Origin of the sequence: Paenibacillus amylolyticus (assembly GCF_047302515.1) — a bacterium.
GTDB lineage: Bacteria > Bacillota > Bacilli > Paenibacillales > Paenibacillaceae > Paenibacillus > Paenibacillus amylolyticus_G.
Genome location: NZ_CP168019.1, coordinates 4,552,296 through 4,609,966 on the forward strand (window position 1 = coordinate 4,552,296; position 57,671 = coordinate 4,609,966).

A 57,671-nucleotide genomic window follows, 5' to 3' on the forward strand; every position below is an offset into this window, starting at 1 on the left:
GGAAGCTGGTGGGCCGTATCTCTTGGTATTCGTCCAGCTGGTTACCCTATGCGGCACCATCTGGGACGCGAAACGTTCCTGGCCCCTGTCACTTGGACGGACACCGGTTGGCCGATGATCGGTGTGGACGGACATATTGAGCAGGAGATGACTGGGCCTTTGTTGGCTGAGCACCCTTGGTCCCCTGAGGCTATTCGTGATGATTTTGACGAACCATTATTAGGCATGAACTGGATCTTCTTACGTAATCCGGATCCGGGTAGTTGGGCGCTCACTGAAAATCCCGAGCAGCTCATCCTTCGTGGTCATTCGGTTTCACTCGATGATGGACAAAATCCAGCCTTTGTCGGGCGTCGATTGAGCCATTTCTTATGCAAAATGGCGGCCGAGCTACATTATGAGCCAAATACGAGCGGTGAAGAAGCCGGATTAACCTTATTTATGAATGATAAATATCATTACGACTTGGCTGTAACACAGATCGACGGTCAGAAGAAAATCGTATTGCGGCGAACCGTCGGCTCTCTGCGAACCGAACAGGTGCTTGACTGTGACACGGGGCCGGTTGTATTACAAATCAAGGCTGACCGTAATCACTTCACGTTCCTCTACCAGCAAGGTTCATCCGATGCCATCGAAGTGGGTTCAGGGGAAACACATCTGTTATCTACCGAAGTAGCAAGTGGTTTCACAGGTGTGATGATCGCCATGTACGCTTATGCTCCATCGGGGGAGTGTACGCCTGCAAGTTTCGATTGGTTTGACTATGAACCTCTGGACGAATAATCGTTGTAACTCCTATATTCAGTAATAGAAAATATTATATATGATCAGCTAGAATTATCCCCTTAAAGTAGATACTCTTTGAAAAGCCTTGTGTAGTAGCATAAGGAAATGAGTGAACTTTGAGGGGATTTTGCTATAGCTAAATCTTTCTTACGGATTGCACTGGAATTTATAAAAGAACCATTGCTTTATTAGAGAAGTTCTCCTAGTATTTTTAGAAGGAACACCCCAGCAGCTCCCATCTTGGCAATAACTTCACTGCCCATATGAGAGCGCTATCGCTGCAGCACGAAAGAAAAACGGGAGGTTGCAGATATGAAATGGAATCACTTCAAGTCCAAGCTTCTGTTTAAGTACACCCTATCCTATATCTCCATTTTCCTTATCCCTCTTGTTATTTTAACCATCATTATTTATCACAACGCTGTGGACACGCTCCGTTCAGAGATTGAACAGACCAATGTCAATCAGCTCACTCAAGCCAAAACTGTCATTGATGATCGCATGAAGGAACTCCAAGACATCGCGTTTCGCATCGCCTACGATGAGCAGTTAACGCGGTATTGGACCCACCATCCGTACTATAGCCGGGAATCAATCAGCGCATTGGTCAAATACAAAGCCACCAGTTCCATTATCGATGAGCTATTCCTGTTCTTCCGCGGAGATGATAACATCTATTCTTCTCAAGGTTCTGAGAACCTGGATGTATTCACTGGCCGCTACAAATTTACTACGTGGAACAAAACAGACATGATCCGGGATTTGAATAACGTACTGTCCCCCACGATACGTCCAGCGGAGCAGGTCGTCCAAGGAACCAGAATACCCAATTCCATGCTGGCATACCTTGTACCGATTGCACCTAACAATACGCCCGCCCATGGAACCGTCATGTACTTGATTCACGAGTCCAATCTGACGGGCTTAATTGATTCCATCCTCAGCGACTATCACGGGATGACTTATATTTTCGATAATTTCGGGCAAGTACTGGCAGCCAATTACAAGGGAGAAATCATATCTGAACAGGAAGTCAACGCTCTGTTTGCTCTTGAACCCGGGACGCACAGCATCTCCTTAAATCAAGAACCACATTCGGTTGTATCCGTTAAATCGGATGCGGGTTGGACTTATGTGACCGCTATGCCCAGCAACCAATTTTTTAGCCGAATCGTTCATATTCGCACCTTTGTTGTTCTTGTTTTCTCCTTCATGGTGGTGATGGGCACGTTCCTCGCCATTATGTTGGCCCGAAGACAGTACCATCCGATTTCAGACTTAATGGAGTTCATTCGGTTGAAGAATGATCCTGACCCATCCTCAACCACCAACGAGCTGGAATGGATCAAGAAAACACTGCATGACTATAGTCAGCGCGTAGATCTTCAGGAGCCCTATGCTCGCAATCATATTTTGCTCATGTTGCTGAAGCACGGTCACACCGGAGATTTCCCCTCTGAGTTTGCGGATAAGCTTGGCATACGCTTTAACCGATCCCATTATTTTGTGATGACCATGGGCTGGGAAATACATGCTTTTCCTATCGGTGATAACCCCGAGCAACCTACTGTCATGCAGCTGATGAATGATGTGGAGCTGCCGGAGTTGTCTGCTTATGCTTACGGCGTGGAGCTACCACAGGCAGACCAATTGGCCCTTATCGTAGGATTCGATGCCGAAATAGAGCACGAAGGTAGCTTGAATGCCCGTATGGAGCCTATTGTTGAAAAACTGCAATGGATGGTGACAGAACACACAGGGGCCGCGCCAGCAATAGGGATAGGCAATCGGTACACTTATCCGAAACAGCTGAATCAGTCCTACATCGAGGCCTCGACCGCTCTGGAAGCATCGATGCTGCATGGACAGGGCAGCAGTACATACTTTAACAACCTTTCCGGTTCCGGTGTACAGGATTCTTCCTTCTGGGTCCCTAAGGATGTATTGTTGAAGCTGGTTCAAAGCTTGAAACAAGGTAGCTATGATGTGGCAGTTCAGATGGTATCAACTGCGTTGAATACCCTAAAATCCGAAATGCCATCTGTACCGCTGCTGCGTTGCATCTGCTTTGATATTCTGAATACAATGCTCAAAACCGCTTCGGAGCTTGGAATCCATCATGTGGTTGATCAACTTCCAAGAATCACTTCCTACGACTCGTTGGAGGATTTGGAGAAAAAACTGACAGGTCTTGCCGCCGAAATCTGCGCCCATGTCGAGGCAAAGAGTGAGACGGAAGAAAGCTCTCTTATGGATGAAATCGTGGCTTATATCGATGCCAATTTCTCTGATTATGATCTCAGTTTAGGTACGATTTCATCGAAATTCACGATCTCTTCATCGTATTTCAGTCGTTCTTTCAAAGAAAAGATCGGCATGAACTTTACCCAATATATCTGGCAGAAACGGATGGATGAGGTCATTCGACTACTGCTGCACACAACCGATCCGTTAAAAGATATCATCACGCGTGTCGGTTACCTGGATACACCAAACTTCATCCGAAAATTCAAAAAAGAGACGGGTTATACCCCAGGGCAATACCGTAAAATGCACCGTCCCAACGGTTCCGCCGATTCCCCTGATGATGATGACGAGGAATGTATTGGATAAATGGTGATATCGTCTAACATGTGCCTGATTCATTAGACCAAAATAACGCAAACAAGGGCCGTCCTATACGTCATGCTCACGACGTATAGGACGGCCCCTTCGTATGTTTTTAATCCGTAGACATAATCTGATTCGTCGCGGCCGGCGGCCTTATCCGATTTTCCCAGCCGAAAGATCCTTCAGCCCTTGATGCACTGCACCTAGCAAACGGTGAGTTGGATCACAGCCGTACTCCCAGAACATGATCCCGGCCAGACCTTGATCCTTCACGTAATCACATTTGCATTGGATCGATTCTTCATCATCATACGATATTAAGCTGGACCCATTAAACAGAAACGGTGCACAGGCTTCTTCATCCCAATAACGGGTGTAACCATTCTTGTTAATGTACTTCGCTTCCAGTTCGGCAAATGACGGACCGTAGCCGCCTGTGCTGCCAGCCATTTGATGGAGTCCGTGGTTTCGATCAGGGACCTCAGTCCAGATCCGGGAATAGAACGCAGCTCCGATCACAATCTTCTCCTTCGGGACTCCAGCGCGAACAAACAGGGTCACGGAAGCATCCGTACTAATTCGAAACAGATCTCCTGTTGGCGTGTACAGATTCGTATGATGTCCGGTCAGGACTTGAAAACCGCCACGCATATCATAGGTCATCAACTGCACGTAGTCCAGGTACTGCTGCACCTTAGCCATCTCTGTACCATCAACGTAGTATTGATCAGCCCCTGCCGCAATGGTGAGCAGATAATGACGGCCATCCTCTTCTCCCTTGGCACTCAGTGCCTCCCGGATCGTCTTGAGAAGTAAAGTGAAATTCCGTTTATCATCAGGACTGGATGCGATACCAGCTTCACCGTAACAAGGATATTCCCAGTCCAGATCAATCCCGTCAAAAGGAAATTCCTCCAGCACCCTAACCGCCGATGCAGCCATGCTGTCCCTTCCCGCCTGGGTTGAGGCGGCTTCGGAAAAACCGCCTGCGCTCCATCCGCCTACAGACAGCAGCACTGTAAGATTAGGATGCTCCCGCTTGATGTTCTGGATAACGTGACCGTTTTTTAGATGCTCGGTTGTTATTGCATCATTTTTGACATGTCCGAAGGCTACGTTCAGATGTGTTAACTTTGACAGATCCTCATGTGCTATATCGGGGAGAACTGAATCCACAGCATAACCCGCAGCAATATATTTCGTCACTCTCTTCACTCCGATCCGTTCGATGATTGAGATATCGCAGCAGCAATCTGCAAGGCTTCCTTCCCCGTACCAATCTTGTACCCGGAAGCCGAATAACGAACTTGATGCTGAGTATCCAGCACGAACAGATGCGGATAACCCGCTTCGTGAGCCGCAGGCTTCGAAATGTAACCGGACAAGGAAGCATAACTGGAATCTCGTACAAAAACCGTGCGTACAGGCAGCTTTGGATAACCAGCAGGGTCAAAGGCAGCGTTCCATTCCATATCTCCGATCATGAGCACGATTGGTATACCAAGCTTATCCAGCGGCTCTGCCAGCTCGCACAGTTCACGAATCAGATGTTTGGTCGGTTCCCGCTCCGGTTCAATCCAGGCAGCAATGGCACCCTCCGATCCCAGAAGTTCCTCCAGTTCTACCTCTGAACCATCCAGACGGGTCAGTATACTTCCTGGTGCCAGTTTACCCAGTACAGGAATATCAACCTCATTCTCGCGATAAGACATTACAACCTCAGTGGTATCTCCGGCGTTCACGGTAAAGTAAACGAATCGTACTTTTGCCGTTCCATCTTTCAGACGAATGCCTGTCGTTAAGCGATAAGCTCCTGCCTCAACCTCATATGGCTCACTATAGACATCCGTACTGCCATAAGGATAAATCAACGTCTTGTAGACGCCATCTTCCAGACGGGCAAACGTAAAGTTCTCGAAATAGGATGCTTCAGATGTATCCTGCGGAACTTTTATATCCCTATGAAGTTGGAGCATTCCCCAGCTTGTGCTCTCCTGAGTTAGAGGTGAGGCGAGACTAAACACTGCATCCTCCCAGCCTTTGTCACTTAGATACTGTGGTTTCTGTGCGCTCGGATGTAATCGGGCCGGAATACCCAAACTGCGACATACAGCCACAAACAAAATATCCAGCGACTGAGAGTCTCCCTTCATTAGACTAAACGTCCCTGTTGGATTCCCTTTGCCTTTTAGATTAGGAAGATCGTCATAGTATTCATATTGCTGTTCCAGCATTCGGGCAAGTGCCGAGGGATTCTCCCTGAACGCTGCCGCCTCATCTGCCGAAAAGGCATTCTGGAATACACCTCGATAAGGGACCAGCATCTCATAGGAGATCCGCGGACACAGGATGTATCTCACGAACGTATCTTCCGCCCATGATCCTTGCTGCGAGAGTGCACCGATCAGATGATCGTCCAGCGTCTGGCAAAAGGTATCAATTAAATCTTTTTCATTCACCGACTCCAGCAACCGGAGCGGCCACTCACCGTATGGATTGGAACGTTCCTCTAGGAAAGCTGCAATTTCCCGGCTGTTCCCCCGCGCCTTGCGGAGAACATCCCATACACGTACCGAGGGCAGTCCAACCTTTTTAGCCAGCGAAACAGCTTCCTCCTCACTCAGGAACGTGTCCTCATACTCGCTCCGGGTCTGCGCTCCTTCCTCCAGACGACGATTATGAATCTCAATCTTCTCTTCCGGTAATGCAAGCACGACCCCTCCCTCCCTTTCCGGAGGAGGAACCATATCGAAATCTACAATCCCTGTAGGCTGCTCTGATGAGTTCAGCACAAGCTCTACATCCTTATTTTCCTGAGCCTTGAATAGGATCTCACTCCACTTACCGCCGCTGACCGCACGAATCAAAAGGTCACCACAGCCAGTCTTAAAGGTCGCTTCCCCTTGTGCATCCGTCCTAATCTCGGCAATCGGATAGAATTCAGCCGTATTGTACAGCTCAAAACGAACACTCGCGCCGGGTACGGGCTCTCCCTGCTCATTTTTCACCTTCACATAGATGTTGCGTGTGGGCGCATAGTTCTCAAGCAAATTAATTTCCGTATATCCCTTTTCGGAGAGCGTAATATCCTCCGGTCCGGGATAGTCGGCATAGATTCTCGTATTAATCAGCATGGCCCTGCGGGCTGGAGGACTGAACCACCCTTGGTTCAGACGGGCTTCCGGCTCGCATGCCCCGATGTAATACCATTGACCTTCTGCCCAGGCTTCTACCCAAGCATGATTACTATCACAGTGAGCCCAGCGCGGCGTGTAGACCTGGCGGGCTGGTATGCCGATGCTGCGAAGAGCGGCCACTGCCAGCGTGGATTCTTCGCCGCATCGTCCGCGAGCATTCCGGATCATCGTCAGCGGTGATATCGTGCGCAGATCGCTGCCAATATAGGTCGCTTTCTCATGACACCAGTAATTGGTCTCCAGAATGGCATCAGCCATGGATAACTTTGCTGTCCGCTCGGCTAATTCGTCATACATCAAACCGCGGAAATCTTCAATATTTTCCGTATTTATGCGATAAGGCAGTACAAAATGAAGGAACAAATGATCAGGAACACATTCTCCCCAAGGCACACGTTTGCGGGTGTCCAAAGCCCGGCGCACATGACTCAAGAACAAGTCCCCGTTATAATCAGCCATGTCGTTTACCGGCATATAGGCATAGACATACTTCAACGCCCATGCCTCTTCTTGTGTTAGCTCCTGCTGAAAAATATGAAACAACTCCGATTTGCGTGCCTCTGCAAAACGTACCTTCTCCTGGAACTTCTGCTCGATCCTCTCCAATGACTGTGCATCAAGGGAAAATACCAAGGTTTGGCTGGTCATTGCGTTCTCACTCCTTCCACAGCTTTCCGTCTTCCCGAATACAGATCAAGGCCGTTCCGTCCGAAGACGGCGCAGTAATCTGGAACAGGCTGCGAGTCGTTTCAATAACAGGATTACAGCTCAACAATTCCTCACCCATAAGCAGCTTCACATCCTGTGTAAATTCACCATGGGTTTCATAATAATTGCGTTCACGGTAGTAGAGCCTGCGAAGCTCCCATTTGATTCGTTCGTCTTCCGGCAGCTCAAACGACTGATCCGTTCCGTCATCCGAGAATACAACATAACCCCATAACTCCGGGTAATGCATGTTGATAATACCTATAGGTGACCACACCCAGTTTTCCTCCGGATAAGGTTTACCCGAATCTGGATTCAGCACCTTGCGGTACTCACCGTCCTGTACCTCGGTTTGCCACTCCACACGCGAGAAGTTGACACGCCAGAACTCACCCGGCGCAGGTGGACGGTTTCCTTCGGCACATTCCTTCAGACTGGCCCAGGGAATCGCGACTTCCACGCTCCATTTCCGGTTCTCTGCACCAGGTCTGTTCAGTTCCCCATTGATATATACGGCCGTCTTGAGACCGCTGATATCCCAACCGTTAACCGGAGGCCCACCATCCCGATAAGGCTTCACTAATAACAGGTCCCATACCGTATTGAGCGCATTGATCTCGAACTCATAATATTGATGGGAATCCCCGTCGGGATCGATAAAAATCTCAAAATCATTGTCATAAAAAATAACGGAATCACGTTCAGTCAGGGTAGCCCAGATCTGATCTTCAATCAGCTCGGCAGCAAAATAGAAATAGTCGTCATCCCACAGCATTTTTACCCGTGTCTGTTTCTCTGGCTTCGGACGAAGATCCCCTTCGATATCAACGAAATCATCCGTCCAATGAGCCGCATTCCAAAATGCCTTATCCACACGACCGTCTAACACCAACGGTTCCTGCGCACGCTTGCATATATAATGTTTGGGAGCATACTCAATCCTGGGTTCTGGCACTCCACTTCTGTTCATGTCACTCTCTCTCCAATTCGTAAGGGAGGGCATGCATCTACCAGCACATGCCCTCCCCGTAATGGTTAGTTATGGGTGACAACGGCTCCAGAGCCGCCGTACATTTCCAGCTCCTCATCAAATTCGAGCTTAAGAACGGTCACCTGTTCATGCGTGTCCTCCGGGGCCATCTTGATCCACGTTGTCCCCGGGATATTGAACCAAGGCACGCCCCCATGAATCTCATGATTAAGCTCTTTGCCCGAATGCAGCACGGTAATTTTCTTGATCGGATTGCAGAGACCTTTGATGCACACATTCTCTTTTGGATCGTCATACACAAACAGGTACAGCGTCTTTCGATCCTCGGATACGGTGCTTCCCCCCAGATAATAGCGAGGCATAATGCCTTCACCCGTACCGAAGACGGCCTCTTCATGGGTTCGGATCCAAGCTCCCAGTCCAAGCAGAATATCCTCCTGCCTCTGATCGATGGTGCCATCTTCACGCGGACCGATATCCAGCAACATATTACCGCCCATCGAAATGCAGTCACAGAACATTCGAATGATCTGATTTAACGATTTGTATTTATGATCGGTTGGCACATAACCCCAAGATGTGTTGCTCGTGGTGCAGAATTCCCAGGGTCCCTCCGGTCTTGTGATCGGAATGCCTTGCTCAGGCGTTTTGTAATCCCCATAACCTTGAAGGCGGGAGTTGATGATGATATCCGGGTTAAAAGATTGCAGATAATGCTTGAACTCCGGCAGATTCCACTGCTCGGCACTCCGTTCCCAGTCCCCATCAAACCACAGCAGATCCACCTTTCCGTAATTCGTCAAAATCTCTCCCAGTTGATGGTTATTAAATTGCAGGAACTTCTGCCACTTTGCCTGATCTTGAACGCCGTCCACAGGACTTGAATGCCGGTTGACACTACTGAGATCCTCCGGAACTTTTCCACCTTCATACACGCTAGGATAATCCGGGTGTGACCAATCAATCAGCGAGTAATACATCCCCAGATGAATGCCCTTTTCCCGAATCGCTTCCGCATATTCCCTCACGATGTCCCGATTGGCTGGTGTCTGTTTGACGACGTTGAGATCGCTATATTGCGTATCCCATAACGCAACGCCATCATGATGCTTCGTTGTCAACACGGCATACCGGGCACCAGACTTCTCAATCAAGTCCGCCCACTTCTCCGCATTGAATTCCGATGCCGTAAAACCATCCAACTGTTTCATATATTCTTCATAGGATATCCTGCCATTATAGAAGGACCAGGATTCCGCAACCCCGTCCACCGCATAGATGCCATAGTGGATGAATATCCCCAGTTTGGCTTCTTCAAACCATTTCTGCATAACGGTTCACACCTCCCCCGAGAATTCTTATATGCGAAAAATTTAATAAAGCTAACATTATTGAAGCTAACTGTTGTTTTTCTGCATGGGATGTACTTCGATAGGTTTTTTATTGGCCGGTATTCCAACGGTCATATGCCCCCTGATACAGTTCGATGATACGGTCACTGCCCATTTTCTTCATCTGTGCAATGTACTTATCCCAGTTCTCAAGTGGTTCCTGGCCTGTCACAAACTTCGCTTCCATCTGTTTAACGTACGTATCCAGGTCAGATAATAGAGCGGTTGCTTCGCTTTGCTCTTCATTTGTCAAATAAACGTTAGGAAATGGCGCTTTTCCGATAGGTACCAACTTCTCTTGATTCTGCTGGTCAATCCACTCATCAAATTCGGTGCGTAGACCCTTCGCTACATCCGGATCATTAATACCCGGTGTCAAGATACCAAAGTTCGGCGTGATTTTACCCCGGTATTCCTCACGATCCCCGCCGCCAGGAACGGGGAGCCACTCTTTAACGTGATTTTCCTTGTCTTTGAATTTCCACAGCACACCTTCCGGACCTTGATTGAACAGTGTCGCACCGTCATAGCTGTATAAGTAATCGATCCATCGCATCGTCGCCTCGGGTGACGGGTTGCTGCTTGTAATAGCAAAGGTACCGCGAGCCGACATGCCCGGATGCTTGCCGTATACCGGAGAGTCTGCCACCTCGCTCTTCACGGGTGTCATCAGCGGATGATCCGTGCTAGGTTCACCACCAAGCGTGAAGTATGGATGGTAATCGTTGAACAGTGCAAGTTTGTTGCTTTCACCTTTAGCTTTTTTCTGATCACCTGTTTGAGAGAAGGTCTCATGATCCAGCAAGTCTTCCTTCCACAAGCGGTTCATGAATGTAAGATAACCTTTGTAACCTTCTTCTTGATAAGGATAGTGAACTTTACTGTCCTTATCGGAATAGATGCCTTCGTTGTAAATTCCCCAGAAGCCGAAGAAAAACATGCGAAGATCATCCAGTTTTACAGAAGTAAGCGGAATTTCATCTTGCTGGCCATTGCCATTAGGATCTTCTTCTTTTGCACGCTTGAGATACGTATACAATTCTTCCGTAGTCTTGGGCTCTTCTACATTTAGTGCCTTCAAGAATTCCCCGTTGTACCACATTGGGCCTCTATACCATACGGCGGCTTTATCAATGAATGGGAGTGCATACATAAGCCCATCAGGTGTTGTAAATGATTTACGGACATCCGGGTTTTCATCGAGAATCTTTTTGATATTTGGGGCGTAACCTTCGTCAATGTATTTTTCCAACGGGATCAGGATGCCCTGGCTGCCATAAGTCACCTGTTCGGCTGGCTTGAGGTCCGCAGCATAGAACATATCCGGCAAGTCTCCGCTCGCGAAAACCAGATTTTTCTTCGTTTCAAAGCTGTCGATTGGTGAGAGCTGGTACTCCAGCTTGATGCCCGACAGTTTCTCCATTTCTTGCAGCACAGGCATCGTGCTCCAGTCGGCTACGCCCGCATCCTGGGACATGACCTTTAACGTTAGCGTTTTGTCTACAATGGGGAAACCTTCTTTTTTGACCCCCTCTACTTTGGAGGGCGTGCTTCCGTCTTCATTGGTTGAACCACAAGCTGCAAGCAATGTTGCGAATAAGGTGAGACAGAGTGTAATGGATGAAGCCTTGCGAAGCTTTTTCATAACAACAACTCCCCTTGTTTAATGTGGTATATGGATTAAGATCATCCCTTAACGGAACCGATCATAACACCCTGTACAAAGTAACGCTGGAGGAATGGATACACCGCAATGACCGGTAGGGTGGCAACAATAATGACAGCATATTTGACCAGTGCAGCGATCTCTGCTTTGGTATTCATCGCCGTTGCTGAAGAGGTATCGATAGCGCCTCCCCCTTGAGCCGCCATTTCTTGAAGCACCAGAATCTGGCGCAAAAAGAGCTGCAGCGGGTACTTGGAAGAATCATTCAGATAGATCATGGCACTAAAATAGCTGTTCCAGTGTCCGACTCCATAGAAGAGCGCCATCACTGCAATGATTGGCATCGAAAGTGGGAGCACAATCTTGATGAACAACCGGGTGTTGGTACATCCATCAATATGCGCCGCTTCCTGTAACTCCTTTGGGATGGTCGATTGGAAGAACGTCCGGCATACGATAATATTCCAGATGGATGCAGCCCCGGGCAGAATAAGTGCCCACATGCTGTTCACCATACCAAGATCCTTGACCAGCAGGTAACTTGGGACAAGCCCTCCGCCGAAGAACATCGTTACCATAAACATCGCCATGAAGAATCCACGTCCCACAAAGTCCGAGCGGCTGAGCGCATAGGCTGCCGGTAGTGTAACAATCAGGTTAACGATGGTGCCTACAACGGTATAGATAATCGTATTTTTGTACCCAATCCAGATGTTGGTGTTCTCAAACACCCGGGCATAACCTTCAAACGTAATCCCTTTTGGCAGCAGCCACATCTCACCGGAGGCTACATATTTGGGATCACTGATTGAAGCACTGATAATGTATAACAGCGGATACAGCACAATGACGAGCGCTACCGTCAGATAGATGTAATTACACAATAAGAACAATTTATCACTTCTGCTTTCTTTCACAGCGGATGACATGTGTATTCCCTCCTTTTACCACAGGCTATTTTCACTGGTGCGGCGTGCAATCTGATTCACGGTAATAAGCAGAATCGCATTAACTACGGAGTTGAACAACCCCACCGCCGTAGAGAAACTGTACTGCGCATCGACCAGACCGGACCGATAGACAAATGTTGAGATGACATCGGACGAGCCCATGTTCAGCGGATTTTGCAGCAGCAGGATTTTCTCGAATCCGACGCCCAGAATACTGCCCATATTCAGAATTAACAAGATGGTGATCGTAGGGATGATCGCTGGAATGTTAATATGCAAAATCCGTTTGAAACGACTCGCACCATCCACCACAGCCGCTTCATGCAGTTGCGGGTCCACACCCGATAGAGCGGCAAGGTATATAATGGTGCCCCAGCCTGCACTTTGCCAGACTCCTGATAGTACATACACTGTCTTGAACCACGCAGGGTCCGTCAGGAATTGAGGTGCCTGGAATCCAAGGGCCTGTACCAAATTGACAATCATGCCTGACGAGGGTGATAAAAAGGTAATGATCATCCCCGACATTACAACGACCGAAATGAAATGCGGTGCATACGTGACAGTCTGCACAGTACGCTTGAAAAAGGAATCCTTCACTTCATTGAACGCTAACGCAAGAATAATCGGTAGTGGAAAACCTATAGCCAGCTCATACAAGCTGATGCTAAGGGTATTCCATAGTAAATCCCAAAAATAATACGAATTGAAGAAACGGATAAAATGATCGAATCCGACCCATGGGCTTCCTGTGACACCAAGCGTTGGGATAAAGTTTTTGAATGCAATTTGTATGCCGTACATCGGACCATAATGGAATATCAGAAAGTATAAAAAGGCTGGCGCAATAAACAGATACAACTCCCAGTTCCGAATCGTCCTTCTCCATAATTTATTTTTCTTACTGCTCGGATTGGTGTATACCGATAAGTTTTGCGATAAGGCGGACTTCCCATCTGGTTGCATCAGTTGTTTCCTCCTTTTTTGGTAACGCTTACATACCGAGTTTATGGTTCATTTCCTAATCCGTAAATATGCCATTTCAATCTTCACTTCTAAAATCACGGAATATACTGTTACAACAGGGGTTTACACTTTTGTTGCCAGTTTGTCATTGTCATTTCGGGGTTGTAAAACATGTAGAATTTGACCTATTTCCCTCCTGTAGTTGTCATTGAGAGTTTCATCACATGAACTTGGAAGATGTCAGATCCGAACTTAGGTTAGAAAACAGACCTTAAAGTCAAAACCCACATATACGCTGGGACACGGTATTGATGTCTACAGCCATCATACTGAATTCTAAGGTTTGCAGGTTTCAAGGTTTTACCGACGTGATACAATGTAATATTATCTATCATACATCTCTCGCAAACTACAAGCCTGTAATGGCTTGCCTTTATTCTATATTTCTCCTCCCTCTTTCGTATATATGTTGTTTTTATCTTTACCTTCAGGATACATAAACGCTTATAAACACTAGTAATTTGGAGTCATATATGTAGATTTTGCACAAGGTGTGGAATCTGAAAACAGTAGATATTTCGGAAAAGACCATTAAAAAAAGCCATTCCGCTAACACGAACTGGCTTTACATCCTAAGTAGATATCCATTTCTTTATAAAAAATCGGCAGGATTAATTACACTACATGTAATATAAATGATCATATGCAAACCTGTGTACTGTTTTAACTCAAATAAAAAACGACTCTCCATACATGTATGGAGAATCGTTTTGAAGATACACATCCGTTTTAACCATGTTCAGTTTGTAGGATTTGCAGTGAATTTACTTACCAGAAGGTTGAGCTTCTGCTGTATACCCTGTTGGGATATCCGTTTCTGCAGTCACATTCGTAATGACCATTGGATACATCATGTCTGGATCAGGTTGAATAATGGAATAGAGCACGATGGCGCGTCCATCCTTCTCCAATTTCACATCATCAATCTTCAATCCATAACCAGGGTGCGGCATTTCAGCACTGAGTTTAACTTTGGTTGTTTTGTCATCAACCTTTGTCGTTGTTACTTCAGGTACAATCGCTTGTTGGCCTTCACCTGGATTGGTTGGAGCTGGCTCTGTCGAGCCGCCATTGCCGTGTTTATCCACAAATTCAAGTGCATTGAAGATCATGCTTGCAGCCTCCATACGGGTAAGCGACTGATCTGGACGGAAGTTACCGTCCTTATCCAGTTCAATGATGTTCATGTTCAGCAGGTTCTGGACTGCAGATATGGCGTCCTTACCGATTTTATTTTCGTCCTTAACAAGATTATACTTCATAATGACCGGATAATTCCCGGTTGTGTTAATCCCTTCATGTAGCAAAATGACAAACAGTTCACGCGTCATCTTGCCCTGCGGGTTCACTTCAACCGGAATGGACAGTCCATTCTGAGTAGCGGCCTGCACCGCATCGGCATACCACGTATCCGGACTGATTTTATTCTGAGCGGATGCTTCCGCAAATTCATTTTTCAGACCAAATGCATTTACAATCAGTTGGACTCCCTGTGGCTCGGACAATGCGAGATCTGGACGGAACAGATCCGCTGTCACTCCATTAACAATACCTTTTGATTTCAATGAATCTACTACCGACTTCTGCCCTTCATCCTTCACATCTGAAAAAGCGAGTACCGACGCACCTCCTGCTGTCAAAGAAACGCAGAGCGCAAGTGTTGCAGCCAATCCTTTTTTATGTTTCATTTCCTGGCACCTCCATATGATTAGTAAAGCCTATTTTTTACCTCTTCATTCCTACAGACGGGATACCTGGTGAAAATGTTTCAGGAATTTCGACACCTGGTGAATACAATGTGGGAACACTGCATACAACTCTTCTCCACCGCCGATAATTTAATCCATCTGCTTTTTGCTAAGTGGCTTCGTTGACATTGATTCGGATTAGCGCAAAAATAAGAATAGAGAAATCCATCGGATGACGGATAAACAGCAAACCGGATCGCATACAGTAAGAGGGCACGACGCGCTAATAACAGGTGTCGGCCCTTTTCTTGACTCCACCTGCTGAACTGACTTCACCTATAACAAAAGGAGAACAATGCTTATGTCCAAGAAAGGATTACTGCGCGGTTATGTTGTGTCGAACTGGCCTGTCTACCTGGTTGCTGTTCTACTGATTATTGCCTCCAATGTCGGGCAGGCCTCCTTGCCCCGAATACTGGGCAGTTTCACGGACCAATTGATGCAGAATACACTTCAGATGCAGACGGTCGCAAGGTACAGTCTTTCCCTCCTGGCTATTGCCATCGGGTATAATCTGCTCTTCGGTACTGGGCAATTCATGATTATGAAGCTTGGTAGACGCTTCGAATTCATGACGCGTGAGCGGATCTTCGGTAAGTTTTCGGAGCTCAGTGAGCATTATTTCTCCAAACAGGGGAACGGAAAGTTGCTCAGTTATTTCATGAATGACGTGACTTCCGTACGTGAAGCCATATCCAATGGTGTGACGCTCATGACCAATGCTACTTTCCTTCTGTTATCCTGCATTGTCATGATGTTGCTTAGCGGGATTCCGTTGACGCTCATTCTAATCAGTATCGTGCCCTTGCTGGCGATTCCATTTCTGGTCGTGTTTTTCGGTCCACGGATTCGCAAGCGCTCTCGTGACGTACAAGAAGCCCTTGCAACCATGACGGAATCCGCAGAAGAACAGCTGGGTGGCATTCGCGTAACCAAGACTTTTGCCATCGAAGACAGTGCCCGTGCACGCTTTGGAGCCACCGTCGATGAGATCAAAAGTAAACAGCTGCGGCTAGTTCGCCTATCTTCATTGTTTCAGGCTTTGCTCCCCCTGCTCGGAGCCATCTCATTGGTCGTCTCCCTTCTTGTTGGAGGGATTATGACCATGCAGCATTCCATCACGCTCGGAAGTTTTGTCGCCTTGACGTTATATTTGCGCATCATCATGGGACCGCTTCAGCAGATTGGCAACGTCATTAATACCGTTCAGCGCTCAGGCGCATCACTGGAGCGGGTGAATGACCTGCTCAGCGAAGTAGCGGATGTACGTGAACTTCCTGAAGCCACATCGCTCCAAACCGTACAAGATATCACCATGGAGAATCTAACCTTCTCCTATCCTGGCAGTTCATCTCCTGCTCTCAAAAACATTCAACTCCATATCCGTGCGGGGCGAACGGTCGGTATTGTAGGCAAGACCGGCTCAGGTAAAAGTACCCTCGTTAAGCTATTGCTGCGTACATATGAACCACCTGAAGGAACGATTCGCATCAATGGTACCGATATTCGGCAGCTGTCGCTGGAAAGTCTAAGATCACGCATCGCCTATGTCCCTCAGGATGGATTCCTGTTTAGTACCACCATCCGGGATAACATCGCATTCAGCGACCGAGAAGTATCGCTGGATACAGTGGAGCATAGTGCGCGCCAAGCCATGATCTATGATAATATTGTCCGATTTCCCGACCGCTTCGATACATTACTTGGCGAACGTGGGCTCACGCTATCTGGCGGACAACGTCAGCGAACTAGCCTGGCAAGAGGACTGATCAAGCAAGCACAGTTACTTATTTTGGATGACAGCATGAGCGCGGTTGATGCTGTCACCGAGAGTGGCATTCTGCGCAGCCTGCGTGAGATCGGCAAGGGCAAAACCACATTGATCATCTCTCATCGCATCAGCGCGGTCCGTCATGCGGACGATATCATCGTTCTGGATGAAGGGCGAGTCGCTGAGCAGGGAACACATGCGCAGTTGATGGCTGCCAAGGGGTTATATGCGGCCACCTACCGTTTGCAGGAGGAGGGATTACATCATGTCTAACGCTAACCCTGAACTTCACCCAGATGCAGAGGCCGATCAGAGTAAACGAACTTCGTTTAAAGCGATGATGGCATACGCCAAACCGCATAAATGGGCTTTTGCCGGTATCTTCTTCTGCTCACTGCTTGGCATATCGGCAGATTTGTTACAACCCTATCTGGTGAAGATCGCCATCGATGATCATCTGGCCGTGGGCCAGACCAGTGTGGGCTTTCTCGTTCAGCTCGCAGCCATCTTTCTTGGGCTGGCTGTCATCAGTTTTATTTTTACCTATATCCAGAATAATCTGTTGCAGCACGTGGGACAGAACATTGTATCCCGAATCAGAAAGGACCTGTTCAAGCATATCTCCAAGATGTCCATGTCCTTCTTTGACCGTTTTCATATCGGCAGTCTGGTCACGAACGTATCCAGTGATACGGAGACCATCAGCAGCTTTTTCACTCAAGTACTGCTCAGTCTGATTCGGGATGGTATGATGCTGGTGCTCATTATCGTCTTTATGTTCCAACTTGATCCTGTGCTGGCGACATACTCCCTGATCGTTCTGCCTGTCATTGCGGTGGTTGCGGTATTATTCCGTAGTCGACTGCGGAAAGCTTATCAAAATGCTCGTACCCGGCTTTCCCGTCTGATCGCATTTACGGCGGAGAACTTGTCCGGCATGTTCCTGATTCAAGCTTTTCACCAGGAGGAAGAACAGAAGAAACGTTTCTCGGAACAGAATGCGCTCCATCTAAAAGCCAACATTGCGCAAGCTCGTTCCAATGTCATATTCAACCGGACGTTTGATATCCTTGGCAATGCGGCACTGGTCATGATGGTCTGGCTTGGAGGTCGCGCCGTACTGGGTGAGTCCCTGCAAGTCGGGGTATTATATGCGTTTATCAGCTATATTCGTCAGTTCTTTCAACCGATTAACCAGATTACGATGCAATGGAATACATTCCAGTCCACGACCGTATCAATGGATCGCATCTGGAACATTCTGAATACACGGCCTGAAGTTGCCGATCCCAAACCCGGTATGGCCTCCTTGCTGGAACCAAAAAATGTGATGGGTCAGATTGATTTTAATGATGTGTCGTTTGGTTATCGGGCAGACCGGCCTTTGATCCAGCAGATGAACCTGCACCTCTATCCGGGTGAAATGGTAGGTATCGTGGGCACAACAGGTGCTGGCAAAAGTACCCTGATCTCCCTGCTCAATCGCTTCTACGATGTAGACAAGGGCAGTATCGAGATTGATGGTACCGATATCCGGCATCTGCCGCAGGCTAAGCTTCATCGGATCGTGGGTTTGATTCAACAGGAACCCTTCCTGTTCTCCGGTTCCATTATTGATAATGTGAGGATGTTTCGTGAGGATATTACGCGAGAGCAGGCGATTGAGGCCTGCCGGTTTGTCGGGGCACATGCGATGATTTCACGTTTGCCTCAAGAATATGATACACATCTATCCGAACGCGGAAGCGGACTATCCGCTGGGGAGCGGCAGTTGATTTCATTTGCCCGGATCGTGGTGTTCCAACCCCGAGTGCTCATCCTGGATGAGGCAACCGCCAATCTGGACTCACACACGGAACAGCTTGTGCAGCAGGCGCTGGAATCGGTATCCCAGGGACGCACCACCATTGTCATTGCTCATCGTCTGTCCACGGTGATGCATGCCGATCGAATTTTGGTGATGGAGAATGGGGAGATTGTGGAGGAAGGACCGCACCAGGAACTAATCGCAGCCAAAGGTGTATATGCAGACTTGTACACCCATGCGCGTGATGCAGGTAAAAATTCAGCTATATCAGGGTAATGAACCTGAGTTATAGTAAATACAGAACGTTGAACATGCCGCTCTGCTTATGCAGGCGGCACGTTTGGCATATCGATCAGCATTGTTAATTAGGAGGAACATCCATGCAACAACCCGAAACACCCAAGCGTAACCATCAGCAGATTCATTACCAACGCAGCACAGCTCTATGTAAGGGAAGTTTATGCTTCCTGTTCCTTCTCTTGTGCGTGAGCTTATTATGGATCATCGTGGACGGACAAGCCGAAAGACTGGAGACAATATACTATTCCATTGCAGCCGTGCTGGGTATGTGGTTGATCGGACCGCTATTCTTCATGTTTGTGTCACGACTAACCAGAACCCCTGCCGTGTTGTTATCCTGGGATGATGATGCGTTGAGCACGGGCAAACGGAAGATTCCATGGAGCAAGATTCGCAAAGTCGAACTCGCCTCACCTGCCCGTAGCAAGTGGCTCCTGTCTTCTTCTCCCATGTTTGTCCTGTACTTAAAGGACGGCACACGGTCTCATATTCAGACAGATCATCTGCTGAGCAAAAAAGAGCTGAACAAGGCTGTGGCTTTGCTTCAGAGGACTTTGCAGGAACAGCAGCAAGCTCGTTGAGTATCGGGATGGATGAGGGCAAGCTCCCCACACATCACTGTGATTTCTCTACACCTATAGACAGGCTGACTTTGTAATTGCCGTAAGGTAACAACGCTTCAAGCAGTTGGCCAAGCTGCTCTGTGGTGCCAGTCTGCACCCGCATCAGATAGCAGCCTTCTCCGCTGACACGGTGGACTTCAACGATGTCCTTACGTTCAGCAATGAATGTACGAAAGGCGGCATGTCTGTCGCCGGAGTTCAAGAAAACTGTGACAAATGCCTGTAGGCCGAGGCCAAGGCTTTCCGGGTTCCATTTTACCGTATACCCTTCAATCACACCCAGATCTTGCAGCTTGCGCACTCTTGCACCAACAGCCTGTCCCGTGAGATGAACCTCTTCACCGATCTCTTTGTGAGAACGTTTGGCATCCTGAATCAGAATCTGCAAAATACGTATATCTGTGTCATCTATCATTTCATTCATCTTGCTTCAGCAATCCTTTCACGGTGAAATTAGCTTGGCCTAATTCCATTCATCATGTTATGTACGACGTTAAACGGGTTGTATACCATATAGGGTAATACTATTAAACAACTCGAAGGAGTGCAAATAAAATGAAAATTCAATTGATTCGCAATGCTACACTGTGGCTGGAATACGGAGGACTGAACATTCTCGTTGATCCGATGTTGATGGACGCCGAAGTCATGCCTGCATTCCCGAACACACCGAATGAGCTACGTAACCCGAGAGTCGGTCTGCCCGAAACCGAAACAGATTATCTGAATCCGGATCTGTTGATTGTGACACACACCCATGTGGACCACTGGGATGAAGCCGCGGCAAAACAACTTGGCAAAGACATTCCCTTGATCTGCCAGCCTGGGGACGAGAATATATTTCTGGGTGCCGGATTCACGAATGTAACAGCTGTAGATGAAAAACATGAGCATCAATCTGTCCAATTCGTCCGTACATCCGGGCATCATGGCACAGGAGAAATCGGTGAACGTATGGGCAACGTGTCCGGTTTCGTACTCGAAGCAGATGGAGAACCCCTCACCTATATCGCTGGGGATACCATCTGGTGTGAAGAACCTGCTGAGGCCATTCGTCAATATGCCCCAGAAGTCATTGTTGTGAATGCCGGAGGTGCACGCTTCGTGGAGGGTGATCCCATTACGATGGACGGGCCTGACGTTGTTGCCGTGAAGCGCCATGCGCCGTCTGCTCATGTCATCGCTGTGCACATGGATGCGATTAATCATTGTATGGTGTCTCGTACGAATCTTGCCACTTATCTGACATCCGAGCAGTTGGATGGTCAGGTGCTCATCCCACGTGACGGCGAAAGTTTTGAATTTTAAAAAACACAACGAAAAAGCTGGATGTGGTCATACCCCTGTCAAGTAGACAGATGAAAAAAGCTATGCTGCCAGTGCGCATCGATATTCAATCGGTGCGCGCTGTTTGAGTTTGGCTTGAAAGCGTCGGTAGTTGTAATTGTACATGTAATCTTCCACGGCTTGTCGAATCTCTGCTTCTGAATTACACTGGTTAAGGTACAGCTTCTCTGTCTTGAGATGCGAAAAGAAAGATTCGATGCATGCGTTATCCAGGCAGGTTGCTTTGCGAGAGTGGCTGCCTTTGACGCCAAATGCTTCTAATCGTGAGTTGTACGCCTGAGACGTGTACTGGAAGCCCTGATCCGAATGGAGCACGGCTTCCGAAACGTCTCTTTTTTGTGTCCATTGTTCCACCGTATCCAATACGAGCTGAACATCGTTCCGTTTAGATAACTGCCAAGCTACAATCTCGTTGTTGAACAAGTCTTGAATGACAGACAGGTAAACGAATGCGCTCCCATCCGAAATATAGGTAATATCCGTTACCATTTTTTGCTGGGGTGCTGTAGCGTGAAATTGGCGCTTCAGGCGATTCGGATAGATCACAGATGGCGTATAGCTGGACTTCTTCCGCTTCTTACGAATTACCGATTGGATCGATAGTTCCCGCATGATTCGCCATACTTTCTTGTGATTAACGTTCAGACCAGCCTCCCACAACGCCGTTGTCATGCGAGGATAACCAAACTCTCGGTTTGCAAAATGAATAGCCATCATGTGTTCTTTGATCTCACGGTCACGTTCTTGTCTTGCGTCTCGCTGCGGCTGGGTTGCTCGCCATTTATAGTAACTGGATCGGGGTATTCCTGTAATCGATAGTAGGCGTGTAATGCCATGCGAGCAGCGCAATTCATCGATGATATCGTAGTTCTCCCGTTGGCTCAGCGCTTCTCCTTTACTAGATTTGGATACCGCTTTTTTAAATAATCCACCTGTGCTTGAAGATAGTCTCGTTCTTCCTCCACGCTACCAAAGGCTGTACGGGGACGTCCCTTCAATGGATTGGGCACACTGTTTTTTCGTTCATCGAACGCTTCCCCGTTTTTCCACTTTTTCACCCACACCTTCAGTTGTGAACAGTTGCGAATTCCTTCGCGTTCAGCGACTACTTTGTAACTTGAAGAACCTTCGACATAGGATCTAACTGCATTCAATTTGAATTCTTCCGTATACGTCTGAAATGTTTGCCCTTTTTTCGCCATAAAAATATCCCCTCCAAGTATCACTTGAACCTCCATGATAACATGAAGGTTTTTTTAAGTGTCTACTTAAAGGGGATAATACCAATGCGATGAACTCGCACCCAGCTTTTTTGATTGAAAGAACACGCTAATCCGCTGTTCGCTGGCTTCCCTCTCGGGCATCATGCCTGCCACTGCGCTCTCACGTGTCCCATCCCTTTATGCTATCTCTTACTGGACTTTCAAACGGATTACGTTCCATGATGCTTTCGCCAAGCTCGCCGTAATCAGGGTATCAGATACAACTGCACCCCCACGATTATGAGGAGCAACGCGGTTTGGTTGTGCTGCCGTATTAGATGCTTTGAGATCATCACTCTCCAGCACGATATGCTCGATCACAGTACACTTCCCGAAGCTGCGCAGATCCACTTCGAGCGGAAGGGATTCTTCCAGATGACGGTTGACTGCGAATACAGTCACTTCACCCTGCTCTTCGTTATGAACCGCAATAGCTTCCAGATAAGGAACATCTGTGATTTGTTTTGTATCGTATTTTGGAGACTGGATCAATGGCACCAATGCTGTTCCACGTCCGAAGAGGGACGTATGCATGAATGGATAGAAGATCGTCTGTCTCCATGAACCACCGCCCGTATCTGTCATGATCGGTGCAATAACGTTAACGAGTTGTGCCAGACAGGCCATTTTAACTCGATCCGCATGTTTGAGCATACTGATCAACATACATCCAACAAGCAGTGCATCCTCGTGGTTATAGATATCCTCCAGCTGTGGCGGAGCAATCTGCCAAGGGTCCATCTTTGAATCATTTTCATTGGAGTGATACCATACATTCCACTCATCAAAGGACAGATACATCGTCTTTTTGCTGCGTTTCTTCGCTTTGATATAATCACAGGTCGCCTTCACGGTATCGATAAAACGATCCATTTCAAGCGAGCGTGCCAGGAACGTTGGCGTATCTTGCTCTTGATTGCCGTAGTATTGATGCAAGGACAGATACTCCACGTGATCATACGTATGATCCAGCACCGTTGCTTCCCATTCCGGGAACGATGGCATATTCAGATTCGAACTTCCGCAGGCTACCAGCTCAATCGTCGGGTCCGTCCACTTCATGACTTTTGCCGCTTCAACAGCTAACCGTCCATACTCATCTGCCGTTTTGTGACCAATCTGCCAAGGACCATCCATCTCGTTACCCAGACACCATGTTTTAATCGCATGTGGCTGCTTGTATCCATGCTTGATGCGAAGATCACTATAGTACGAACCTTCCGGATGGTTGCTGTACTCCACAATGTTGCGAGCTGCATCCGTACCCCGTGTTCCCAGATTGACAGCCATCATGACTTCAGAATTAGCCTGTTTCGCCCAGTCCACAAATTCGTTGAAGCCAAATTCATTGGTCTCAATCGTTCTCCAGGCCAGTTCCAGTCTGCGTTTGCGTTCTGACACAGGTCCAACCGAATCTTCCCAATTGTAACCGGATACAAAATTACCTCCAGGATAACGTACAATCGGTACGTTCAACTCCTTGACCATCTCCAGCACATCCGTGCGGAAACCCTGTTCGTTCGCTGATGGGTGCCCTGGCTCGTAAATCCCACCATAGACAGCACGTCCCAGATGCTCAATAAATGATCCGTACAATCGCTTATCCACTACACCAATAGTAAAATCTTTATCTACCGTCATTTTTGCTTTTTCCATAATGAATTTCAACTCCCTAAGATTAATATAAAAATTAATTGATATTCTATGGATCAACGTTCATATTTATATTAAAATCGATTATAGCCTTAATTTCAACCTGAATTTTGCAAAATATTATTCTTTTTACTGAATTTATGTTTAACTTAATTCTACACAGACAAAATGGAGGAACTACAGTGATTAGAGCAAATACTGATGCCGAATGGCTACCCCTATATGAAGCACTTGCCAGTGAAGTCCGTCTACAGATCATCCGCCTTGTTGCAGAGACCCCGATGAATGTGAAAGACCTTGCTGCTTCACTGGGTCTGAGTAGTGCCATCGTGACCATGCATGTCCGCAAACTTCAGGATGTGGGCATTATTCAGTCCAAAATGATACGCAAAGACGGCGGCACACATAAAATGAACAGCCTTGCTGTAGACTGGATTGGCATCTCCATGCCGCAGGAAAGTGGCACAGCCCGCAAGCTTCACGAGGTTTCTGTACCTGTGGGACACTACACCCACTTTGACGTCTATCCAACATGTGGTCTGGCTACGTCCAATCATGTTATCGGTCAGTATGATGACCCTCGTTATTTTCTCGACCCCGAGCGGATGCATGCGCATATTCTGTGGTTTGGCCGTGGATTTGTGGAGTACAAAATTCCAAACTATATCTTATCCGGACAGCAGATCAATGCCATTGAATTGTCCCTCGAGATCGGATCAGAAGCCCCTTCGGTGAATCCGAATTGGCCCTCGGATATTACATTCATGCTGAATGGCATCCGATTAGGGGAATGGACAAGCCCTGGAGATTCAGGCAACGGACGTGGCATGTTCACCCCGGAATGGTGGAGTGACAGTGTCAATCAGTACGGCATGCTCAAGGTACTGCGAATTACCAATGAGGGTACGTTTATTGATGGACAACATCTATCCGACATTACACTCGCAGATATCCCGGTCGAACGCAACCAATGGACCCTTCGTCTTTCGGTGGAGGAAGATGCTCAGCATGTGGGCGGGCTTACCTTATATGGCGAGGGATTCGGCAACTACAATCAGGATATCCTGTTCCGGCTGTACTATCACGATTGAGTTCTTCAAAATAATAAACAACACCAAAACACCTCCCAGTCGCCTGTCAAAGGCAGAATGGGAGGTGTTTTGTATGCATATGAACATGCGTGGATTATTTAAGAAAGTTCTTGTTCTAACTTACAGCGCACTGCCACCAAATAGGAAGCGATACTCCCAGTGTTTGCCGGAGATATCACTAGTTGTTACACCACCGCCAGCGTTGGAATACGTATGTAATACCTTGCCGTTGCCCAGGTAAATCCCTGTGTGCGTAATGGTTGCGCTAGATTTATTCACGCCCGAATACGATGATGCAGAGCTGCCTTTATACGACATGAAATACATCAGATCGCCGCGTTTCAGGTTTTTCCAGTTCGTCTGAACTGTACCCTTGGCTTTTACATAGTCTCCCTGTTTGCGGGAATCCGCTGGAAGCTTGATGCCCAGTGCATCAATGAAGGCCTGGCGTACAAAGCTGGAACAGTCAAAAGTAGCTGTGCTGTTACGACTGGCTCCGAACTCATAAGGTGTTCCCAAATATTTCATTCCCGCTGCAATCACTTTTTCTACAGATGCATTGCCGGTCACCGATGTACCACTATTCGAACCCGATCCGCTTGTGCCGCCACTAATCGCTTGTGTGTATTTGGATGAAGAAGATATGTAGCCTGTCCGGTTAGCAGAATCCTTAATCTTATACCAATCCGAACCGGATTGCTGAAGCACCGTTACCGTTTCCCCTTTAGCGACCAAGCGAACAATCTTCGCAGAAGAAGAAGGTGTTGTGCGTAGGTTTACGCCCCAAATTACTTTTACTTGTGAATTGTTAACAGCAGCTGCCGATACCTGTGCCGTTAGTGCTCCTGTTGTCAGACTTCCCATCAGCATCGTTGCTGTGACACTTGCCGTAATAATCGTTTTTTTCCAGTTCATGATGTCGAGTTCCCCCTGATGTTACAGAATTTTAACCTGGCTTGGTTCTCCCGGGCTTGCCCCATTGTAAACGGGCTATCCATAACGTTCATCAGTCGAAAGTCCTGTATTGATATAGGCGAACTTGAGCACTAAGTATCAGGGTGTGTCCATAATCTGCTGGAAAAATTCACTGCTGATCCCTTCTTTTTGAAAAGTTAAATTATTGTAACTATTTGATATGCTTCATTTTACCGCGATAAAAGAGTTAGGTCGTTTCTCATTCAGGGTATATGCCATATGACCTAGATTTTAATGATTAAAATCGCAAATATGGTAAACATTACTATGATTCATTTGCCGATTACCGTTCACCGAATTCACATTTTTGCCTCCAGACTCAATACGGATCGATTTATCAGCAGTTTCCGGTGATTATTTCGAATTTCATTTTTGCTTTCCATAAAACAAGAAAAGCCAGGGATTCCTCCCCGGCTTAACCTGTATGATGAGTAACATCACTCTACAATCGGTCGATCAACTCATTTAAGGTTCAATTCCCCATACCTTGGCGCCATCCTGATAAGCCGTCACTTTTGTCCAGGCACTGAAGGCCGATTGGGTAGAATCAAAGGAATAATCATTCGTTTGATCAAAATTCGTCCAGTTGTTTTTCGAGAAACGTCCCTGGATGATTCCGGTTTCGGCACCCGCGGCCAAACTGCCGGCACCCGCTTTGAATCCAATCTCCAGATACGTATCTGCCGTGCCCTTGGCCGGATCTATCGAAACAAAATGACCTTCCACGTTACCACTGCCAATCTGCGCATAATCACACCAGAAACTCAGATCAGAGGCACTATCCTTGGTGAAATAATACCGGACCTTCACTTTGCTCAAGTCCACAGCAGTTGTACCTGTATTTTTCACATTGAACTGCGGAGTAATCGCATTGACCGAAGCCCCTGAACTACCATTACGGTATTGTACTTCAAGCGTTCCCGTTGTAACTGGAGGTACCAATGGGGTCAACACCAATACATTTGAATTCGTCTGACCACTCGTATTAATGGCTACGACTCTATAATTATAAGCCGTACCATTCACCGCTGTAGCGTCGGTATACGTCAGTGCGGTCAAACCTGTTGCCAGATCAGCATATGCCCCGCTGCCTACCGAACGTTGTACCTTATAACTCGCTGCTCCAGTTGATGCAGTCCATGTCAGTACCGCCTGGGCATTGCCAGCCGTTCCAGTAAGGTTGAATACGCCTGGCACAACGGTACCTGCGAGTGGTGTTGCAGATGCCTGTGTCGACGGTGCAGACTCACCTACGGCATTCACCGCAGTGATGACATAATAATACGTTGTGCCGTTGGTCAAGCCTGTATCCGTGAATGTCGATCCTGTGACCCCTGTCGCTACAGACGTATAAGGACCACCATTCACTTCTGCACGTTTCACGTTATACGAGGCTGCACCAGCGGCTGCGTTCCAATTCAGAACCACTTGCTCACTTCCTCCAGTTGCTGTTACGCCAGCAGGAGCAGCGGGTACTTCCACTTCCGGACTATCGGAATCTCCGAGGAGACGATCATACTCGCCATACGCTGTAGCCATATCCACCTGTGACCAGAACCGGTGATACGTAAAGGTAGGTGCACCGTTTTCCCACTGCTTCGTGGTTGTGTTATATGACGTTTTGTACAGATTATCCAGGTAAGCCCATGCCGGATCTTGCTTGATGGCCGGACGCAGATCGGAGTATCCAATGTATACGCCATTGCCACCTTTCGCCGGATCGGAAGGTACACCTGCTGTACCTGGAATCGTATTGCCTTGACCAAAGGTTCCAGACCAGTTCGCCGGGATATAGATCTCTTTGGCAAAGAAGCGGAAGTAGTCTTTACGCTCTTCTTCCGTAACAATCCCCACACCATCATTGTAATCCCAAGCTGTATCCAGCAAAGCCTCAGCCAAATCCTTGGCTTCTTGGCCTTCCGCGCTAAATGTACCGTTCTCTGCCTGTGTTCCGGCTGCGAAGAAGGTCAGAGCTTTAACGTAACTTCCCAGAACTCCTGTGTCCTGCACTGGATCTTTGGTCGTTACACGGAAGTTCGGATTTTCCGTAAACGAACTGAATCCATTCCATTTGTCCGGTTGACCCTGCCATTCCTGACCACCAGGAATCCAGAATTCTCCCGGAGCCGGCGTTGTAGCTACCTGAACATTAGTTCCACCCAAAATGCGCTGTCCAGCCGCATTCAGATAATAGCCTTGCGCATCCGTCACCGGACGCTCACCTACAAATACATAATCCTTACTCCAGTCGATCCACTTCGTGATTACTTTTTTGGCCATCTGGAAGTTCTCAGAGGTCAAATCACCGCTCTCCGCAAGAATATAGTACATCTCGGCTACACGCTCCAGCGGCCATGCCTGGAATCCAAACCAGGTGTTGGAATCCGGATCACGATACACTGGTGCTTCTTGATAGGCCATGTCATAGAATGTGCTTACGCCTGCCGGATAGGCTTTGTATGAACCATCCAGACTGTTCGTTGCTCCCCCGCCGATAGCTCCTTCATGGGATTGTAGCCAAGTGTAGAATTCCAACTGACGTTTCAGCGTAGCATTCCAATCTGCCTTCGCTGTTGCTGATTCCGGAATCAAGCCGCCAGCCGGATCAGACAAAGCATACGCTGCAACCGGGTTTTGATAAGCCTGATGGGTATGGCTCGCTCCAATGCGCCAAGCCCAATCCCCACCTTGACCCAAGCCACCGCCCCAAGACGTATACCAAGCCATGAGATACATGTTGGAATCCTTACCTGTACCCGGAGTTGGTGTACCGCTCTTTGCACTTCCAATTTTCTGGAAGTATTTATCATACATTCCATAGCGCAGATAGTCCCCCATCTTCTTCGCTTTATCCAGATATTCCGGATTGTTGTATCCCATCTCCTTCGCCCAATACAGCACCTGTACTGCACGTGCATCGGCATCCGTTGCGTTTGTATAACGCCATTGCGCTGACGGTACCTGAGTTTCCTTTGTGAACAAGCTCATGAAGCCTTCGTTTGCCTTACCAAAAGATTTATCATCCTGGGATGGATGCGGAATGGCTTCCCACACAGACTCCTGCTCCCCACGTTGGAACGTATTCACATAGGTAGCTGTATGTGATGGATTCAACAGGTTGCCATATCCATACCAGTTATCCACATCGACCAGCCAGTGCATGAGATAGGTCTGATTGTCACCATAGGTCGCCTTAAGTTCGGCATCAATCGGGTCTTTACCCGCTGCATATTGACCATTAAGTGGCGATGGATATTGATCAGGAAAAGGTTTTTCCGCTGCATACGTAGCAGGGCTGTTCGGGTTGTATGAGCTCATCGTAGGCTGCTCTTCCTTGCCGTCACCTTCATTGACCGGGATAATGTATTTCTCCATACTGTCCCAAGCTGCTTCCAATTGGGACCAATCTCCCGTGTAGTGACCGTACATGGTTTCCAACCACAGCCAGTAACTGTATGCCTCGGACGTCGTCATATGACCATAATCCGGAGCCTCACTGAGCAGGGTCTCAATGGAATGATACGGTAGACCCTCTGGCGAAAAATATCCGTTCGCCGGATCTTTCAACTGATCATATAATTGCAAAAACCGAACTTCATTAATGCCGTCTGCCTGAATCTCGATGGCCTGATCTGCGGCATGTGCTGTTTGCGGCCCTGCCCAGAGTCCGGTGTATCCGGTCAACATGACGGTTCCCGCCAGCATGGCTGTTAAACTTTTTTTCGCAGCTGATTTCAACATTAATATATACCTCCCTGGAATAGTGGAAATTGAATATAGTTGCGTGTTCAAAAAGAGCGGTTTTCAGTACCGAGAAGATGGGATGAAGCTAGAAATGGAGTAGCACAGCGTAGGGAAAACTACGTGAGCAACGGACATTTCGGCTGAATTCCATATTCGATGCTGATGATGCCACTAGGCATCCTTTGTAATCAAAAGCGAACTTTTTGAACAACCTCTATAAATGCTGTTGGTCTGCACATGCTGCTCTTCTGCTCATGATTCAGCCAGTTACGGCTCCAAGCCCCATACTTTGGTGTTTACCTGATACGCGGTTACCTTGTTCCATGCGGCAAAAGCCGTCTTGGAAGCATCATAGGAATAATCATTACTTAGATCAAAATTGCTCCAGTTATTTTTGGAAAAGCGTGCTTGAATCACGCCGGTCTCTGCTCCAGCGGCCAAACTGCCTGCTCCAGACTTGAAGCTAATCTCCAGATACGTATCTGCGGTACCCTTCGCCGGATTCACTGCGACAAATGTACCTTCAACATTGGCCGTGCCCATCTCGGCATAATCACACCAGAAGGTCATTTGATCCGCACCATCCTTGGTGAAATAATATCGGATCTTCACGGTACTGAGATCAATCGCCTGTGTTCCGGTATTCTTCATGTTGAACTGCGGAGTCACCGCATTACTTGAATTCCCGGACCCTCCGCTGCGGTACTGCACTTCGAGTGTACCGGTCGTCACCGGAGGTGCAGAAGGCGTCAATGCCAGGACATTGGACAGTGTCTGTCCGTTCGCATTCACGGCTGCAATCCGGTAATTGTACGTGGTACCATTCAGTGCTGTTGTATCGGTGTAAGTCAGCACAGACAATCCAGTTGCCACATCTGCATATGTCCCGCCTGCCACCGAACGTTGTACCTTATAGCTAGTAGCGCCCGAGGCTGCTGTCCAAGTCAGGACCGACTGCGCATTGCCAGCTGTCCCACTTAAAGTCAGTGCTCCCGGCACCGTCGAAGCTGCTTGCGGGGTAGCCGACACCTGCACAGAACCCGATGATTCCCCTGCTGAATTCACAGCAGACACTACATAATAATAAGCCGTCCCGTTGGTCAGTCCCGTGTTTGTGTAGGTCAATCCATTAACCCCTGTCGCAACAGTTGTATATGGTCCTCCACTCACCTCGGAACGCTTCACCGTATACGATTCGGCCCCGGATACAGCGGCCCAGGTCAGGTTAACCTGACTGCTTCCCGCTACAGCCTGCACGCCAGCAGGTGCGCCTGGAACCGTGACTGGTGTAACACCAGGCTCCTGTCCATACACCTTCACCCCTGCATCATAGACTGGAAGGTATATGCTCTTCACAGGAGTGCCTGTGGTCAGCGTCTGGAACGAATGATCATTGCTGGCATTCCATGCACCCTGTGGGCCTGTAATGCGGAACTGTACTTCTTTACGATAATTTCCTTCCCCACCTGGATAGATCTTGGTATTACCGAAGTTCGCCGTAATGGCATAGATATGCTGGGTTGCATTCACCACAACTGGTTGGGATACCGTCGCCCCCTCCGTATAGGAGGTTGTCACTTGCACGTCCGATACCGTACGCCCGGCAGCATACACTTCACTCAGATCCAAGAAATACTTAAAAGAAAGTTGATCTCCCATTCGGGCAGGCCAAGCGGATCGATTATTAAGCTGTGCTCTGATTTCCGTATAATTGGAACCGGATGATTTGATAGCAGCTTCCACAAAGAACTCATCACCCTTGACCTCAGGTGCAGGGAAGTTCGCCAGGGGCTGATGATTCTGACCAAACAGCAAATTCATCTTTGCCAGTGCGCCAGTAAAACCAGCATTGTAGTCGGTTGCGACCTCATTACTCACATAATCCCCGATATCATCGGTATAACCATCCGATGCATCCGGGCCACCGACCATGGCACCATACAGAATGTGGCGATGGTTAGCCGGGATATCTTCGTTATTCAGCCATGAACTGTGAGCGGTCCGATGATGCGGATGTTGAGGTGCATTTTGCCCATATCCGACCACATAACTGCTCTGACGCGGATTATCGCCCAGAATATAATTCATCTGTGAGACAGCAAAATCCTGATATCTCGACTTTTTCACAGGATCACTGACCCAGTCGGAGTATACAAAAGAAATAAAGGATGCATTCGCTGCATATCGGAGCGAGCCCCACTGATCCAGCCACGCCAGACCTCCTGGCGTATACTTGACTCGTGTCCCATTGACTCCAACCGTCCAATAATCCAGATTGCGCTCAGTCGACTGAATAAATCTCGTCGCCTCCGGCATGTTCAAACTGGACGTAATTCGTGCAAGCAGGATCTGGGCACCATAATGTTTACTGTCCCAACCTTGTGTCCAGGTATAGGGCCAATTGGCTGAGCCTCCGCTAGAAGACCACCGGTCCGTAGCTGCAATGGCTTTGGACAAGTAAGCGCTATCATTAGTAGCTAAATAAAGCCATGCGCCACCCCATGCCAACTCGTCTTCGTATCCTGTCCACGAATTATAAAACGCTGCAGCATCAGTGATACAATCGGTGTATTCCCCCCGATATGTATCTGCGAAGTTGTACAGCTCTTTCGCATGTTGAAGCAGTCTGGCCGAATATGCCGGATCATCATCTGCAAATACAATCGATGACGCTGCCAGCGCTGCAGCCGTTTCTGCCGCCAGATCACTGCCAGGGCATGAAGCATCTATCTTGAACGAAGGACGGTTCATCTGCATGACTTCTGCAGGCCCCCACCAGGCATGGTCGGTATTGCCTGCCCCCACTTGTCCCCATAATTCATTTGGTTTCGTATGCGCTTTCATAAAGTAGTCGGTGGCCCATCGGATATTATCCTTGATCTCCTCCAGTTGTCCGGCCTGTTCATATCCGTCGCCGTATTCCACGACAGACCAGGCGAGCATCGTTGCGGAAGCAGCCATCGGAAAACCAAACTTCACATGATCTCCGGCATCATACCATCCTCCGGTCAGATCAACGCCTACATCAGCTCCATCCTGCATGCCCGAATTACCACGCCATTCGACCCGATTACTCGCTGGCAACGGACCCGAACGCTGTGCCTCATAGAAGTAAATGGCCTTTTGCAGTGCTTCAGCATAGTTCTGATTTCCGGCGGCCGCATCCGCCTTACGAATTCCTGTGCCCATCGATAAACTCCCTGCCAGTAGTCCTGCCGATAACGCGATCATAGCGACTCGTCTCCACCAGCTCCCCTTCATGTTCAACTATTCATCTCCTCTTCATCAATATTCCGTATGCAATACTCTGGACTGCAAGTTTATATCGCTCCTCCCCATGGTGTATTTCAGTGTAAACTCCACCATTAATTACCATTATAGCCGTTTGTTTCACCAGCTATATAAGCGTTGGTGACTTCTGAAATAACATTGTTGTGACCTGCTCTGCGTCATGTGACAAAAAAAGCTGTTTCTCTAACGCATATGCGCGTTAGAGAAACAGCTTCTCGCCCTTGTTATCATCAACAGTACAAATCGAATGGCATTCTGACCATCCTGTCAGTATGCTCCTGTACACCTTAGGTATCAGAACATCTCATTAGTTACACTTTGAACTTGTTAATCTGCTCCTGCAGTTCTTCCGCCATTTTGGATAATGAACCTGCGGATGATGCAATCTCTTCCATCGAAGCCAACTGCTGCTGAGTTGCGGCAGATACATTATGAACCCCGCCCGCTGCCTCTCCGGCAATGTTGGAGATTTGACTTACATATCCTACAACCTCAGTTGTGCTCGCCGACATTTCCTCTGAACCTGCAGATACTTCCTGGATTTCACCCGCTACTTTGTTGACCGCATCCGAGATTTGCTCGAACGCTTGTCCTGCCGCAGTAACCATCTCGATTCCTGCTTCTGTCTCACTGCTGTTCACTTTGACTGCCTGAACAGCATGATCTGTATCTTTCTGAATCAATTGAACGAGATCCGTAATTCTTTGCGCAGATGTAGAAGATTCCTCAGCCAACTTACGCACTTCTCCCGCAACTACGGCGAAACCACGTCCGTGCTCTCCTGCTCGTGCGGCTTCAATGGCTGCATTCAGTGCAAGCAGATTGGTCTGCCGGGCAATGTTGTTGATTACCTCGGTAATGGTTCCAATCTCTGCTGAACGTTCCCCCAGCCCTGTAACCAATTCAGTAAGCGAAGCAATGGAATTTCGAACAGAACCCATCTGTTCAACCGCTTGCTGAATAATCATATTTCCTTCGGAAGATTGATTCGCCGCATCTACAGCAGATACGGATACACTCTGAGCAAGCTCGGCAATCTGCTCTGATCCGAGAGCCATCTCATTCATCGCCTGAGAAGAGCGCTTCACAATATCAACTTGATCTGACGTGCCCACAGCCAGTTCCTCAACCGTTTCGGAAATCTGTTCCGAGGCTTGAGTATTTTGCTCTGCACTTGCAAGAAGCTCTTCCGATGAAGCCGCTACCTGTTCGGAAGTCATCGAGACCGATTCAATCATGGAGCGCAAATTACCACTCATGGTATTGAAGGAAGCCGCGAGCGTTCCCAATTCGTCTTTGTTCTTAAGTACAATCGTCTCACCCGTCAGATCACCATTGGCAATAGCCATGGCTGCTTCATTCATCTTTTTGATTGGACGTGAGATGATGCTTGCAATGAAGAAAGCAATGAACACGGCGATCAGGAATGCAAAAATCGTCACTGCCAAAATCACATTAAATGTATTCTCTGCCATCACAACAGACTCATTTGTTGCTGCATCCGATCCTTTATTCCCAGATTCAATCAGCTTGGCAATCGTGTCGTTAGCTGTATACCACAATGGATAGGCTTCAGTGTGCAGTCTACTTGCTTCTTCATAGTTATTTGCAATACCAAATTCGATAAATGCTGGCATTTTCGCCACATAAGCATCATAATTCGTACTGAAATCATTGTAGAGCTTCATCGCTTCATCATTGCTCTCAATGAACGTTAGCAGCTGCTTACGCTCATCTTCAATCTTCGTGAGGAGCAACTTTAACGCTTCATTCACCTTGACGTTTTCTTCTTCGTTTTGTTCAACGATAATCGCCAGCGCCAACCGCTCTACATCCGAAACATCACCATTCATCATACCTAGTAGGCTCACACTCGGCATCCAGGTCTGATCCACATCATTAGCTTTGTTTGACATTTGATGGATCTGAATTAACGCATAGACGCTTACAAAAACCAGCAGAGCCACGACGATTAAAAAACCAGTCAGTAACTTGCCTCGAATCGTTAACTTCAATATCCCCAACTTATTCCCCCGCGTGTCTTCCATGTGTCCCACTCCTCAAAATAATACATATTTATAGTATATCGTCACCTATCGCCATGAATTGTAGATGTCAGAAATCAATTTCTCTAAATTTCATGTAACTTCGAACATAACACAAAAGAAGCCTCCCATCTTTGGCAGAACCAGAGATTAAGAGACTTCTTTCATTAAACTAAACTACCAAGACTTCACTAGACATTGCGATCAGACTCTATCGGAAAACACGTCGGTGTATGTTAATGAAAAAGTCGGGAATCGACTTGGTATAATTGCGGGTTGTAATCAGAACCACACTAAGCAGACTTCCGAGAATGAATCCTCCCAGAATATCTCCTGGATAATGCACACCAACATATACACGCGACACCCCTGTCAACACAGCGAGTAACAACATCCATGACCCGAAGCGACGTCCAATGAAGAATGAAGCAGCCGCTAGAGCAAATACAAAGGAAGCATGTTTACTTGGAAAAGAAGGATCAGGTACATGGGCCACCAGCTGATGCACAGTCCCTTCTACAAAAGGTCTTGGATGACCGACCGCTGGTGATATCCCCCATTTGGCCAGAACTAGCGCTACAATGGAAGCTACACAAGCATAGAAAACACTTCGCTGTTTCGACGGATCGCCGAGAAACCATACGATAACGAGCAGTGCGATCATGACCCAAACCGCATACTCGGATGATGTGATCATAAACCAGTCCAGAAACGGTATTTGGTCTGCAAACTGATTAATCCAATTAAATAGTGATTGATTCATAACTGGCTTTTAATACCCCCATTACACAAAACAAGATTATTTTTTACATATTAAATATACACTAACTATTTGTCAAACAATCTTCACATTGACCGAAGTTACGAAATCAAAGAGGACTTTTTGCTTTCTTTTTGTTAAACTAGTTTGGGTTACATATCAGTTCAATCATAGAAAGGTGAAGATTATGCTTAAAAAATGGTTATGGGGTACAGCCCTGACCCTGGCACTTGCGATTACAGGTGTCGTTGTATATTACGGATATTCGATTGTTCATTTTGCCAATAGCATCTCCACGGCTTCCGGGACTTCATCCAACTCGTCCTCTTCCGGCACAGACAACGATTCAGACACACCAACGACAACGATTCCCAGATGGGAGGGCCAGGAACGGGTGAACATTCTGCTCCTTGGTGGAGACTCAAGAGGCGACGATGCAGGACGCTCAGATTCGGTCATGGTCGCTTCCATTGATCCGGTCACCAAGAAAGCCCATCTATTCTCCGTACTGCGTGATACCTATGTTGCAATTCCCGGGCATGGCAAAAGCAGACTTAATGCAGCCTTTTCCTACGGGGGTGCGGAGCTGACCAAACAAACCGTCAGTGATCTGCTCGGCATTCCCATTCAGCATTATGTCTACACAGACTTTACAGGTTTCATGGCACTTGTTGATGCGGTAGGCGGTATTGAGATCGATGTGGAGAAAGACATGTATTACACCAGTAAAGCAGATAAACATATGTACGACATTGACTTAAAAAAAGGATTGCAGCATATGGACGGCAAAACCGCCCTGCAATATGTTCGGTTCCGGCATGATGCCACCTCGGATTTTACCCGTACCGAACGGCAACGGATCTTCATGACCGAGCTGGCCAAGAAAATGCAGAGTACCACGTCACTCTTCAAAATCCCGGATATCCTGGAAGCCATCGCTCCCTATATTGAGACAGACCTTAGTCCAACCCAGATGTTAAAACTCGCATCACTTGGCTTCGATATCCATGTGAACGATATCGATCAGCAGCAGATTCCACCGAACAAACTACTCACCAATGAACTCGTCGGCTCAGCTCAGGTGCTGGGTGTTGATGTAACCAAACTCCAGTCCTACATTCAGAAAATGTTTGAAGAAGATGTCGAATCCTCAGAGACTCCATCATCAGAGGAACAGAACTAAAACAAGCATCAGATATATCAATAGAAAAGACGGCCAAAGCCGTCTTTTTTAGTACCTATTTTCTCCATTTAATGCAGCCTTAATGTTTAACGGGTACCCTTATATGATGAACTCCGGTTCCTGGAGGGAGGATTACAATGTGAAAAAACCGCGAATAGCGGAATGGACCGAACTGCGGGGCATTGCCTTTCTGGCAATCGTCATGCAGCATAGTATCGCTGAATATATCTATCGCGCCGATATTGAACAACCGGATTCCATTATGCTGACCATGATTTATCATCTGACCCGATTTGGTACGCCAACGTTTGTATTTTTATCGGGTGTAATGTTGTTTTACCATCATCGTAACACCAAACCGGAATATCCTCGCTTCATTCGAAAGCGATTTGGCGATATCTATATGCCGTTTGTCGTATGGACACTGATCTACTGGCTTTCTGTCCGTATCTTCACCCCAGCGTTCTGGCTTACAGGTATACCGGATTTTCGCAGTCTGATTCGTGAACTGTTTGTCCCGCAGACAGGATATCATCTCTGGTTTGTCATTATGGTGTTTCAGTTCTATATTCTGTTCCCCCTGTTCTGGACAGGAGCAAAAGCCATTCAGAGACGTATCCAGAACACCTCACGTTTCACGCCCATGCAAGTCATTATCGGACTAATTGTCTTAGCAGCTGCATTCTACGGCCTGCTTATGAAATGGTCCTACTATAATATGGGGAGCTGGACAGAATCTATGTCTGAGCCATGGTCAACGTTGCTGCAATATCGCTCCTATTCATGGGTGATGTACTGGTTTTACTTTTTACTGGGTGCCGTATGTGCCTGGTCAGTGGATAGCTGGAGGAGTTGGACCACCAAGGTACTGCCATGGACAATCTGTCTGTTTATAGGAATGTATATATGGCTTGGTTACGATGTGCTGCGTGGGTCCGGGGATGTTGTTAATCTGAATATCTCCACCTATTTGAAACCAACCACATTCCTAACCATTATGGCTCAGATGTTTATGATGTATGGTTTCCTTGTACTGATGCGGGGCAAAGATACTCAGTTTCAGCGCCTCTTATCCTGGATTGGCCGCTATTCATTTGGTGGATATCTGGTTCATGCACTGGTGATCTACGCGATCGCTTATGTAACCAGACCGCTTCAACTCAGTGGATGGCATCTGCCTGTAACGTTGCTATCATTCCTTGTAACGGTTGGTATTGCTCTTGCAATCAGTTGGGCATTATCCAAGCTTCCTGGCTCCCGCTTCACCGTAGGGTTAATGCGCAAACCACGTTCTATACCTAATTCATCTGTTAATACGGATAAGAGAAACTCACCCCAGCCAAGCCCCTCACCTATTCCCGCTCACAGTCGGGGAACGCGTGAGACATTATGAAGCAAGAAGAGCGCCCCCTCACGGAGACGCTCTTCTTTATTTCACTTCGCTCGAAGTTGATCGTCCAGGAACAGGTTCCTGGGGACCCGGGGCTGGATGCATGTTGCCCTTCTGATTCACAAATCTCTTCAGATCACCCGTTAATTGTTCCTTCAACTTGTCCACCAGCTGCGTTTCACTAATGCCTTTTGCCTGAGCAATCTCAGCCAGGGATTTCCCTCCCTGAAGCTGCTCGTGCAGTTGAGCGGGTGTGACTCCAATAAAACGGGCGATTTCACCTTTATCTACCATGGAACGTTTGCCATGGTGGGCAAATTCACGGCGCAAATCACGAAGCGGGGTATTGATGACCTTTTTCAACTTGGTATCCATGTCAGCCTTCGTCGCTGCAGCTTGTTCCTTGGTGAGACAACCTTCTTCCACAGCTTGATCCAGACGCTGTGCCAGTGTAGGCTTCAACTTCTGCAATAACTGCTCCTCACTAAGTCCCTTACGCTCTTTGGCAATCTGGGACAATGTCTTGCCAAGTTCCATCTGTTCTTTCAGATCCCGAAGTCCAATCCCAAGCAAATCTGCCGTCTCACCAATCATGAACAGACCGTGTCCTGCCTGCATGCATGGCTTCGCTGGTTTGCCGGAGGAAGAAGCTTTTGACGCATCGTCATGTTCCTCAGCCCGAACCGTTGAATCAGCGAATGCCACATGTCCTGTTGCTGCTGTTATGACTACGGCTGCCAATCCGGCTGCCATCCATGTTTTCCATTTCAAATTCATTTTTCTGCCGCCTTTCCGATGTCGAAATCCTGTGCCTTCTTAGTTTGAGCCTAAAATCCACTTTTTTATGCCATAAAAGACAAAAAGTCATCATTTTTCTCACAATTGATCACAAAAAATCCTATTTTTTTCAGTTTATTTCCGCTATACTGAATGTAACTTCATGATCTATATCAGTTGAACTACATATTATTTACACTGACACTACGCTGACAGAACAACCTTCCAATCGCTGTTATCCCCAGATTTTTTTTGATTCCCTTTTCTCAAGGGAAAAATCCGGTGATAAAGGCGAACGCTTCGCTTTTTCAGGTTCTTTCTGTCCTCTCCGTAATCGTGTAAATGATTAATTCAACTAATATAGTTGAACAGTCCTGGATCACCTTATCGCAGGAAGGACGATATGTAATAATGCGGAAAGATTGGTTAGATCCGTTTAGATCCGATCTGGAGGTCGTGTTTGCTTCAGCGGAGCAACTCGTACGGGAATATCCCGAACCCTTATCAGGACATGCATTAGAGCAGCTTCGTTCGGTTAATCCACTGTTACGAGATTCGGGACACAGCTACATCGGGTACATCATTCCACTTTGGATGCAACACTCAGATAAACTACCCCCAGAGAAAGCACACCAATTAAGTACAGCCTGTCTCATTCACATGTTATATTTTCTGAATCAGGACGACGTGATGGATGAACAACCCGAGAACGCCACATTGAAGTTATCCCTGGGTAATCTATATTACATGGATGCACTTCAATCTTACTCGGTATTATTCAATCCTTCCTCCACGTTCTGGGTCTATTTCAGACAATATGTAGTGGATTGGGCCGTGAGTGTTACGGGTGAGCACTCCATTGATTATTTCCAACAGAATCCCTTGTTGATTGCGCAAAAGGCTGCCCCTCTGCTCATTGGAGCCACTGGTGCACTGCTTCTGCTGAATCAGTCCGACCGGATAATCCCGGTGTGTTCTGCCATCAACATCACACTCATGACACTCCAGATGACCGATGACTTCACAGACACGCAACAAGATGCTGTGCATGGAAACTACAACAGCTACCTCTCCCACATATCCGCAGCACTGAATCACAACTATCCAGTTCATCCTCTAAGCGACCGTATACATGACAATGTATACAATACACAACTCATGAACTCTTACGTAGACATTGCTTATCACTATAATCGTACACTAACATCTTCTAACTTAGGAATATCGCATCTTGAGGCGTTTAATTCTTATTTATGTAGCACTTTAGTACAAGCTGTTCAGGACATTACACAACGAAAGAAACAGCTCCTCCAAGGCGGGTTTCATCACTGGATTAGCGAGCAACAGTTGGGATTCTGAGCATAAGGATGAAGCTGATTCAGTTTAATTTTAAATATGAAGGGAATGTTGACGATGATGGTATCAGAGAAAACGTTGCATGAGGATATTATTGAAAAGGCTTGGACTGACGAGCACTTCAGACAACAATTGCACTCCAATCCAAAGCAGGCGCTTCGTGAAGCGTTCGGCATCGTAATTCCGGAGCACATTCAGGTACGTACTGTAGAGGAGCAGCAGAATGACTATGTGCTTGTCATACCTCCCAATCCTTCCAAAGTAAATTATGATGTGAATTGCGGACCTTGGAGAAGTTAATTCGGGTGAGCTAATCTTGTAGTGTAAGAAATCAGGGGTAGGAACAAAAAAAGCCGCTGTATCCTTCTGTGAGTTCGTCAATCGACGAACTCGGCAAAAGATACAACCGCTTCTGTTCCTACCCCTTTGGTGCTTGTGAAGCTGATCTGTCCTTGCATCGCTTCAACAATTCGGAATGTCACCATCATGCCAAGGCCTGTGCCTTTGATTTTATTGGAGAAATAAGGCTCGCCCAACCGGGAGAGTGCTTCCTCGTCCATTCCTTCTCCGTTATCCCTGACATGCACCTTAATCATTCCATCCTGCTTGTACGCCCAGATATCAATCTGGCCTTGTCCCTGCAGAGCTTCAATACTGTTCTTAATAATATTGATAAAAGCCTGCTTAAACTTCGAGGAATTGCCTCGGATATATAGATCCGGCGGAATGTCGGTGGTGATTTTACCACCTTCCAGATTAGCCATCGGTACAAGAATGCCTTCAATATGATTGAACTCATCCGAGATATTGAGCGAGATGATATGGTCAAACTCAGGTTTGGCAAAAGTAAGAAAATCCGTTATGATGCCCGAAGCCCGATCAAGTTCTTCCAGTGCAATTCGCACATACCCCTTATTTTTGTTGTCTTCCTGTTCCGTCATAAGTTGCAAGAACCCTCTTGTCACCTGAAGTGGATTACGTACTTCATGGGCAACGGAAGCGGCCAATTCACTAATAATCTCCATCTTTTCGGATCGCTGCAACTCATTGTTGAACAGCTCCAGTTCCTTGGAATACTCTAGAACTTTAGTATGTTTTTCGGCAAAACGACTTCCGAGAATGGCAATCAACGAGATCACAAATGCAACCATGGACCATTTCCACCATAACAGATGATACGTTCCACTCCGCTGATAATACCACAACAGTTCAGCCACACTGATCAAGGCAAATGTACCAAATCCTGTCGCAAGCAGCATAGCTTCCCGATTTCGTTGCAGCGCTTTGGCGATGGTACCAACCAACAGGATTGTCAGCAGAATGACCAGCACAATGCCAACCACACGCTGTACGAGCAGATTGTAGAGGATCTCCCATTGCCCACCTGAAGTAACATAGATAAATAGAGAGAACACCGCGATAACTGAATATATGAATAGTATTTTTCGCAGTTTGGTGAAGATTCCATGCAGTCCTGGCCCGATAATTTGTTCAAAAAAATAACATAGTGCTGGCATACCCAGCAGCATCGCCAGATCAAAGACTACGGAATACAGGTCACCATATACCTGATAGAACGTATACAAAAATTGCGAGTACGTGATGATCATCGTGCCGATGGAACCCATCACGATGCATAGCGAGATCCATAATCCCTTATGGAATTTGCCAAGGAAGAACGTACAACTCAGCATCGTAATCGCTGTGAACACAAAGGTCGCGCCCAGAATTACATCAATAAGTCCGTTATGAATATATTTCTCCTGTAACGCGGCATAAGGTCCAACCTGAACAGTACCTTGTATCCCCAGACGGCCTTTTTCATTTTGCGACCATACATAGAGCGTGTCACCTGAATTTTCGCTGGATAAGGGCAGCAACACAGCATTATTATCATAATTGTAATGGTAGTTCTCGTAGACCTTGCGGTCTTCCAGATAAACAACAATATGATTGCCTTTAATGTTCTCAAATCGAATGGCTGAACTTTCCTCACTCAACTCAGGGATGGTCAGGCGAGTCCATAAAGAATTCGATCGATCCGTATTGCTATACTCTAACTTATCGCTGCCCTGCTTTTCCCATATCTCGTCTGCTCCCTTAACCTCACTGATGAACCCTTGATCGTCAACGTTCCCCCATTTTACTTCCCATCCTGTAATGGATACAGGTTGCTGAACCGCTCCTGTAGTTGCAAAGACTATCCCATGTGGCATGCCTAGAATAATCAATACACTCATCCATAAGATGACGATAGCTTTGGGCACATTTTTCATTCACAGCACCTCAAAGTTCTAAATTTCCCTATCTTAGATTCTCTCATTTATCATTCGCCACCGTTTATCACGTCACCTTCTTGAGATAAAATGAAATTTCACATTTAAGTAGATTTATAGTCTTATTTCCATTTTATTGTTAAAGTTATTCGATTAATCACGCAGGTCTTCGAACTGGTTCACTATCATTTCCCGTTCTTTCTGTTCAACTTGACTGCGAAATTCAAGCCACTGCTCTGTCTCCTCATCATCATAGATGGTCCATATGTCGGAAAAAAGGAAATCCCGTAACTGGACAACTTGCCCGGACCATATACCACCTACCCAAAACAAACCATCCGGACGACGGATGACGGTACGGGAGAACCCGGGTGTGGACGCCTTTTGCCCGATACGGATGCGTGTGATCATATTACCCAGTGTATACCAGTCCACATGAATCCCTCCCTTACATATTCAAGCTTCATCATAACATAGGCAAAACAGGAAAAGCTGTAAAAACGGTGGCTGCGATTCAATCCTTTGCTCCGGGTGTAATGGTTTCTCAAAGCAAACAAACACGCTAAGGAGATGATTACAATGAATGAGCCCCATCGTACGGTTGAGGTGGAACATAAGGATGTTCAGCATAAATCGGATTCAAGTATGGTCGCTTCCACATTTATTAAATATGCCGCATATATCATTATCTTTTTCGGATTTTTATACTTCTTGGTTAAATATGTATTCCCCAAATTCTAAGGCATTCATATCGTAGTGAACACCCGGAGATAATAACCTGTGCAAGATTACAACACTAGCACTTTGGGTAACTACGGGGTAAGAAGCATTTGGACAACCGACAATGAAAGGAAGTGTTACTCATGTCTGACAAACCAATTAGTAACGAAGAGAGCGACCGCTATTATGACCGTTATCAGAGGTCCCGCGATATTCCGCCAGAGACGGAAGTCCCGGAAGGCGATATGGATACCTTTGATGAAGTTTCCGGCAGACGGATTGTAACGGAAGATTCGGATCTGGCACCCGTAGCCGCAACCGCTGTGGACGAGCCGGAATTGGATTCACGTTTGGCTGAGACACCGCTGGAATCTGTACCGGATGCAGATCTTCTGCAACCGAACAGTCCGGTTGATCCTGCTGCACCCGATCCGGATGCGCTGCATGGTACCGATCTGCTTAATGGTGCTGGTGCGGATGCCAAACCAGAGAACGACATTCCACCACGACATTAACAGTTGTTATGACATCCTGAATGAGGAGGTGCATACACGATGAAGGAAGATCGCCAAAAGCATGTGCATGAACCGGATAATCTCGTGACCGAACGGGATATTGACCCGGATTTCGGACTATTCACTGAGGACTCCTTCCCCGAAGCACTTGAGGATGAGGATCAACGTGATGCGGTCGAACATGCCATTCCCAAAGAGAAGGCTTCTCGTAAGCCCTCTTCGGATGACTAACTTATATAGATCCGTAGTAGACTTAAAAAAGATGACGTCTGTAATTTCACAGCGTCATCTTTTTTGTTACCTGTAAGTTCACTTACACTTAGTGATTTAGCATCACCGTTTAGGGGAGACCTTACTTGCCACTGGCAGTTTGTGATCCAATCCTGACCACTTCGCTACAATCGCAGTGATGATCAATGCCACTCCATTAATAATAAATATCCAGCGTATCGGCAGCCAGCCCCCAAGTACACCACCAATGATCGGTCCCGCCATCGTCCCGATCTGGGCAGCGGATTGATTCAGACTAAAAGCCCTTCCCCGGAAATTCGATGCGGTAGCCTGCACAATCATGGCGTTAATTGCCGGAAATACAGCCGCAAAGAATAAACCATACACAAATCGTAAAATGCCAAATGCTATATAACCTGTTGTAAAGAACTGCAGAAGATTCCCTACAGCCCCACCAACCAGTCCAATGATCAACACTTTACCATATCCAATCCTTGAACCAATCTTGCCCCAACGCGGCGCCATAATAACTGTTGCTACCCCCACCGCTGAGAAAATAATACCCGAGCTGAGTGAGGCACGATCCGGCTGAACGCCCATCTCCATCACATAGACCGTCAATAGTGGCTCCAGAATCATGACGGAGAACGTACATATACCCATCATGCCAAGCACCGTCATAAACAAACGATTCGCTCTCGCTTCACGAATGTCATCCATGACGTGGGAACGAGCTTTATTCCGGTTGAAGTTCTCTTCTTTTACCCAGAAGGTTGCGATGATTGCTGAGACTAACACAACAATAGCCGAAAACAAAAATGCATTCCGGTTTCCATAATAATGACTTACCACGCCACCAATTAACGGTCCGATAATACTACCAGTGGCTCCTGCAGTGGACATAATACCAAGTGCATAACCAGTCTTCTCTTCAGGTGTATTCGTGCCTACCAAAGCAATCGCTGCTGGAACAAACCCTGCAAGCAGACCCTGAAACAATCGAATAACAATCAGCGAATACGGGTCCTGCACGAAATAATTGATTAAATACAAGACGGCAAGGCTGTATCCCGACCGGATCAGCATGGGCTTGCGTCCGTATTTGTCAGCCAGTGATCCCCAGAACGGAGACACGAGTGCACTCGCAAGAAACGTAATGCCAAATGCCAGTCCTGACCATAACTCCAGGTGATCACGAACCCCCAAGTCAGCACTTAGAAACAGGGGCAGAAATGGAATCGAGATCGAATAGGCGGTGCTGCAAAAAAATACACCAATCCACAATATGACCAGATTGCGCTTCCACGAGAAGTTCATATACCCGCACGCCCTTTCCGTTACTGACGCCGGGACTGCCGTGTATTGGAGCGGACGGAACAGACCCGTACGTCCCCATGCGGAAGCATTTTCCTTATTTTACACCCATCATTCCATGAAGGCCATCCCTTGTTCACCACAAACACATGTATTACATTGCCATCCTGTCCACAAAAACGGTATGATAGTTGGGTAAATATCCAAATAGGATTTGGAGAAAATATATAATGCAGAGATGCAAGGAGGAACGTTTTCATGTCTTTACAGTGGAAAAAAAACACAGTGGTTTCGCTGGTTCTCGCGATGCTGCTTATCGTCATTAGTGGTTGTGGACGCCCTTCGAGTGGCGCTACAGAAACACCAGCTCCAGTTGAACCAACGGGTCCCAATCCGGTAGCTACTATTGAAATGGCAGATGGACAGAAGATCGTCATTGAGCTATATCCGGAAATTGCACCCAATACGGTGAACAATTTTATTTCACTGGCGAATCAGGGTTTCTATGATGGCCTGATCTTTCATCGGGTCATTCCGGGCTTCATGGTTCAAAGTGGTGACCCAAATGGTAACGGTTCGGGCGGCCCGGGATACACGATTAAGGGCGAATTTACATCTAACGGTCACAAAAACCACCTGAATCATACGCGTGGAGTTATCTCCATGGCAAGACAAGATGGAAATCTGGATTCTGCTGGTTCTCAGTTCTTCATCATGTTAGCTGACGCGGATCATTTGGATAACGCCTATGCTTCCTTCGGTAAAGTAACGGAAGGCATAGAAACTGTGGATAACATTGCAGCTCAGGAAATAGGTGAAAATGACAAACCGGTTACTGATCAAGTCATGAAAAAGGTTACGGTAGATACACATGGTCTGGAATATCCAGAACCGGTAAAAATGCCTTAATGAACTTCCTTACAAGTCATAATCCATGATTATGACTTGTAAGGAACTCTAAACAAACAAAAGCTCTGCCTTGCGAGATACGCGCAGGACAGAGCTTTATTTATTGATTTTAATGATAGCGATTACATATATGACTTTATAAAAAATGACCTCTTCCGGCATCATCCTCAATACATCCATCCCATCAAACGTAACCAGCCGATAATCGCAATCCATAACGGGCAGCTAAAGGCAACGCCCCATGCAAGCCCTTTCAGTAAACCACGGTTTACTTCCACGAACAACGACTCCTTTCTCCAGGGAATAGTCGCAGTATCGGTAATAGTATATGATTTTATACCCGTTTTCATTCGTCACGCAACCCTCGTTTTCCTGCTTTTGTTCCGCAGATTCATGGAATGCTTTACGGGAACCTGATATACTATGATTACTGTACGATAAATGGAACCTGATTCATGTTTGGAAAGGAGATTTTCCTATGGCAAAATCCAAAAAACGCACTCCTGCTCCCAAAGCAGCAGCACAGGATAAACCTACGACACTGAAAGATCTACTGAGCAGTGATGTGCTGGAAAAACTGAAAGCTCAGGCGGATGAGGCAAAGGCTGCTGAGGCGTCACTTAAAGAGCAGGAACGTCAGCAAGCAGAAGAAGCTCGCCAAGCGGAACAGAAGCGCCGGGATAACGACTTCGAATATTTGCTTAATAACAGCGCTATGGACTGGAAGAAACATAAGTAAGCGCGGGCATGATCTGAGGGAGCTTCTGACCATCCATATGCCAAAATAATATTACAGCAGGCAGATCATGAAGATGATCTGCTCCCAGAACAGGGCCGCGTTGCGATCCTGTTCTTTTTGATATATACACATATGATTCACGCGTCTTGAGCCGGGTATGTTAGAAGTAGAGCGTACAACGATAATCTAACTCATGGAGGGATCAGAGATGACTGAACAACGTTTGGAAGGCAAAGTCGCGATTGTAACCGGAGGTGGATCGGGTATTGGTCAGGCTACTGCTATTCGATTCGCCGAGCATGGGGCCAAAGTGTACATGCTGGATCGCACACCCGAAAATGCGGAGGAAACCAAGCAGACGATTGAAAAGGCTGGCGGAGAAGCGTATGTGATCGAATGTGATATCTCCAAACCGGATAATGTACAGAAGGCGATCAATCAGGCTGCGGCTGAAGCGGGTAAACTGGATATCATATTTGCGAATGCTGGTATCAACGGAACGATGGCCCCGATTGAAACGATGGAAATCGAGGACTGGGACCAGACGATGGAGATCAATATGCGCGGAACCTTCGCAACCGTCAAATATGCTATTCCTCATCTGAAAGAACATGGCGGCAGCATCATTATTACCAGTTCCATCAACGGTAACCGGGTCTTCTCAGGGATCGGTTTCTCTGCATACGCTTCCAGCAAAGCGGGGCAAACTGCGTTTACCAAGATGGCTGCACTGGAGCTGGCTCGTTATAAGATCCGTGTTAACGCCGTCTGCCCAGGAGCCATCGATACCAACATTGATGATAACACCTACCCGTCGGATGATCTGAAAGAAGTACAGATTCCTGTTGAATTCCCTGAGGGTCACGAACATCCGCTCAAGGGCGAACCTGGAACGTCGAAGCAAGTGGCAAACCTCGTTCTGTTCCTCGCTTCCGATGAAGCCTCTCATGTTACAGGTACACGAATCTATGTGGATGGTGCGGAATCTCTGCTCCGTGGATAAAAATATAAAGATAAGTTGGCCCCATTCAGGTACAACGCCCAAACATCCCGCAAGCGATCTGATCCGGTCAGATTACTGCGGGATGTTTTATTTATAAAGAGTTTATAATGCGGCGCAGACGCAACTACAAGGATTATCCCTATACCGCGGAGCTTTTACCTTTTTTCACACGATGCTTCAACCGATCTGGAATGGCAAAGAGCAAAATGTACATTAGCGAGAACAAAACTAGCGCAAGTATCTCTTCCCCAAGGATGTACATGGGATACGGACCTAACATATCAAGCACCGAGGGTGTACTCGGTTTGTGTCTCAAAAACATGTAATTCGCGTCAAGCATGACATCTACAACGTATACGATTAGTGCAGCAACATTCACAAATATCATGGAACCTGCTACAGATCTCCAGCTAGGTCGCAGCTGTTCCACCCAGGTCATGTAGAGTAAAGCCAGAATGATACAGGCATGAGCAACGAAAAATTGAATGAATCGAAAATGTGCATAACCATAACCCAGATTAGGAGTCAGGATCGCCATATGGGCTCCAGCAATGCCTGCAAACAGCAGTGCAGAATGCAACAGTCGACTGCGTGTTAGCAGTAACAACGCCGATAATAGCAGAGACAGACTGCATAGTTCGAGTGGCAGTGATGTCTGCAGGCTCCATATCCCTCCATACACATACCAGAGTTGCAGCACGATTTCGCAGGCAAACATGATGCAGGCCAGAACAATTCGCAGTATGCGGCGTGCCCTCTCTGACCATGATCGAAGATGGTGCCTTAGCAAAAACATCAGTACAATCAATGCTGTAATTACGCTAATTGAAACGATATGTGAAGTGGAGAACAGGATAAACGGCTCTGCATCATAAGGGTTCAGCCATGGTGGATACGCCATGCATCTCTTCTCTCCTTTATAAGGATCTCACCAACATTATCTCTCTTTAATGTTAACTTTTTCATTTTGCCATTGAATGAAAGTGCTGTCCAGTTGGAATTCTAAATAAGCATTGTAATTTAAATATCTTTATGTTAAGATAAATTCAGAACCAAAATAAACGAAAAGTTAGTAACTTTCTTAATCGAAATAAAATATACCGTACTCGCCAAATGTTCAACTGAACATTTACACTATCCCATTTCATCTAGGAGGAATTATTATGCAAATCAAAGGACTTCACCACGTATCAGCTCTAACAGCACATGCCGATCAGAACTATCGTTTCTACACCAACATCATGGGTCTGCGCCTCATCAAAAAAACAGTCAACCAGGACGACGTGTCCGTCTACCATCTCTTCTATGGCGATGAGAAAGGCAATCCGGGTACCGAACTTACCTTCTTCGAGATTCCGATGGCCGGACAGACTCGTGAAGGGGTGAACAGCATATCTGGAACGTCACTGCGCGTTCCAAGTGATGCGGCACTGACTTACTGGCAGCAACGTTTTGACGAATTCGAAGTCCCACACGGAGAGATTGTTGAACGGGGTGGTCGTGGCACGCTCTCGTTCACAGACTTTGAAGGACAACGTCTGATTCTGGTCTCGGATGAAAATAATACAGGTGTCGCTGGTGGTAAACCATGGGATCAGAGCCCTGTGCCTGCCGAGTATGGCATTGTAGGTCTTGGCCCTATCCATCTTACGGTAAAAGATGCTTCTCTTACCTCTCCGGTTCTTACCGAACTGCTCGGTTTCAGAGCTAAAGGAAGTTACCCAGCCTTTACTCCAGGTCAACCTGATGTACTCGTTTTTGAATCCGGTGAAGGTGGCAGCGGCTCCGAGGTGCATGTTGAGGAACGGAATGACCTTGCCCAAGAGCGTCCTGGACGTGGCAGCGTACACCATGTTGCATTCCGTGTGGATAACGAAGAAGAACTGAAACAATGGGTGGAACGGGTTCGTAACTTCCAATTCCCTAACTCCGGTTTTGTAGATCGCTTCTACTTCCGCTCCCTGTATTTCCGTGAAGCAAACGGTATTCTGTTCGAGCTTGCAACCGATGGTCCGGGATTTGATACAGACGAAGAATTGGAGCATCTGGGTGAATCCCTTGCCTTGCCTCCATTCCTTGAAGGTCGCCGCGCCGAGATTGAAGCTAATCTCAAACCGCTGGATACCGTCATTCGTTAATATTCGTAACAAAAAGAAAATAAAAAACGATGTTCACCAGGCAACTCTGAATACCGGATACGGTTCAGGAATCGCCTAGTGAATCATCGTTTTTTTATGTTTATGCTTGCCTTGCCCCTTCTGTAAGGTCGCAAACTTGCAGATTGTGTTTTACTTCGTCAGATACGATGTTGTGAGCGGTACAAACAGAACCGAACCCGGATCTTCAGATACAATCTCTACATAAACAGCGTCTGTACCTTTAACATCCACATCTAGACTCATCATACCGCTTTCTGGAGTGATATTGAACTTTTTGAGTGTCGCGAGATCCTGATCATAGATATGAATCTCCTGATTTCCTTTCAGCGCGGCAAGTTCCAAGTGCAGAGAAGAATACTTTTTACCCGTATTAATCTGGATATCATCCCCCTGTTTCGTAGGATCATTATGTAGATAAACATCCTTGTAATCCTTGCCTTTATATGTGGTATCCTTAGGATCTTTGGTGTGCCAAGCGGTAGATCCCAGTACGGATGTTCCAAGTGCACTCAGCGTTACTTTTCCGTTGGTTACGGGCGCAGATCCATTCGTTCCACCAATCAGGACGGATGAAGTTGCACTGTCATAAGTGATCTCTGTCCCAAGCAAAGATCCCACAGCACGCACAGGCAAATAAGTCGTTCCGTTGTAAGTGATAGGCAACACTGTTTTACCATTGGCATCTTTGGCTGTCACCGTGGCACCATTCATTTTTAGCGTAATCTTGCTGTTCAGATAGGCTTTAATCTGTTCCAGTCCTGTTGCTGCGAGTGCACCTGTTCCGATCCCAAGCGTTAATGTGCCTACCATCAAACCCAGTACAACCTTTTTCTTCATCAAAATCCCTCCTGAATGTTAAAATGATTTGTCCTTTATACATTTAAACGACTAAAGTGATAATGTCAATTGTTTCCTACGTTTTTAGTACACAGTGCCTATTTTCGGGCAGCACAAAACGAGGCTGTATGTCCCCATTTTTTTCAGCCTCGCTCTGTTTCCCATTGTCCGTATACGGAGTAAGGAAGATATTCTTGTCAGATGTTCACTTAACTCCACACTTGAGAACTTTCAATTCCCGATGCACTACGATATCAACAGGATGATATCAATCAAAAGTTTCATAATATTCTTCTTCATACACTTCCATGCTGTACTTCAAATCTACGGCCTTCCACTCGCCATCTTGATACTCATAAGCAAATGTCAGATCACCCGCATACAAAGCCGCACCGTAAGATCCTGCTGCTGATACGACAAGCTGGTCATCCTCTACACTGTAATAGGTAACTCCACCGAACCCCAACTCTTCGTTATATACGCCGCCACTCGTATCTTCCTCGATCCGTAAAGGTTCTGCTTGAACGCCATCAACGGCGACATCAACATCCACACGGTCTGATCTAACCGTAACTTTTGACTTCACATGCTGTTTCGCAATCTCATCGAGAGATTGCATCTTCATCTCTTCCAGCGTTACCGGATTAATGATACGTGCTTGTCCCAAATAAATACCTGTTCCATGACCTTCCGTGTACAGAACAATAATTTCTTTCTGGCCGTCTCCATTCAGATCCAGCTCGTGCACTTCGGGTTTGTAAGACCCTCCTTCTCCCTGCCAATCACTAAATTCTTGCACTTTGCCGTCCACTTCCAAAATCATTCCGTTATATATATATCCTGAACCCTCAACTTTCATAGGGTATAATCTGACGTTCTCATTCTCTGGAGCTACCGAAACGTATTCCTCTTTCACGGGAATGGATTCCTGTGTTGTCTTCGCTGTGTCATGCAGTTTATCTATATTGGAAGCCTCGACCACTTCGGTCTGGCTGGATTGATCATCTATGTTAAGCTGTTTTTGCGATTCATTCATGGTTCTGGCAGCCGAAGTTGTACTAATCGTAGCTACCGCCAAAATAATCATCAGCAGGATACCTGTCCAAGTTTTCAATATACTGGGCTCCTTTATCTGTTGTGATAATCCTATTATATCTTCATTTATCGCCTGCAAGTTGCGAATTTGTTAATCTTTCATAAAATAATCTTTACAAATTTTCGTTTTCACGAAAGAACGTTCGGCTTTAACCAGAATAAGCAAATTATCATGCCAAAACTGTTCTCCAAAAACAAAAAAAATCCCGAACACAGCTTAAGGCTGCATCCGGAATGCTTTGGTTTTGTCCAATAACCGATCGGTTAATTGTCTCAGTTCTTCAGCCGAGGATGAAATCTCCTCCATGATGGCTGTCTCTTCGTGTGCGGCATCCATAATTCGTCTCGCCTCATCCGAGAACGATCCAGCTTTCCCCTGGATCTTCTTCACATGACCGTGCGTTTGCTCCACGCGACCGGTCTGTTCTGCAATCTTGGAGCCGATATCATGTGCACCCTTCATAAATACTTCCACTGTACCTGTCAGTTCATGCAACGTCTGATCCACAGAGATGGTCCGCTCCGATTCATTAACCACGAGACCATGCTGCTCATGAGACAGTTGGGCTGTCTCCCTGATCCGCTCTTGCACACGACTAATCAGCTCATTAATACGGTGTACCGATTCCTTACTTTCGTCTGCCAGCTTGCGGATCTGCTGCGCCACGACTGCAAAACCAGAACCCTCTTCGCCAGCTCGTGCAGCCTCAATGGAAGCATTCAGGGCAAGTAACCCTGTTTCCTCTGCGATGTTTTTGACAGACTGGGTAATTACCTCGATATCGGAGGCTTCCTTCTCCAGCAACAGCATGATGTCGCGGGAACGATTGTGCGAATCGGCCAGCTCGTCCATCCCTTTCATCAACGATGAGAAAGTCTGTTTGGTATGATCCACCGATCGTTCCATCTGACCGGACATCTCTGTCATATCCATGGACTGGCTATGCATACGCTGGAAATCGTTCAGCATCTCATCCGCAGTGATCAGAGATTGATGGGAAGTGACCTTCTGCTCTTCTACGCCTACCGCAATATGATCTACGGCATCCGACATCATCTCGATCTGTTCGGCGGCCTGGGTAATCGCTTCACTTAGAGACTGTGCGTTCTGTGAAGTCGTTCTTGTACTGTCTGCAATATCATTTACAATGCTTCGAAGGTTAGAAACCATTGCGCGAAAAGCATCATATAATACGGTAAGTTCATCCTGCGTGCGTCGCTGCGGAATTTCGGTTGTCAGATCACCCGCTGACACCTGCTGTGCAGCGCGGGACAGGTGAACGATTGGACGAGTCAACCAGCGTGAGGCAAACCATCCCAGAATCCCGTTCCAGCATACTCCCATGATCAGGATAATCGATATGTATACCCAATTCGGAATATCTAACGTAACCCAGTCTTTGACAAAAAATATAAAAAAGCCGCTAGTTCCGTAGGTAATAATCGAAATCAGTACCAGACCTGCGACAGTCTTTGCTCCTAAAGTCCATTTCATTGTGCACACCCCGTAGTCCTTTTTTCCTATTTTACCAATCAAGTACCAAATTTCATGTGATATACATCACTGAAAACGTTCTATCCCCCCATACTTGCCGTTCATGCATGACTTCTCTACCATAAAGCGCATAATGTATAAGACAAGCTTGGCCTCCCCTCCCTTTCTTAAAAATTGAATAATATTCCATTTAATATCCCTAATTTTATTTATTATCGGCACAAGAGGCCAAATGATTTAGATTGGCATCCATTTTGCTTAAATGATATACTGAGTGCGCTTCAGCAACGCTGGAGCCGAACTATTTTTATTGATGCCACTGGAGGCGAACGAGATGTCTACTATGTCCACACGGACGGAGAAAGATTTTATCGGTGAAAAAGAAATCCCGGCTTATGCGTATTACGGAATTCAGACGGTACGGGCCGTGGAAAACTTCCCGATTACCGGCGTTCCGGTACACCGGGAGCTGATCACGGCTCTGGCTGCGGTGAAGAAGGCAGCAGCGATTACCAACATGGAGTTGAAAATGCTGCCGAGCAAGATTGGCGATGTGATCGTCATGGCGGCTGAAGAAATGATGAAAGGCCATCATCTGGATCATTTTATTGTAGACTCCATTCAGGGCGGTGCAGGCACCTCCATGAATATGAATATGAACGAAATTTTGGCCAACCGCGGGCTGGAACTGTTAACCAAAAGCAAGGGAGACTACTTCCATTGCAATCCAAATAATCATGTGAACATGTCCCAGTCTACCAATGACGTGGTACCTACAGCACTGCGCATTGCGGCGTACCAACTGTCGGAGACGTTACTCGCTACCATGAAAAGACTACAGGATGCGTTCCGTAAAAAAGAAGTGGAATTCAACGATGTGGTCAAGGTTGGCCGTACCCATCTTCAGGATGCCGTACCTATTCGCCTTGGACAAGAATTCGGAGCTTATGCCCGTGTCATCGGACGGGATATTGAGCGTCTTGAATTCGCCAATCGCCGCTTGCTTACCATTAACATGGGTGCAACCGCGGTAGGTACGGGACTCAATGCCAAACCCGAATATATCGTCAAGGTTACAGAGCACCTGTCTGCTGTTACCGGACTACCACTACAAACAGCTGAGGATCTCGTGGATGCAACGCAGAACACAGATGCCTATCTTGAACTTTCAGCGGCGCTGAAAGTATGTGCGGTTAGCCTTTCCAAAATCTGTAATGACATTCGCTTGATGGCTTCAGGCCCGCGTGCAGGATTCAATGAATTGCGCCTGCCACCGCGTCAGCCAGGTTCGTCCATTATGCCGGGTAAAGTCAACCCCGTTATGGCGGAAGTCATTAACCAGGTATCCTTCCAGGTGATGGGGAACGATCATACGATCTGTATGGCATGTGAAGCCGGTCAATTCGAGCTGAATGTCATGGGCCCAGTTATTGCTTTCAACTTGCTGCAATCGCTGAAAATCATGAATAACGGCATCGATGTTTTCACGCGTTATGCCGTTGAAGAGATGGAAGCTAACCGTGAGCGCTGCGAATTAATCATGAACCAAAGTTTCAGTATGGTTACGGCGTTGAACCCGCACTTGGGTTATAATGTGGCAGCTTCCATCGTGAAGGAAGCGCTCAAGACTGGACTTTCCTTGCAAGAGATTATTTTGGAACGCGGATTGCTGACACCGGAAGAACTGGAAGAGATTCTTCATCCGGAACAGATGACTACACCAGGGATTGCCGGAGAACACTTCCTGCGTAATATGGAACGTTTGTAGGTAATCAGGAAAACTGATGCAGCAACCCAAACTCAAATAATTAACAAGAACCCTCGCAGACCGTTCATCCGGTTTGCGGGGGTTCTTGTTTTCAGAGATGATAAGACGCCAGCTATTCGATTAAGCCCACTGTTTACGCTCAAGGGAAGGCAGAATCTGAAGTTCCTCCCTGTACTTGGCAACCGTTCTGCGGGAGATGACAATCCCCTCCTCGGCGAGCAGTGTGGCCAAATGACTATCCGAGTATGGACGCTGAGCCTGCTCCGTGCGAATGATTTCTTTTAATCTACGTTTCACCGCTGATGCTGATGTTTTATCCCCTGACGTTGTACTGATTCCCGAGGCAAAAAAAGCTCTGAGTTCATATACACCATGCGGGGTCTCAATGTATTTACCTTTCACCGCACGACTTACCGTTGATTCATGCATGCCAATCTTCTCTGCAATAACAGCCAGATTAAGAGGTTTTAGCGCGGATGGGCCTTTGACCAAAAAGTGCTTCTGCTCTTCCATCACTGCCGCCAGCACACGCACTAAAGTTCTGCGCCGCAAGTGTACACTCCGAATGATAGCTCTCGCCTCTGCCACGCGGGTAGACCAGATTGTGTCCGGAGCCTCTTCCCTGATCCAGCGGAAGCACACTTCATTCATCGATACCCGAGGATTACCTGCTGCATGCAAACTATAATGGACCTCACCGTTACGCAACCCAACAATGGCATCCGGAATAATGTAATGTGGCCGTTCTGTACATCCGATGGATCGACAGGGCTTGGGATCGAGACGTGTAATATAGTCATAGGCAATCTGAGCTTCCTGCGAAGTCATGCCTAATCGTCTCCCTGTTCTACCTGGGTGAAAAGGAACCAGTGCTTCCATTCCCGCTTCCACCATCCACTCCGCATTCAGCGCTGCTGATGGATCACGTCTAATCTGGAGCAACAGACATTCTTGCAGATTCCGCGCCCCTACACCAGCAGGGTCCAGCGATTGGAGAAGCTCCAGTCCCGCTGCAATCTTGCTCATCGGAAGCTCAAGTGTTGCTTGCACCTCTGCCAGTTCAACCGTCAGATAACCATCATCATTAACGCACCCTGCCAAATATACGGCCATATTTTCCAATTCGTCTGGAATTGTCATTACTCGAATTTGCGCAATCAGCAATTGTTCCAGAGTAGGTTCGGCACCTTTGGCCTGAAGCAACGGGTCATAGGAATCATACCTGCGCTGATCCATTCGCCGCGGAATCCGGGCGAGAGGCGCAGCTTGTTCTTCCAGTTCAAGTACTGGATTTTCCTCCGCTGCATCCAGCAAGTAACGGGTCAGATCCTGGCCAGACATGATTAGCAATTGAAAGGATTGTTTCATCTCCGGCGTGATGGACAGCCGAATACGTTGTTCCTGTACCAACTGAACACCTAACATCCGTTACCCTCCTTATGCCTTCGGCAATAAACATCTGTGTTTCTTATACGAACAAAAGGATTTGCAGGGATAATAGCATACTATTCAAGCAAATGTAAGAAGTTTTTAGTTGGATCATGGGTTTCTGTCTAATATTTCTCCGATACCAGCTTCGCCTGGGTAAACAACAGCAGATAGTCTCTTCCACCTGCCTTGGAATCCGTGCCTGACATGTTAAATCCGCCAAATGGATGTGTGCCTACCAGTGCTCCGGTACATTTCCGGTTGAAATACAGATTACCCGCAAAGTATTCGCGTCTTGCCTGTTCCAGATGTTCACGATTACGTGAGATCACCGCGCCGGTCAGACCATAGTCTGTATTATTGGCGATATCCAATGCATCCTGGAATGATTCTGCTTTGATGAACGCAAGCACAGGTCCAAAAATCTCATCCTGAGCAATCCGGGCTTTGGGATCCACATCGGCAATTATGGTTGGTTCAATGAAATAACCTTCAACGTTCCCTGTACCACCACCGTGCACAAGACGCCCCTCACCCTTGCCGATTTCAATATATTCCGTGATCTTCGCATAGGCCTTGTCGTCGATAACGGGCCCAACCTGACTGCCAACTTCAAGCGGACTACCCATCGTCAGTTTCTGTGTCCGTTCAATCACTTTTTGCAATACTTCATCATATACATCCTTATGAATAATGGCACGGGAACACGCCGAACATTTCTGTCCTGAGAA

The 57,671-nt window shown here is 47.0% G+C and carries 46 protein-coding genes (2 of these 46 cut by a window edge); 19 read left to right on the forward strand and 27 right to left on the reverse strand.

Annotated elements, in window-relative coordinates; translation table 11 throughout:
* Both ACDJ59_RS19960 and ACDJ59_RS19965 read left to right on the forward strand, forming a co-directional pair.
* Positions 1–786: the 3' portion of a glycoside hydrolase family 43 protein gene (locus ACDJ59_RS19960; RefSeq protein WP_413409866.1), read on the forward strand. The gene continues 729 nt to the left of window position 1, outside the view; only the last 786 of its 1,515 coding nucleotides appear in the window; its start codon lies beyond the left edge, outside the window; it ends in the stop codon at positions 784–786.
* 315 nt (positions 787–1,101) lie between these two features.
* Positions 1,102–3,402 carry a helix-turn-helix domain-containing protein gene (locus ACDJ59_RS19965; protein WP_413405162.1) on the forward strand — a complete coding sequence of 767 codons (2,301 nt, stop codon included), beginning with the start codon at positions 1,102–1,104 and terminating at the stop codon, positions 3,400–3,402.
* 150 nt (positions 3,403–3,552) lie between these two features.
* Here ACDJ59_RS19965 and ACDJ59_RS19970 read toward each other — a convergent pair whose 3' ends face one another.
* The 8 genes from ACDJ59_RS19970 to ACDJ59_RS20005 all read right to left on the reverse strand — a co-directional run bounded on the left by ACDJ59_RS19970 (position 3,553) and on the right by ACDJ59_RS20005 (position 15,016).
* Positions 3,553–4,605: a glycoside hydrolase family 18 protein gene (locus ACDJ59_RS19970; protein ID WP_413405164.1), complete on the reverse strand. Its 1,053-nt coding sequence runs from the start codon at positions 4,603–4,605 to the stop codon at positions 3,553–3,555.
* A 5-nt stretch (positions 4,606–4,610) separates the two neighbouring features.
* On the reverse strand, positions 4,611–7,244 hold the full coding sequence (locus ACDJ59_RS19975) for a transglutaminase domain-containing protein (RefSeq protein ID WP_413405166.1): 2,634 nt from the start codon (positions 7,242–7,244) through the stop codon (positions 4,611–4,613).
* A gap of 7 nt (positions 7,245–7,251) precedes the next feature.
* On the reverse strand, positions 7,252–8,274 hold the full coding sequence (locus tag ACDJ59_RS19980; protein WP_413405168.1) for a carbohydrate-binding family 9-like protein: 1,023 nt from the start codon (positions 8,272–8,274) through the stop codon (positions 7,252–7,254).
* Positions 8,275–8,339: 65 nt separating this feature from the next.
* Positions 8,340–9,626, reverse strand: a complete 1,287-nt coding sequence (locus tag ACDJ59_RS19985; protein WP_413405170.1) for an alpha-L-fucosidase — start codon at positions 9,624–9,626, stop codon at positions 8,340–8,342.
* A gap of 109 nt (positions 9,627–9,735) precedes the next feature.
* A complete protein-coding gene (locus ACDJ59_RS19990; protein ID WP_413405172.1) occupies positions 9,736–11,331 on the reverse strand; it encodes an extracellular solute-binding protein in 1,596 nt (531 codons plus the stop codon).
* A 41-nt stretch (positions 11,332–11,372) separates the two neighbouring features.
* The gene (locus tag ACDJ59_RS19995) at positions 11,373–12,281 is read right to left on the reverse strand and encodes a carbohydrate ABC transporter permease (RefSeq protein WP_036668765.1); all 909 of its coding nucleotides are present in this window, start codon (positions 12,279–12,281) and stop codon (positions 11,373–11,375) included.
* A 15-nt stretch (positions 12,282–12,296) separates the two neighbouring features.
* Positions 12,297–13,268 (reverse strand): ABC transporter permease, encoded by a 972-nt coding sequence (locus ACDJ59_RS20000; protein ID WP_036668763.1) that lies wholly within the window; start codon positions 13,266–13,268, stop codon positions 12,297–12,299.
* An 824-nt stretch (positions 13,269–14,092) separates the two neighbouring features.
* Positions 14,093–15,016: an S-layer homology domain-containing protein gene (locus ACDJ59_RS20005; RefSeq protein WP_413405175.1), complete on the reverse strand. Its 924-nt coding sequence runs from the start codon at positions 15,014–15,016 to the stop codon at positions 14,093–14,095.
* A gap of 361 nt (positions 15,017–15,377) precedes the next feature.
* Between ACDJ59_RS20005 and ACDJ59_RS20010 the strand changes: the two genes are divergently transcribed.
* The 3 genes from ACDJ59_RS20010 (at position 15,378) to ACDJ59_RS20020 (ending at position 19,535) form a co-directional block, all read left to right on the forward strand.
* On the forward strand, positions 15,378–17,120 hold the full coding sequence (locus ACDJ59_RS20010) for an ABC transporter ATP-binding protein (RefSeq protein WP_413405177.1): 1,743 nt from the start codon (positions 15,378–15,380) through the stop codon (positions 17,118–17,120).
* On the forward strand, positions 17,113–18,930 hold the full coding sequence (locus tag ACDJ59_RS20015; protein ID WP_413405179.1) for an ABC transporter ATP-binding protein: 1,818 nt from the start codon (positions 17,113–17,115) through the stop codon (positions 18,928–18,930). The genes ACDJ59_RS20010 and ACDJ59_RS20015 overlap by 8 nt, the downstream gene beginning before the upstream one ends.
* A 104-nt stretch (positions 18,931–19,034) precedes the next feature.
* Positions 19,035–19,535, forward strand: coding sequence for a hypothetical protein (locus ACDJ59_RS20020; protein ID WP_413405181.1), 501 nt, complete (start codon positions 19,035–19,037; stop codon positions 19,533–19,535).
* A 34-nt stretch (positions 19,536–19,569) separates the two neighbouring features.
* Here the strand turns inward: ACDJ59_RS20020 and ACDJ59_RS20025 are convergent, their stop codons facing one another.
* Positions 19,570–20,001 carry an Lrp/AsnC family transcriptional regulator gene (locus ACDJ59_RS20025; protein ID WP_413405183.1) on the reverse strand — a complete coding sequence of 144 codons (432 nt, stop codon included), beginning with the start codon at positions 19,999–20,001 and terminating at the stop codon, positions 19,570–19,572.
* 131 nt (positions 20,002–20,132) lie between these two features.
* Here ACDJ59_RS20025 and ACDJ59_RS20030 point away from each other — a divergent pair, with 131 nt between their 5' ends.
* Positions 20,133–20,885: an MBL fold metallo-hydrolase gene (locus ACDJ59_RS20030; RefSeq protein WP_413405185.1), complete on the forward strand. Its 753-nt coding sequence runs from the start codon at positions 20,133–20,135 to the stop codon at positions 20,883–20,885.
* 60 nt (positions 20,886–20,945) lie between these two features.
* On the opposite strand, the gene ACDJ59_RS20035 is transcribed toward ACDJ59_RS20030, so the two are convergent.
* The 3 genes from ACDJ59_RS20035 to ACDJ59_RS20045 all read right to left on the reverse strand — a co-directional run bounded on the left by ACDJ59_RS20035 (position 20,946) and on the right by ACDJ59_RS20045 (position 23,842).
* Entirely contained in the window at positions 20,946–21,809 is an 864-nt protein-coding gene (locus tag ACDJ59_RS20035; protein WP_413409867.1) for an IS3 family transposase, read from the reverse strand.
* Positions 21,806–22,126 carry a transposase gene (locus ACDJ59_RS20040; RefSeq protein WP_413405187.1) on the reverse strand — a complete coding sequence of 107 codons (321 nt, stop codon included), beginning with the start codon at positions 22,124–22,126 and terminating at the stop codon, positions 21,806–21,808. The genes ACDJ59_RS20035 and ACDJ59_RS20040 overlap by 4 nt, the downstream gene beginning before the upstream one ends.
* Before the next feature lie 210 nt (positions 22,127–22,336).
* Positions 22,337–23,842, reverse strand: a complete 1,506-nt coding sequence (locus tag ACDJ59_RS20045) for an alpha-N-arabinofuranosidase (RefSeq protein ID WP_100526926.1) — start codon at positions 23,840–23,842, stop codon at positions 22,337–22,339.
* 182 nt (positions 23,843–24,024) lie between these two features.
* Between ACDJ59_RS20045 and ACDJ59_RS20050 the strand changes: the two genes are divergently transcribed.
* Positions 24,025–24,930, forward strand: coding sequence for an ArsR/SmtB family transcription factor (locus ACDJ59_RS20050; protein ID WP_047844139.1), 906 nt, complete (start codon positions 24,025–24,027; stop codon positions 24,928–24,930).
* Positions 24,931–25,050: 120 nt separating this feature from the next.
* Here the strand turns inward: ACDJ59_RS20050 and ACDJ59_RS20055 are convergent, their stop codons facing one another.
* The 5 genes from ACDJ59_RS20055 to ACDJ59_RS20075 form a co-directional block, all read right to left on the reverse strand.
* Entirely contained in the window at positions 25,051–25,845 is a 795-nt protein-coding gene (locus tag ACDJ59_RS20055) for a C40 family peptidase (RefSeq protein WP_047841902.1), read from the reverse strand.
* A gap of 525 nt (positions 25,846–26,370) precedes the next feature.
* Positions 26,371–29,646 (reverse strand): glycoside hydrolase family 48 protein, encoded by a 3,276-nt coding sequence (locus ACDJ59_RS20060; protein WP_413405190.1) that lies wholly within the window; start codon positions 29,644–29,646, stop codon positions 26,371–26,373.
* Between the two features lie 270 nt (positions 29,647–29,916).
* Positions 29,917–32,910 carry a glycoside hydrolase family 9 protein gene (locus tag ACDJ59_RS20065; protein ID WP_413409868.1) on the reverse strand — a complete coding sequence of 998 codons (2,994 nt, stop codon included), beginning with the start codon at positions 32,908–32,910 and terminating at the stop codon, positions 29,917–29,919.
* Positions 32,911–33,251: 341 nt separating this feature from the next.
* Positions 33,252–34,988 (reverse strand): methyl-accepting chemotaxis protein, encoded by a 1,737-nt coding sequence (locus ACDJ59_RS20070; protein ID WP_413405192.1) that lies wholly within the window; start codon positions 34,986–34,988, stop codon positions 33,252–33,254.
* A 208-nt stretch (positions 34,989–35,196) separates the two neighbouring features.
* Positions 35,197–35,748 (reverse strand): undecaprenyl-diphosphatase, encoded by a 552-nt coding sequence (locus tag ACDJ59_RS20075; protein ID WP_413405194.1) that lies wholly within the window; start codon positions 35,746–35,748, stop codon positions 35,197–35,199.
* A 184-nt stretch (positions 35,749–35,932) separates the two neighbouring features.
* Between ACDJ59_RS20075 and ACDJ59_RS20080 the strand changes: the two genes are divergently transcribed.
* Together ACDJ59_RS20080 and ACDJ59_RS20085 are read left to right on the forward strand one after the other, a co-directional pair.
* On the forward strand, positions 35,933–36,928 hold the full coding sequence (locus tag ACDJ59_RS20080) for an LCP family protein (RefSeq protein WP_413405196.1): 996 nt from the start codon (positions 35,933–35,935) through the stop codon (positions 36,926–36,928).
* Positions 36,929–37,067: 139 nt separating this feature from the next.
* Complete coding sequence (locus ACDJ59_RS20085; RefSeq protein ID WP_413405198.1) at positions 37,068–38,321, forward strand: acyltransferase; 1,254 nt, start codon at positions 37,068–37,070, stop codon at positions 38,319–38,321.
* Between the two features lie 36 nt (positions 38,322–38,357).
* Here ACDJ59_RS20085 and ACDJ59_RS20090 read toward each other — a convergent pair whose 3' ends face one another.
* The gene (locus ACDJ59_RS20090; protein WP_413405200.1) at positions 38,358–39,095 is read right to left on the reverse strand and encodes a hypothetical protein; all 738 of its coding nucleotides are present in this window, start codon (positions 39,093–39,095) and stop codon (positions 38,358–38,360) included.
* Between the two features lie 411 nt (positions 39,096–39,506).
* Here ACDJ59_RS20090 and ACDJ59_RS20095 point away from each other — a divergent pair, with 411 nt between their 5' ends.
* Positions 39,507–40,454: a hypothetical protein gene (locus tag ACDJ59_RS20095; RefSeq protein WP_413405202.1), complete on the forward strand. Its 948-nt coding sequence runs from the start codon at positions 39,507–39,509 to the stop codon at positions 40,452–40,454.
* 36 nt (positions 40,455–40,490) lie between these two features.
* Positions 40,491–40,751, forward strand: a complete 261-nt coding sequence (locus tag ACDJ59_RS20100) for an NHLP leader peptide family RiPP precursor (RefSeq protein ID WP_223199858.1) — start codon at positions 40,491–40,493, stop codon at positions 40,749–40,751.
* Between the two features lie 77 nt (positions 40,752–40,828).
* Here the strand turns inward: ACDJ59_RS20100 and ACDJ59_RS20105 are convergent, their stop codons facing one another.
* Positions 40,829–42,727 (reverse strand): sensor histidine kinase, encoded by a 1,899-nt coding sequence (locus ACDJ59_RS20105; protein ID WP_100526916.1) that lies wholly within the window; start codon positions 42,725–42,727, stop codon positions 40,829–40,831.
* Positions 42,728–42,880: 153 nt separating this feature from the next.
* Positions 42,881–43,162, reverse strand: a complete 282-nt coding sequence (locus ACDJ59_RS20110; RefSeq protein WP_036611533.1) for a hypothetical protein — start codon at positions 43,160–43,162, stop codon at positions 42,881–42,883.
* A gap of 144 nt (positions 43,163–43,306) precedes the next feature.
* Here ACDJ59_RS20110 and ACDJ59_RS20115 point away from each other — a divergent pair, with 144 nt between their 5' ends.
* From ACDJ59_RS20115 to ACDJ59_RS20125, 3 genes are all read left to right on the forward strand, one after another.
* Positions 43,307–43,468, forward strand: a complete 162-nt coding sequence (locus ACDJ59_RS20115; protein ID WP_017690239.1) for a hypothetical protein — start codon at positions 43,307–43,309, stop codon at positions 43,466–43,468.
* A gap of 122 nt (positions 43,469–43,590) precedes the next feature.
* The gene (locus tag ACDJ59_RS20120) at positions 43,591–43,962 is read left to right on the forward strand and encodes a hypothetical protein (RefSeq protein WP_036611534.1); all 372 of its coding nucleotides are present in this window, start codon (positions 43,591–43,593) and stop codon (positions 43,960–43,962) included.
* A gap of 39 nt (positions 43,963–44,001) precedes the next feature.
* On the forward strand, positions 44,002–44,193 hold the full coding sequence (locus ACDJ59_RS20125; RefSeq protein WP_036611535.1) for a hypothetical protein: 192 nt from the start codon (positions 44,002–44,004) through the stop codon (positions 44,191–44,193).
* Between the two features lie 102 nt (positions 44,194–44,295).
* On the opposite strand, the gene ACDJ59_RS20130 is transcribed toward ACDJ59_RS20125, so the two are convergent.
* Positions 44,296–45,510 carry an MFS transporter gene (locus ACDJ59_RS20130; protein WP_413405206.1) on the reverse strand — a complete coding sequence of 405 codons (1,215 nt, stop codon included), beginning with the start codon at positions 45,508–45,510 and terminating at the stop codon, positions 44,296–44,298.
* A 255-nt stretch (positions 45,511–45,765) separates the two neighbouring features.
* Here ACDJ59_RS20130 and ACDJ59_RS20135 point away from each other — a divergent pair, with 255 nt between their 5' ends.
* The 3 genes from ACDJ59_RS20135 to ACDJ59_RS20145 all read left to right on the forward strand — a co-directional run bounded on the left by ACDJ59_RS20135 (position 45,766) and on the right by ACDJ59_RS20145 (position 48,158).
* Positions 45,766–46,416 carry a peptidylprolyl isomerase gene (locus ACDJ59_RS20135; protein ID WP_413405208.1) on the forward strand — a complete coding sequence of 217 codons (651 nt, stop codon included), beginning with the start codon at positions 45,766–45,768 and terminating at the stop codon, positions 46,414–46,416.
* Positions 46,417–46,894: 478 nt separating this feature from the next.
* Complete coding sequence (locus ACDJ59_RS20140; protein WP_413405210.1) at positions 46,895–47,155, forward strand: YqkE family protein; 261 nt, start codon at positions 46,895–46,897, stop codon at positions 47,153–47,155.
* A 208-nt stretch (positions 47,156–47,363) separates the two neighbouring features.
* On the forward strand, positions 47,364–48,158 hold the full coding sequence (locus ACDJ59_RS20145; protein ID WP_036612094.1) for an SDR family oxidoreductase: 795 nt from the start codon (positions 47,364–47,366) through the stop codon (positions 48,156–48,158).
* Positions 48,159–48,297: 139 nt separating this feature from the next.
* Here ACDJ59_RS20145 and ACDJ59_RS20150 read toward each other — a convergent pair whose 3' ends face one another.
* Positions 48,298–49,059, reverse strand: a complete 762-nt coding sequence (locus tag ACDJ59_RS20150) for a TIGR02206 family membrane protein (RefSeq protein WP_413405212.1) — start codon at positions 49,057–49,059, stop codon at positions 48,298–48,300.
* A 262-nt stretch (positions 49,060–49,321) separates the two neighbouring features.
* Between ACDJ59_RS20150 and ACDJ59_RS20155 the strand changes: the two genes are divergently transcribed.
* A complete protein-coding gene (locus tag ACDJ59_RS20155) occupies positions 49,322–50,296 on the forward strand; it encodes a ring-cleaving dioxygenase (protein WP_413405214.1) in 975 nt (324 codons plus the stop codon).
* 150 nt (positions 50,297–50,446) lie between these two features.
* Here the strand turns inward: ACDJ59_RS20155 and ACDJ59_RS20160 are convergent, their stop codons facing one another.
* From ACDJ59_RS20160 to ACDJ59_RS20170, 3 genes are all read right to left on the reverse strand, one after another.
* Positions 50,447–51,154 carry a stalk domain-containing protein gene (locus ACDJ59_RS20160; protein WP_413405217.1) on the reverse strand — a complete coding sequence of 236 codons (708 nt, stop codon included), beginning with the start codon at positions 51,152–51,154 and terminating at the stop codon, positions 50,447–50,449.
* A gap of 268 nt (positions 51,155–51,422) precedes the next feature.
* Positions 51,423–52,268 carry a hypothetical protein gene (locus tag ACDJ59_RS20165; protein ID WP_413405219.1) on the reverse strand — a complete coding sequence of 282 codons (846 nt, stop codon included), beginning with the start codon at positions 52,266–52,268 and terminating at the stop codon, positions 51,423–51,425.
* Between the two features lie 198 nt (positions 52,269–52,466).
* Entirely contained in the window at positions 52,467–53,744 is a 1,278-nt protein-coding gene (locus ACDJ59_RS20170; RefSeq protein WP_413405221.1) for a methyl-accepting chemotaxis protein, read from the reverse strand.
* A gap of 334 nt (positions 53,745–54,078) precedes the next feature.
* Between ACDJ59_RS20170 and ACDJ59_RS20175 the strand changes: the two genes are divergently transcribed.
* Positions 54,079–55,512 (forward strand): aspartate ammonia-lyase, encoded by a 1,434-nt coding sequence (locus ACDJ59_RS20175; protein WP_340902585.1) that lies wholly within the window; start codon positions 54,079–54,081, stop codon positions 55,510–55,512.
* A 120-nt stretch (positions 55,513–55,632) separates the two neighbouring features.
* Here the strand turns inward: ACDJ59_RS20175 and rpoN are convergent, their stop codons facing one another.
* Positions 55,633–56,937, reverse strand: coding sequence for an RNA polymerase factor sigma-54 (gene rpoN, locus ACDJ59_RS20180; protein ID WP_413405223.1), 1,305 nt, complete (start codon positions 56,935–56,937; stop codon positions 55,633–55,635).
* 128 nt (positions 56,938–57,065) lie between these two features.
* On the reverse strand, positions 57,066–57,671 hold the 3' end of the coding sequence (gene pruA, locus ACDJ59_RS20185) for an L-glutamate gamma-semialdehyde dehydrogenase (protein ID WP_413405225.1). The gene runs 942 nt beyond the window's last position; the window shows 606 of its 1,548 coding nt (coding positions 943–1,548); the start codon falls outside the window, past its right edge — the gene reads right to left on this strand; its stop codon occupies positions 57,066–57,068.

What these genes read in the sequence shown, in the direction of transcription:
- ACDJ59_RS19965 (WP_413405162.1), top strand. Translation starts at nt 1,102, where the DNA reads ATGAAATGGAATCACTTCAAGTCCAAGCTTCTGTTTAAGTACACCCTA.
- ACDJ59_RS19975 (WP_413405166.1), bottom strand. Translation starts at nt 7,244, where the DNA reads ATGACCAGCCAAACCTTGGTATTTTCCCTTGATGCACAGTCATTGGAG.
- ACDJ59_RS19980 (WP_413405168.1), bottom strand. Translation starts at nt 8,274, where the DNA reads ATGAACAGAAGTGGAGTGCCAGAACCCAGGATTGAGTATGCTCCCAAA.
- ACDJ59_RS19985 (WP_413405170.1), bottom strand. Translation starts at nt 9,626, where the DNA reads ATGCAGAAATGGTTTGAAGAAGCCAAACTGGGGATATTCATCCACTAT.
- ACDJ59_RS19990 (WP_413405172.1), bottom strand. Translation starts at nt 11,331, where the DNA reads ATGAAAAAGCTTCGCAAGGCTTCATCCATTACACTCTGTCTCACCTTA.
- ACDJ59_RS19995 (WP_036668765.1), bottom strand. Translation starts at nt 12,281, where the DNA reads ATGTCATCCGCTGTGAAAGAAAGCAGAAGTGATAAATTGTTCTTATTG.
- ACDJ59_RS20000 (WP_036668763.1), bottom strand. Translation starts at nt 13,268, where the DNA reads ATGCAACCAGATGGGAAGTCCGCCTTATCGCAAAACTTATCGGTATAC.
- ACDJ59_RS20005 (WP_413405175.1), bottom strand. Translation starts at nt 15,016, where the DNA reads ATGAAACATAAAAAAGGATTGGCTGCAACACTTGCGCTCTGCGTTTCT.
- ACDJ59_RS20010 (WP_413405177.1), top strand. Translation starts at nt 15,378, where the DNA reads ATGTCCAAGAAAGGATTACTGCGCGGTTATGTTGTGTCGAACTGGCCT.
- ACDJ59_RS20015 (WP_413405179.1), top strand. Translation starts at nt 17,113, where the DNA reads ATGTCTAACGCTAACCCTGAACTTCACCCAGATGCAGAGGCCGATCAG.
- ACDJ59_RS20020 (WP_413405181.1), top strand. Translation starts at nt 19,035, where the DNA reads ATGCAACAACCCGAAACACCCAAGCGTAACCATCAGCAGATTCATTAC.
- ACDJ59_RS20025 (WP_413405183.1), bottom strand. Translation starts at nt 20,001, where the DNA reads ATGAATGAAATGATAGATGACACAGATATACGTATTTTGCAGATTCTG.
- ACDJ59_RS20030 (WP_413405185.1), top strand. Translation starts at nt 20,133, where the DNA reads ATGAAAATTCAATTGATTCGCAATGCTACACTGTGGCTGGAATACGGA.
- ACDJ59_RS20040 (WP_413405187.1), bottom strand. Translation starts at nt 22,126, where the DNA reads ATGGCGAAAAAAGGGCAAACATTTCAGACGTATACGGAAGAATTCAAA.
- ACDJ59_RS20045 (WP_100526926.1), bottom strand. Translation starts at nt 23,842, where the DNA reads ATGGAAAAAGCAAAAATGACGGTAGATAAAGATTTTACTATTGGTGTA.
- ACDJ59_RS20055 (WP_047841902.1), bottom strand. Translation starts at nt 25,845, where the DNA reads ATGAACTGGAAAAAAACGATTATTACGGCAAGTGTCACAGCAACGATG.
- ACDJ59_RS20060 (WP_413405190.1), bottom strand. Translation starts at nt 29,646, where the DNA reads ATGTTGAAATCAGCTGCGAAAAAAAGTTTAACAGCCATGCTGGCGGGA.
- ACDJ59_RS20065 (WP_413409868.1), bottom strand. Translation starts at nt 32,910, where the DNA reads ATGAAGGGGAGCTGGTGGAGACGAGTCGCTATGATCGCGTTATCGGCA.
- ACDJ59_RS20070 (WP_413405192.1), bottom strand. Translation starts at nt 34,988, where the DNA reads ATGGAAGACACGCGGGGGAATAAGTTGGGGATATTGAAGTTAACGATT.
- ACDJ59_RS20075 (WP_413405194.1), bottom strand. Translation starts at nt 35,748, where the DNA reads ATGAATCAATCACTATTTAATTGGATTAATCAGTTTGCAGACCAAATA.
- ACDJ59_RS20080 (WP_413405196.1), top strand. Translation starts at nt 35,933, where the DNA reads ATGCTTAAAAAATGGTTATGGGGTACAGCCCTGACCCTGGCACTTGCG.
- ACDJ59_RS20090 (WP_413405200.1), bottom strand. Translation starts at nt 39,095, where the DNA reads ATGAATTTGAAATGGAAAACATGGATGGCAGCCGGATTGGCAGCCGTA.
- ACDJ59_RS20095 (WP_413405202.1), top strand. Translation starts at nt 39,507, where the DNA reads ATGCGGAAAGATTGGTTAGATCCGTTTAGATCCGATCTGGAGGTCGTG.
- ACDJ59_RS20100 (WP_223199858.1), top strand. Translation starts at nt 40,491, where the DNA reads ATGAAGGGAATGTTGACGATGATGGTATCAGAGAAAACGTTGCATGAG.
- ACDJ59_RS20105 (WP_100526916.1), bottom strand. Translation starts at nt 42,727, where the DNA reads ATGAAAAATGTGCCCAAAGCTATCGTCATCTTATGGATGAGTGTATTG.
- ACDJ59_RS20115 (WP_017690239.1), top strand. Translation starts at nt 43,307, where the DNA reads ATGAATGAGCCCCATCGTACGGTTGAGGTGGAACATAAGGATGTTCAG.
- ACDJ59_RS20120 (WP_036611534.1), top strand. Translation starts at nt 43,591, where the DNA reads ATGTCTGACAAACCAATTAGTAACGAAGAGAGCGACCGCTATTATGAC.
- ACDJ59_RS20125 (WP_036611535.1), top strand. Translation starts at nt 44,002, where the DNA reads ATGAAGGAAGATCGCCAAAAGCATGTGCATGAACCGGATAATCTCGTG.
- ACDJ59_RS20130 (WP_413405206.1), bottom strand. Translation starts at nt 45,510, where the DNA reads ATGAACTTCTCGTGGAAGCGCAATCTGGTCATATTGTGGATTGGTGTA.
- ACDJ59_RS20135 (WP_413405208.1), top strand. Translation starts at nt 45,766, where the DNA reads ATGTCTTTACAGTGGAAAAAAAACACAGTGGTTTCGCTGGTTCTCGCG.
- ACDJ59_RS20140 (WP_413405210.1), top strand. Translation starts at nt 46,895, where the DNA reads ATGGCAAAATCCAAAAAACGCACTCCTGCTCCCAAAGCAGCAGCACAG.
- ACDJ59_RS20145 (WP_036612094.1), top strand. Translation starts at nt 47,364, where the DNA reads ATGACTGAACAACGTTTGGAAGGCAAAGTCGCGATTGTAACCGGAGGT.
- ACDJ59_RS20150 (WP_413405212.1), bottom strand. Translation starts at nt 49,059, where the DNA reads ATGGCGTATCCACCATGGCTGAACCCTTATGATGCAGAGCCGTTTATC.
- ACDJ59_RS20155 (WP_413405214.1), top strand. Translation starts at nt 49,322, where the DNA reads ATGCAAATCAAAGGACTTCACCACGTATCAGCTCTAACAGCACATGCC.
- ACDJ59_RS20160 (WP_413405217.1), bottom strand. Translation starts at nt 51,154, where the DNA reads ATGAAGAAAAAGGTTGTACTGGGTTTGATGGTAGGCACATTAACGCTT.
- ACDJ59_RS20170 (WP_413405221.1), bottom strand. Translation starts at nt 53,744, where the DNA reads ATGAAATGGACTTTAGGAGCAAAGACTGTCGCAGGTCTGGTACTGATT.
- ACDJ59_RS20175 (WP_340902585.1), top strand. Translation starts at nt 54,079, where the DNA reads ATGTCTACTATGTCCACACGGACGGAGAAAGATTTTATCGGTGAAAAA.
- rpoN (WP_413405223.1), bottom strand. Translation starts at nt 56,937, where the DNA reads ATGTTAGGTGTTCAGTTGGTACAGGAACAACGTATTCGGCTGTCCATC.